Origin of the sequence: Micromonospora sp. NPDC047812, assembly GCF_040704175.1 — a bacterium.
Lineage (GTDB): Bacteria > Actinomycetota > Actinomycetes > Mycobacteriales > Micromonosporaceae > Micromonospora.
The window spans coordinates 500,363-558,033 of sequence record NZ_JBEYRY010000004.1 but is presented as its reverse complement, the minus strand read 5'-3'; the positions used below and the strand labels follow the sequence as shown (position 1 = coordinate 558,033).

Annotated in this window: 4 protein-coding genes (2 of these 4 running past the window's edge); all 4 read left to right on the top strand. The window is 76.2% G+C overall.

Going from position 1 to position 57,671, the window contains the following annotated elements:
* A protein-coding gene (locus tag AB0883_RS19890; RefSeq protein WP_366642642.1) for a type I polyketide synthase crosses the window boundary here: on the top strand, positions 1–6,913 show its 3' end. It extends 15,674 nt beyond the left edge of the window; the window shows 6,913 of its 22,587 coding nt (coding positions 15,675–22,587); the start codon falls outside the window, past its left edge; its stop codon occupies positions 6,911–6,913.
* 26 nt (positions 6,914–6,939) lie between these two features.
* Complete coding sequence (locus AB0883_RS19885) at positions 6,940–36,729, top strand: type I polyketide synthase (protein ID WP_366642641.1); 29,790 nt, start codon at positions 6,940–6,942, stop codon at positions 36,727–36,729.
* A gap of 348 nt (positions 36,730–37,077) precedes the next feature.
* Positions 37,078–47,166, top strand: a complete 10,089-nt coding sequence (locus AB0883_RS19880) for a type I polyketide synthase (RefSeq protein WP_366642640.1) — start codon at positions 37,078–37,080, stop codon at positions 47,164–47,166.
* 43 nt (positions 47,167–47,209) lie between these two features.
* Positions 47,210–57,671 carry the 5' portion of a type I polyketide synthase gene (locus AB0883_RS19875; protein ID WP_366642639.1) on the top strand. Its footprint extends 4,103 nt past the window's final position, so 10,462 of the gene's 14,565 nt are visible here — the first part of the coding sequence; the start codon lies at positions 47,210–47,212; its stop codon lies off the right edge, out of view.

The window sequence follows — 57,671 nt, the reverse complement described above, 5'->3', positions numbered from 1 at the left end:
GCACGGCCTGGCGTACGGGCCGGCGTTCCAGGGGCTGCGTCGGGTGTGGACCGGCGGTGACGACGTGTACGCCGAGGTGGTGCTGCCGGAGGAGGCGGCGGCGGAGGCGGCGCGCTTCGGCGTGCACCCGGCGTTGCTGGACGCGGCGCTGCACCCGATCGGGCTGCTGCCGGGTGCGGAGGAGTCGGGTGGGCCGCGTGTGCCGTTCGCGTTCGAGGGTGTGCAGGTGCACGCCTCGGGCGCGGGGCTGCTGCGGGTGCGACTGACCCGCGACGGTTCGGCGGTGCGGCTGAGCGCGTACGACGAGTCGGGCGCGCCGGTGGTGTCGGTGGACTCCCTCGTCCTGCGCGAGCTGACCGGCGTGGCCGCCGCGAGCGCGGCGTCCCGCTCCCTGTTCGAGGTGGTCTGGCAGGCCGAGGAGGCCGAACCGGCCGACGACGCGTCGGGCTGGGCGGTGCTGGGCGGGCCGGCCCTGCCGGGCGTGCCCGGCGGCCCCTCCGCCGAGACGATCAGGCAGCTGCGCGCCGCGATCGACGCCGGCATCGCGCCGCCGCGCCTGCTGCTGTTCACGCCGGCCGCGTCGAGCGCCGACGACGCCGACCCGGCGCAGGCCGTACGCGCGGTGACCGCCGACGTGCTGGGCCTGGTGCGGGCGTGGCTGGCCGTCGACGCGCTGGCGGACTCGAAGCTCGTGGTGGTGACCCGGGGCGCGGTGGCCGTCCGCGACGAGGACCGGGTGACCGACCTGGCGGCGGCGGCCGTGTGGGGCCTGCTGCGCTCCGCGCAGTCCGAGCACCCGGGCCGCATCGTCCTGGCCGACGTCGACGACGCGATCAACCCCGGCGTGCTCGGCATCCTGGCCCGGTTCGCCGCCGACCCGGCCGGCGGCCAGCTGGTCGTCCGCTCCGGCGCGGTGTTCGTGCCGCGCCTGGTGCGTGCGGTCGCCCCGGCGCCGGCGGACGGCGCCGTGGTGGGTGACGGCACGGTGCTGGTGACCGGCGGTACGGGCGCGCTGGGTGCGCTGGTGGCGGAGCATCTGGTGTCGATGCACGGCGTGCGGTCGCTGGTGCTGGTGTCGCGGCGTGGCCCGGAGGCCGCGGGCGCTGCTGAGCTGTCCGAGCTGCTGTCGGCGTCGGGTGCGTCGGTGCGGGTGGTGGCCTGTGACGTGACGGACCGGGACCAGGTGTCCAGGCTGGTCGGCGAGGTCGTCGCCGGGGGCCGGCTGGCGGGTGTGGTGCACACCGCCGGTGTCCTGGACGACGGGGTGATCGAGCGGGTCACCGACGAGCGCCTTGCCGGAGTGTTGGCGCCGAAGGTGTCGGCCGGGTGGCTGCTGCACGAGGCGACGGCGTCGCTGGACCTGGATCTGTTCGTGATGTTCTCGTCGGTGGCGGGGGTGTTGGGTTCGCCGGGTCAGTCGGCGTACGCGGCGGGTAACGCGTTCCTGGACGGGTTGGCGGTGTACCGGCGGCAGTTGGGGTTGCCGGCGGTCAGCCTGGCGTGGGGCATTTGGGACACCGCCGGCATGGCCGCCTCGATCGGCGGCAACGACCGGGCCCGGACCGCGCGCGCCGGACTCCGGCCGATGAACGCCCGCACCGGGCTGGAGCTGTTCGACGCCGCCGTGGGGGCCGAGCGGGCGGTGCTGGTGCCGGCCGTGATCGACGTACCCGCGCTGCGGGCGGCGGCCTCCGGTGCGGTCGTACCGCCGATGCTGCGCAACCTGGTCGACGTGGCGACGACCCGCCGCCGCGCCGGGCAGGGCGCCGGCGGCTGGGCCGACCGGCTAGCCGGCCTCGGCGCCGAGGACGGCCTCGCGCAGGTGGACCAGCTGGTGCGCGGCCTGGTCGCGCAGGTGCTCGGGCACGGCGGCGCGGAGGCGGTGCCGGCGGACCGGGCGTTCAAGGACCTGGGCTTCGACTCGCTGACCGCCGTCGAGCTGCGCAACCGGGTGAACGGCGCGACCGGCCTGCGCCTCACCTCGACCCTGGTGTTCGACTACCCGTCCCCGCAGGCCCTGGCGGCCCACGTGTACGCGGAACTCGCCGGCACCCGGCCCGGCGTCGTCGCCGCCGACGAGTCGACGGCCGGTGACGCCGACGAGGCGATCGCGATCGTCGGCATGGCCTGCCGCTACCCGGGCGGCGTGGAGTCTCCCGACGAGCTGTGGCGGCTGGTCAGCACCGGCGGCGAGGGCATCGGGGAGTTTCCGGCCGACCGGGGCTGGGACCTGGAGTCGCTGTACGACCCGGATCCCGACCACGCCGGCACCTCGTACACCCGACACGGTGGCTTCCTGTACGGGGCGGCGGACTTCGACCCCGGCTTCTTCGGCATCTCGCCGCGCGAGGCCCTGGCGATGGACCCGCAGCACCGCCTGCTGCTGGAGGCGTCGTGGGAGACGTTCGAGTCGGCGGGTCTGGACCCGTCGGGCCTGCGGGGCAGCCGGACCGGCGTGTTCGCGGGGGTCATCTACCACGACTACTCGACGCGACTCATGGAGACGCCCGAGGTCGAGGGCTACATCGGCACCGGCAACTCGGGCAGCGTGCTGTCGGGCCGGGTGGCGTACACCTTCGGCCTCGAGGGCCCGGCGGTGACCGTCGACACGGCGTGTTCGTCGTCGCTGGTGGCGCTGCACCTCGCCGTGCAGGCGCTGCGCAGCGGTGAGTGCGACCTCGCGCTGGCCGGTGGCGTGACGGTGATGGCGACGCCGGGCACCTTCGTGGAGTTCTCGCGGCAGCGGGGCCTGTCGGCCGACGGCCGGTGCCGGTCGTTCGCCGCGTCGGCCGACGGCACCGGCTGGTCCGAGGGCGTCGGCGTGCTGCTGGTGCAGCGGCTGTCCGACGCGCGACGCGAGGGCCGCCGCGTCCTGGCGGTGGTACGCGGCAGCGCCGTGAACCAGGACGGCGCGTCGAACGGCCTGACGGCGCCGAACGGCCCGTCGCAGCAGCGGGTCATCCGCCAGGCCCTCGCGTCGGCGCGGCTGTCGGCGTCCGACGTCGACGTGGTCGAGGCGCACGGCACGGGAACGACGCTCGGCGACCCGATCGAGGCGCAGGCCGTGCTGGCCACCTACGGGCAGGACCGGCAGGGCCGGGAGCCGCTGTGGCTCGGCTCCATCAAGTCGAACATCGGCCACGCCCAGGCGGCGGCCGGCGTGGCCGGCGTGATCAAGATGGTGCTGGCGATGCGGCACGGCCTGGTGCCGCCGACGCTGCACGTGGACGAGCCGTCGCCGCACATCGACTGGGCTTCCGGGGCGGTGGCCCTCGCCACCGAACCCACCCCGTGGCCGCAGGTGGACCGGCCGCGCCGGGCGGCGGTGTCGTCGTTCGGCATCTCCGGCACCAACGCCCACGTGATCATCGAACAGCCGCCCGCCGAGGCGATCGAGGGCGAGATTGTCGCCCGCGACGTGCCGCCGGTCGTGCCGGTGCTGCTGTCCGCCCGCGACGCCGCCGCGCTGTCGGCGCAGGCCGGCCGGTGGGCGCGCTGGTTGTCGGCGGACGGGCAGCTGCGCGCGGTGGACGTGGCGTGGTCGTCCGTGGTGTCGCGCTCGGCGTTGGAGTACCGGGCGGTCGTCTCCGGTGCGAGCCGGGACGAGCTGCTGGCGGGCCTCGCGGCGGTGGCGGCGGGCGAGCCCTCCGGTGCCGTCGTGACCGGTTCCGCCGCCGCGCGCGGTCAGCTCGCGCTGTTGTTCTCGGGTCAGGGCGCGCAGCGTGCCGGCATGGGTCGGGAGCTGTCGGCCGAGTTCCCGGTGTTCGCCTCCGCCCTTGAAGAGGTGTGCGCGCACCTCGATCCGCTGCTGCCGCGTCCGTTGCGGGAGGTGCTGTTCGCGTCGGCGGGCAGCCCCGAGGCGGAGTTGCTGGATCAGACCGTCTTCACCCAGGCGGGGTTGTTCGCGGTCGAGGTGGCGCTGTTCCGGTTGGTGGAGTCGTTCGGGATCGTGCCGGACCTGCTGGCCGGTCACTCGATCGGTGAGGTCACGGCCGCGTACGTGGCCGGGGTGTTGTCGCTGGCGGACGCGTGTCAGCTGGTGGCGGCGCGGGGCCGGTTGATGCAGGCCCTTCCGGCCGGCGGCGGGATGCTGGCGGTGGCGGCGGACGAGGCGGCGGTGGTCGAGTCGATCGCCGGGCTGGGCGACCGGGTCGGCATCGCTGCCGTCAACGGGCCGACGGCCGTGGTGGTCTCCGGTGCGGTCGATGCCTTGGACGAGGTGGAGCGGGTCTGGCGGGAGCGGGGTGTCCGCACCCGCCGGTTGACCGTGAGCCACGCGTTCCACAGTCCGTTGATGGAGCCGATGCTTGACGAGTTCCGTACGGTCCTGTCCGGACTCACCTTTGCGGCGCCGATGCTGCCGGTCGTGTCGAACGTGACCGGTGCACTCGCTGACGCCGACGAGATCCGCACGGCCGAGTACTGGGTGCGGCACGTGCGCGAGGCCGTCCGCTACGCCGACGGTGTCGCCGCGCTGCGGGCCGCCGGTGTGGACACGTTCCTGGAGGTCGGTCCGCAGAGTGTGTTGACGGCGATGGCGGCCGACGTGTTGCCCGGCGACGACGGCGTGCTGGCCGTCACCGTGCAGCGTCGCGACCGGCCGGAGACGCAGGCGCTGCTGCACGCCCTTGCCGAGCTGCACGTGCACGGGGTTCCCGTGTCCTGGCAGCCGTGGTTCGCCGAGAGCGGCGCGCGGCGGGTGGACCTGCCCACGTACGCCTTCCACCGGGAGCGGTACTGGCCCGAGCCGGCAGGCCGGCGGCGGCAGACGGCGACCCACGGCGGCGACGCCGACTTCTGGACCGCCGTCGAACGTGGCGACCTGAGCGCCCTCGCCGCGCAGTTCGGCGACGACGGCGCGGCCCTGGACGCCCTCACCCCGGCCCTGCCGGTCCTGTCGACCTGGCACCGGGCGCGCACGCAGCGGGCGGTCGTGGACGCGTGGTCGTACCGGGTCGGATGGAAGCGGACCGACATCACCGCCGAACCGGCGCGGCCCGGCACGTGGCTGCTCGTGACGGCGCAGGACGACCTGGCCGACGGCACCCGGGCGGAGGCGGTCACCAAGGCCCTCGCCGAGGTCGGCGCCGACGTGGTCCGGCTCACCGTCGACCCGGTCGGCACCGAGCGGGCGGACCTCGCCCGCCGGCTGACCGACGCGCTGGCCGACGGGCCCGTCACCGGCGTGCTGTCCCTGCTCGGCCTCCGCGACCAGCCGCACCCGGCCCACCCGGCCGTACCGGTCGGGACGGCCGCCACGCTGCTGCTGCTCCAGGCCCTGCACGACACCGGGGCGACGACCCGGCTGTGGTGCCTGACCCGGGGCGCGGTCAGCACCGGCGACGGGGACCCGGTGCACGGCGTCGCCCAGAGCGGGCTCTGGGGCCTGGGGCTCGTGGCGGGCCTGGAACACCCCCAGCTGTGGGGCGGACTGGTGGACCTGCCCGACCAGGTCGACGCGACGGCGTGGGACCGGCTGGCGCGGGTGGTGACCGGTTCCGGCGACGAGGACCAGCTGGCCGTACGTCCCTCCGGGGTGTTCGTCCGCCGCCTGGTCCGCTCGGCACCCGCCGCCCCCGACACGGCGGAGCGGTGGCGGCCCTCCGGCACGGTGCTCGTCACCGGCGGCACCGGCGCCCTGGGCGCCCACGTGGCCCGCTGGGCGGCGGCCAACGGCGCCGCGCACGTCGTGCTGACCAGCCGCCGCGGCGAGCACGCCCCGGGGGCAATGGAGCTGCGCGAGGAGCTGACCGCACAGGGCGTACGGGCGTCGGTCGTCGCCTGCGACGTGGCCGACCGCGACCAGGTGGCGGCACTGCTCGCCCGCCTCGACGAGGACCCCGCGCCGTTGACGGCCGTGGTCCACGCGGCGGGCGCCGGCGAGTCCGGCCTGATCGCCGACACCGACCTGGCCGCGTTCGCCGGCGTCCTCGACGGCAAGGTCGCCGGCGCGCTGCACCTGGACGCCCTGCTCGGCGACCGGCCGTTGGACGCGTTCGTGCTCTTCTCCTCCATCGCCGGCGTGTGGGGCAGCGGCGGGCAGTCCGCCTACGCCGCGGGCAACGCCTTCCTCGACGCGCTGGCGGGGCACCGGCGTGGACGGGGCCTCACGGCGACGTCCGTGGCCTGGGGACCCTGGGCCGACGGCGGCATGGCCACCGGCGAGGCCCAGCAGTTGCTGGCCCGGCGCGGCCTGACCGCGATGGCACCGGCCGACGCCGTGCACGCCATGCGGTACGCCGTGGGCCTGCCCCGGGCGGCGCTGACCGTGGTGGACGTCGACTGGGCGGTCTTCGCCCCGGCGTACGCCTCGGCCCGCCCCCGGCCGCTGCTCGACGACATCGCCGAGGCCCGGGAGGCGCTGCACGCCCACGCCGGGGAGCAGCAGCCGGGCGGGGTCGCCGACGCCCTCCGGGAGCACCTGCTCGCCCTGCCCCGCCCCGAGCGGGTCCGGCACCTCGTCGACCTGGTCCGTACCCACGCCTCCGCCGTGCTCGGCCACGCGGGCACGGACCGGGTCAAGCCCCAGCGGGCCTTCAAGGAACTCGGGTTCGACTCGTTGACGGCGGTTGAGCTGCGCAACCGGCTGACCGGAGCCACCGGCCTGTCGCTGCCGGCGACCCTCGTCTTCGACTACCCGAACCCGGCCGTGCTCGCCGAGAACCTGCTCGACGGCCTGCTGCCCGAGGCGGCACAGGCGGACGACGGCGACCCGGCGGAGGCGGCCGTCCGGCAGGCGCTCGCGGCGATCCCGCTGGCCCGCCTCCGCGAGGCCGGGCTGCTGGACCTGCTGCTCAACCTCACCGACGCTGACGGCGGTGCCGGTGACGAGTCCACCGACGAGGCCCTGGACCTCGACGAGCTCGACACCGACACCCTCGTCAGGCTGGCGCTTGACGGAACCGATTCCTGACCGTTGTCCCCAGTACGGAGCTCATGATGTCTACGTCCGCAGACAAGGTCGTCGAGGCGCTTCGCGCGTCGCTCAAGGAGACGGGCCGCCTCCGCCAGCTCAACCAGCAGCTGACCGCTGCCGCCCGGGAGCCCATCGCGATCGTCGCGATGTCCTGCCGCTACCCGGGCGGTGTCGCCAGCCCCGAGCAGCTCTGGGACCTGGTGGCCTCCGGCGGCGACGCGATCGGCGGCTTCCCGACGGACCGCGGCTGGGACCTGGACAACCTGTACGACCCGGACGCCGACCGGGCCGGGCGGTCCACCACCCGCGAGGGCGGCTTCCTCTACGACGCGGCCGACTTCGACGCCGAGTTCTTCGGCATCTCGCCCCGCGAGGCCGTGGCGATGGACCCCCAGCAGCGGCTGCTGCTGGAGACGTCGTGGGAGGCGTTCGAGCACGCCGGGATCGCACCCGCCTCAATGCGCGGGCAGAAGGTCGGCGTCTTCGTCGGCACCGCCGCCAACGGCTACGGGATGGGCCCGCAGAGCGAGGCCGAGGGCACCGACGAGGGCTACCTGCTGACCGGCACCGCCACCAGCGTCGTCTCCGGGCGGATCGCGTACGCCCTCGGCCTGGAGGGCCCGGCGGTCACGGTCGACACCGCCTGCTCGTCGTCGCTGGTCGCCCTGCACCTGGCCTGCCAGGCGCTGCGGCAGGGCGACTTCGACCTGGCCCTGGCCGGCGGCGTGTGCGTCATGGCCACCCCCGGCCCGTTCGTGGGCTTCTCGCGGCAGCGGGGGCTCGCCCCCGACGGCAGGTGCAAGTCGTTCGCCGCCGCCGCCGACGGCACGGGCTGGTCCGAGGGCGTCGGCATCCTGCTGGTGGAGCGGCTGTCGGACGCGCAGCGCAAGGGGCACCCCGTCCTCGCCGTGATCCGGGGCAGCGCGGTCAACCAGGACGGCGCGTCCAACGGCCTCACCGCGCCCAACGGCCCCGCCCAGCAGCGGGTGATCCGGCAGGCCCTCGCGAACGCCCGGCTGACCACGGCCGACGTGGACGCCGTCGAGGCGCACGGCACCGGCACCGTCCTCGGCGACCCGATCGAGGCGCAGGCGCTGCTGGCCACGTACGGGCGGGACCGGCCCGCCGACCGGCCGCTGCTGCTCGGCTCGATCAAGTCGAACATCGGTCACAGCCAGTCCGCCGCGGGCGTGGCCGGTGTGATCAAGATGGTGATGGCGATGCGGCACGGCCTCGTCCCGTCCACCCTGCACGTGGACGAGCCGACGCCGAAGGTGGACTGGTCGGCCGGCGAGGTGTCGCTGGTGACCGAGGCGCGGCCGTGGCCGGCGACCGACCGTCCCCGGCGGGCGGCGGTCTCGTCGTTCGGCATCTCCGGCACGAACGCGCACACCATCCTGGAGGAGCCGCCCGCCCCCGACGCCGACGCCGCGGCCCCCGCCGACGCCGGCCCGGCCCCCGCCCTGCCGGCGGTGCCCGTGCTGCTGTCGGCCCGGTCGGAGGCCGCGCTGACCGCGCAGGCGGGCCGCTGGGCCCGGTGGCTGGACGCCGACGAGACCCTCCGCACGGTGGACGTCGGCTGGTCGTCGGTGGTGTCGCGGTCCGCGCTGGAGCACCGCGCGGTCCTCACCGCCACCGACCGCGAGGACCTGCTGGCCGGCCTGCGCGCCCTCGCCGCCGGGCAGCCGTCCGGCGCGGTGGTCGCCGGGCAGGCCGCCGACCGGGGCCCGCTCGCGGTGCTCTTCTCGGGCCAGGGCGCGCAGCGCGCCGGCATGGGCCGGGAGCTGTACGGGACCTTCCCGGTGTTCGCCGCCGCGTTGGACGAGGTGTTCGGTCGGCTGGACCCGCTGCTGCCGCGTCCGCTGCGGGAGGTGCTGTTCGCTGCCGAGGGTACGGCCGAGGCGGGGCTGTTGGATCAGACGGTGTTCACCCAGGCGGGGCTGTTCGCCGTCGAGGTGGCGTTGTTCCGTCTGGTGGAGTCGTTCGGGATCACGCCGGACTTCGTGGGCGGGCACTCGATCGGCGAGATCACGGCCGCGCACGTGGCCGGGGTGCTGTCCCTGGTCGACGCGTGCGCGCTCGTCGCGGCGCGCGGCCGGCTCATGCAGGCCCTGCCCTCGGGCGGCGGGATGCTGGCCGTCGCCGCCGCCGAGGCCGACGTCCTCGCCACGCTGGACGCCCTGGCCGACGTGGGGATCGCGGCCGTCAACGGGCCGACCTCGGTCGTGGTCTCCGGTGCCGTCGACGCCCTCGACGAGGTGGAGCGGCTCTGGCGCGACCGGGGCGTCCGCACGCGCCGGCTCACGGTCAGCCACGCGTTCCACAGCCCGCTGATGGAGCCGATGCTCGCCGAGTTCCGGGCCGTCCTGGACGGGCTGACCTTCGCCGCGCCGTCGCTGCCGGTCGTGTCGAACGTGACCGGCGCGCTCGCCGACGCCGAGGAGATCCGCACCGCCGACTACTGGGTGCGCCACGTCCGGCAGGCCGTCCGGTACGCCGACGGAATCACCGCGCTGCGGGCAGCGGGTGTCGACGCGTTCCTGGAGATCGGCCCGCGCAGCGTGCTGACCGCGATGACCCGCGACACGCTGAGCCAGCAGGAACCGGCCGACGACGACACCCCGGTCATCGCGGTGCCCGTCCTGCGCGCCGACCGTCCCGAGGCCCGGGCCCTGCTCGCCGCCCTGTCCGAGCTGCACGTCAACGGAGTGCCCGTCGACTGGACGGCCCTCTACTCCGGCGCCGGCGCGACCCCGGTCGCCCTGCCCACGTACGCGTTCCAGCGGCAGCGCTACTGGCCCGAGCAGATGCCGGCGTCGGTCACCGGCCCGGTCAGCCCGGACGTGGTGGACGTCGAGTTCTGGTCGGCCGTGGAGCGCTCCGACGTGGCGGCGCTGGCGGCGCAGTTCGGCGACGACGGGGCGGACGTCCTGGCCCCGGCCCTGCCGGTCCTGTCCTCCTGGCGCAAGGCCCGGCTGCGGGACGCGGTCGTCGACGGCTGGTCGTACCGGGTGGTGTGGAAGCGGACCGCCGCCCCCGCGCCGGTCACCCCGTCCGGCCGCTGGCTGCTGGTGGAGCCGGCCGGCGACGCGCCCGCGACGGAGTGGGCCGAGTCGCTCGCGGGGGCGCTGACCGCCGCCGGCGGCGAGGTGTCCCGGCTGGCGGTGGACCCGACGGCGGAGCGCGGGCACGTGACGACGCGGGTGGCCGAGGCCGTGGGGGACGACCGGTTCTCCGGGATCGTGTCCCTGCTGGGTCTGCTGGACCGGCCGCACCCCGGCCAGCCGGCCGTGCCGCTCGGCACGGCGGCCACGATGGCGCTGGTGCAGGCCCTGCACGCGGCCGACGTCGCGGCGCCACTGTGGATGGTGACCCGGGGCGCGGTCGGCACCGGGGACACGGACCCGGTCCGCAGCGTCGCCCAGGGCGGCCTGTGGGGCCTGGCCCGGGTGGCCGGGCTGGAACACCCGCAGCTCTGGGGCGGCCTGGTCGACCTGCCGGACGGGCCCGACCGGAACGACTGGGACCACCTGGTGGGCGTCCTGACCGGCGGCGGTCACGAGGACCAGGTCGCCGTACGGCCATCGGGCGTGTTCGTGCGCCGCCTGGTGCGCGCCACGCCGGCGGCCGTGGGCACCGTCGAGCGCTGGCAGCCGTCGGGCACGGTGCTGATCACCGGTGGCACCGGGGCGCTCGGCGCCCACGTGGCCCGCTGGGTGGCGGCCAACGGCGCGGCGCACGTCGTGCTGACCAGCCGCCGGGGTGAGCGCGCCCCGGGGGCGGCGGAGCTGCGCGACGAGCTGACCGCGCTCGGCGCCCGGGTGACCCTGGTCGCCGCCGACATGGCCGACCGCGCCCGGGTCGAGGCGCTGCTGCGCGACGTCGACGCCGACGAGGCGCCGCTCACGGCGGTGGTGCACGCCGCCGGGGTGGGCCAGCTGAACATGCTGGCCGACACCGACCTGGCCGGGCTGGCCGGGGTGCTGGACGGCAAGATCGCCGGTGCGGTGCACCTGGACGAGCTGCTGGGCGACCGGCCGCTCGACGCGTTCGTGCTCTTCTCCTCCATCGCCGGCATCTGGGGCAGCGGCGGACAGGCCGCGTACGCCGCCGGCAACGCCTTCCTCGACGCCCTCGCCGAGCGGCGCCGGGCCCGCGGCCTGGCCGCCACCGCCGTGGCCTGGGGACCCTGGGCCGACGGCGGCATGGCCAGCGGCGAGGGTCAGGAACTGCTGGCCCGGCGCGGCCTCAGCCCGATGTCGCCGGCCCAGGCCGTGTACGCGCTGCGCAGCGCGGTCGGTCGTGCCGTGCCGTCGGTGACCGTGGCGGACGTCGACTGGTCCCTGTTCACCCCGGCGTTCGCCGCCGCCCGCGCCCGCCCCCTGCTCGACGACATCGCCGAGGCCCGCGACGCCCTGCGGGTGGTCGACGCCGAACCGGAGGACGCCGCCGGCGGCGGGCTGCGGCAGCACCTGCTGACGCTGCCCCGCGCCGAGCAGGACCGCTACCTGACCGACCTCGTACGCACGCACACCGCCGCCGTGCTCGGCCACTCCGGCACCGAGCTGGTCAAGGCGAACCGGGCGTTCAAGGAACTGGGCTTCGACTCACTGACCGCCGTCGAGCTGCGCAACCGGCTCGGCGCCGCCACCGGGCTCACCCTGCCCACCACCCTGGTCTTCGACTACCCGAACCCGGCCGCCCTCGCCGACCACCTGTCGGCGACGCTGCGCCTGCACGAGGTCGACACCGTCACCACCTGGGGCCCCGCCGGGCCGGTGGACGACGACCCGATCGTCATCGTCGGCATGAGCTGTCGGTACCCGGGCGGCGTGGCCAACCCGGACGACCTGTGGGACCTGGTCGCCACCGGACGCGACGGGATCAGCGGCTTCCCCGAGGACCGGCACTGGGACATGGGCCGGCTGCTGGCCGTCGACGCCGACGGGCAACCCGTCTCGCACACCCGCGAGGGCGGCTTCGTCGACGGCGCCACCACCTTCGACCCGGGCTTCTTCGGCATCTCGCCGCGCGAGGCGGTCGCCATGGACCCGCAGCAGCGCCTGCTGCTGGAGGCGTCCTGGGAGGCCATGGAACAGGCCGGGATCGACCCGGACGAGCTGCGCGGCAGCCGTACCGGCGTCTTCGTCGGCGCCTCCCCGTCGGGCTACGGCACCACCGACACCCCGGCCGAGCTGGCGGGCTACCAGCTCACCGGCGGCGCGCACAGCGTCATCTCCGGCCGGGTGTCGTACACCTTCGGCCTCGAAGGCCCGGCGGTGACGGTCGACACCGCCTGCTCGTCGTCCCTGGTCGCGGTGCACCTCGCCGCCCAGGCGCTGCGCAGCGGCGAGTGCGACATGGCGCTGGCCGGCGGCGTCACCGTCATGGTGACCCCGGGCGCCTTCGTCGAGTTCTCCCGCCAGGGCGGCCTCGCCCCGGACGGGCGCTGCAAGTCCTTCGCCGCCGACGCCGACGGCACCGGCTGGTCGGAGGGGGTCGGCGTGCTGCTGGTCCAGCGGCTCTCCGACGCCCGGCGGCAGGGCCGCCAGGTGCTCGCCGTGATCGCCGGCAGCGCCGTGAACCAGGACGGCGCGTCCAACGGCCTCACCGCGCCCAACGGCCCCGCCCAACAGCGAGTGATCCGGCAGGCCCTCGCCAACGCCCGCCTCACCACGGCCGACGTGGACGCCGTCGAGGCGCACGGCACGGGAACGACGCTCGGTGACCCCATCGAGGCGCAGGCCCTGCTGGCGACCTACGGCCAGGGCCGCCCCGCCGACCGGCCGCTGCTGCTCGGCTCGATCAAGTCGAACATCGGCCACAGCCAGGCCGCCGCCGGTGTCGCCGGCATGATCAAGATGGTGCAGGCGATGCGGCACGGCCTGCTCCCGCGGACCCTGCACCTCGACGAGCCGACCCCCCACGTGGACTGGACCGCCGGCGCGGTGTCCCTGCTCGCCGAGGCGCGTCCCTGGCCGGCGGTGGACCGGCCGCGCCGGGCCGCCGTGTCGTCGTTCGGCATCAGCGGTACGAACGTCCACCTGATCCTGGAGCAGCCGCCCGCCCCGACCGGCGGGGACGAGCCGGACGCCGGCGACGAGCCGTCCCGGACGCCGTCGGCGGTGCCGGTGCTGCTGTCGGCCCGTGACGCGGCCGGGCTGTCGGCGCAGGCCGACCGCTGGGCGGCCTGGCTGAGCGGGCACGAGACCCCGCGCCCGCTGGACGTGGCCTGGTCGTCGGTGGCGTCGCGCTCGGTGCTGGAGCACCGGGCGGTCGTGTCCGGGGCGAGCCGCGACGAGCTGCTGGCGGGCCTCGAAGCCGTGGCGACGGGCGAGCCCTCGATCGGCGTGGTCACCGGCCCGGGCGGCCAGCGCGGCCAGCTCGCCCTGCTCTTCTCGGGTCAGGGCGCGCAGCGTGCGGGCATGGGCCGGGAGCTGTCGGCTGAGTTTCCGGTGTTCGCGGCGGCGTTGGACGAGGTGTGTGGGCACCTGGATCCGTTGCTGCCGCGTCCGTTGCGGGAGGTGCTGTTCGCGTCGGCGAGCAGCCCCGAGGCGGAGTTGTTGGACCAGACCGTCTTCACCCAGGCCGGGTTGTTCGCCGTCGAGGTGGCGCTGTTCCGTCTGGTGGAGTCGTTCGGGGTCGTTCCCGACATGCTGGCCGGTCACTCGATCGGCGAGGTGACGGCGGCGCATGTCGCGGGTGTGTTGTCGCTGGCCGACGCGTGCCAGCTTGTCGCCACGCGAGGTCGCCTGATGCAGGCGCTGCCCACCGGCGGCGGGATGCTGGCGGTGGCCGCCGACGAGGCTGCGGTGGCGGAGTCGATCGCGGGGATGATCGACCGCGTCGGCATCGCGGCGGTCAACGGTCCAACGGCGGTGGTCGTGTCCGGTGCCGTCGAGGCGTTGGACGAGGTGGAGCGGGTCTGGCGGGACCGGGGTGTCCGCACCCGCCGGTTGACCGTGAGCCACGCGTTCCACAGCCCGTTGATGGAGCCGATGCTGGCCGAGTTCCGGGCGGTCCTGTCCGGGCTGACCTTCGCCGCGCCGTTGCTGCCGGTCGTGTCGAACGTGACCGGTGCACTCGCTGACGCCGACGAGATCCGCACGGCCGAGTACTGGGTGCGGCACGTCCGCGAGGCCGTGCGCTACGCCGACGGGGTCACCGCCCTGAAGGCCGCCGGCGTCGACACGTTCCTAGAGATCGGCCCGCAGAGCGTACTGACGGCGATGGCGGCCGACGTGCTGCCCGAGGACGACGCCGTGCTGGCCGTCGCCGTGCAGCGCCGCGACCGACCGGAGACGCAGGCGCTGCTGCACGCCCTGGCCGAGCTGCACGTGCACGGGGTTCCCGTGTCCTGGCAGCCGTGGTTCGCCGACACCGGCGCGCGCCGGGTCGACCTGCCCACCTACGCCTTCCACCGCGAGCGGTACTGGCTGCCGCCGGTCGGCCAGTCGGCCGACGTCTCGGGAGCGGGCCTCGGCGTGGCACGGCACCCGCTGCTCGGCGCGGCGGTGTCCGTCGCCGGCGAGGACATGGTGGTGCTGACCGGCCGGCTGTCGGTGTCGACCCATTCGTGGCTGGCCGACCACGTCGTGTCCGGCGCCGTGATCGTGCCCGGCACCGCACTGGTGGACCTCGTCGTCCGGGCGGGCGACGAGGTCGGTGCCTCCCGTGTCCGTGAGCTGACCGTGCTCGCCCCGCTCGTGCTGCCCGCCAGCGGTGGCGGGGTACGGGTGCAGGTGCGGGTCGGTCCCGTCGACGGGACCGGCGCCCGGTCGGTGACCGTGCACTCCCAGCCCGAGGACGACCCGGAGTCGGGCTGGACCCGGCACGCCGACGGCCTCGTCGGCACCCCCACCGCCGACGAGCCCACGCTGGGCGCGTGGCCACCGCCCGGCGCGTCCGAGGTGGACGTGACCGGGTGGTACGCGACGGTGGCCGAGCACGGGCTCTCCTACGGGCCGGTCTTCCAGGGCCTGCGGCGGGCGTGGACCGCCGGGGGCGAGGTGTTCGCCGAGGTCGCCCTCCCCGACGAGGTGATCGGGGACCCGGCGGGCTTCGGGGTGCACCCGGCACTGCTGGACGCCGCCCTGCACCCCGTCGGACTGCTGCCCGCCGACGAGACCGGCGGTGGGGCCCGGGTGCCGTTCGCGTTCGAAGGCATGCAGGTCCACGCGGTCGGGGCCCGGACGCTCCGCGTCCGCCTCACCGCCTCGGGCAGCTCCGTGCGGCTGGTCGCCGTCGACGAGACGGGTGCGCCGGTGGTGTCGGTGGACTCGTTGACGCTGCGCGAGCTGACCGGCATGGCGGCACCCTCCGACGAGGCGCACCGCTCCCTGTTCGAGGTGTCCTGGCAGCCCGAGCAGATCACCGCGCCCGACGGCGCGTACGGCTGGGTCGTGGTCGGTGACCGCCCGATCGACGGCGTCCCGCAGCTTCCGGCGTACGCCGAGGTGGCGGCGGTGGCCAGGGCGGTGACGGACGGAACGGCCCCCGCTCCCGCGGCGCTGCTGCTGCCCGTTGCTCCGGCGGCGGCCGGGGCGGACGTGCCCGACGCGGCGCGGTCCGTGACGGCGGACGTCCTCGGCGCGGTGCAGGCGTGGCTGGCCGCCGATTCCCTGGCGGACTCGCGGCTGGTCGTGGTGACCCGTGGCGCGGTGGCCACCGGCACGGCCGACCACGTCACCGACCTGGCGGGGGCGGCGGTCTGGGGCCTGCTGCGCTCGGCACAGTCGGAACACCCCGGCCGGATCGTGCTGGCCGACCTCGAACCGGGCGTCGACCTGGACCCCGACCTGCTGGCCCTGCTCGCCGCAGCCGCCGACGACCCGGGTGTCGACGGGCAGCTCGCGGTGCGGGCGGGCACGGTGTACCTGCCGCGGCTGGTCCGCGCCACCGGCGACGCGCGCACCCCGGCGACCCTCGGCCGGGGGACCGTCCTGGTCACCGGTGGCACCGGATCGCTCGGCGCCCTGGTGTCCGAACACCTCGTCACCGCGTACGGCGTGCGTTCGCTGGTGCTGGCGTCCCGCCAGGGTCCGGCGGCCCCCGGCGCCGACCAGTTGACGCAGCGGCTGAACGCGCTGGGCGCGGCCGTCCGGGTGGTCGCCACGGACGTGACCGACCGCGCCCGGGTCGGCGAGCTGGTCCGGTCGATCACCGACGGGGACCGTCTGGCCGGGGTGGTCCACACGGCCGGCGTCCTGGACGACGGCGTGGTCAGCGGGATCACCCCCGAGCGGCTGGCGGACGTGCTGGCCCCGAAGGTCACGGCGGGCTGGTGGCTGCACGAGGCGACCGCCGAGCTGGACCTCGACCTGTTCGTGCTCTTCTCCTCCGTCGCCGGGGTGCTCGGCTCTCCCGGTCAGGCCGCCTACGCGGCCGGCAACGCCTTCCTGGACGCCCTCGCCGTGCTGCGGGCGCAGCGGGGGCTGCCCGCCGTCAGCCTCGCGTGGGGCATGTGGGACACGGACGGCATGGCCGCGTCGATCAACGACGCCGACCGGGCGCGGGTGACCCGGGCAGGTCTGGTCCCGATGACCGCCCCGGTCGGGCTCGGGCTGTGGGACGCCGCCCTGGCCCACGGCGGCGCGGCGCTGGTGCCGGCCGTGGTCGACCTGCCCGCCATGCGGGCGCAGACCGCCGCGGGCCGGGTGCCCATGATGCTGCGGGCCCTGGTGGGGTCGGCCACGAAGCGTCGCCGCTCCGGCTCCGGAGCCTGGGTCGACCGGCTGGCCGGGCTCGACCCGCAGGAGGCGCGCACCCAGGTGGCCCTGCTCGTGCGCGGGATGGTCGCGCAGGTCCTCGGTCACGGCGGCGCCGACCAGGTGCCGGCGGACCGGGCGTTCCGGGAGCTGGGCTTCGACTCGCTGACCGCCGTCGAGCTGCGCAACCGGATCAACAGCGCGACCGGGCTGCGGCTCACGTCGACGCTCGTCTTCGACTACCCGACCCCCGGCGCCCTGTCGGAGCACCTGTACGAGCAGCTCTCCGGCCAGGTCGCCGACCAGCGGCACGCCGTGCGGGCGACCACCGTCGACGAGCCGATCGCCATCGTGGGCATGGCCTGCCGCTACCCGGGCGGCGTGACGAACCCGCAGCAACTGTGGGACCTGGTCGCCGCCGGGGCCGACGGCATCGGCGAGTTCCCCACCGACCGGGGCTGGGAACTCGACCGGATCTTCCACCCCGACCCGGACAACCCCGGGACGTCGTACACCCGGCACGGTGGCTTCCTGTACGGGGCCGCCGAGTTCGACCCGGACTTCTTCGGCATCTCGCCGCGCGAGGCCCTGGCCATGGACCCGCAGCAGCGGCTGCTGCTGGAGACCTCGTGGGAGACGTTCGAGTCCGCCGGCCTCGACCCGCAGCGGCTGCGCGGCAGCCGGACCGGCGTCTTCGCCGGCCTGATGTACCACGACTACGCCTCCGGCGTGCAGGACCTGCCCGAGGGCGTCGGCGGCTACCTCGGCACCGGCACGTCGGGCAGCGTGCTGTCCGGTCGGGTCGCGTACACGTTCGGGCTGGAGGGCCCGGCGGTCACCGTCGACACGGCGTGCTCGTCGTCGCTGGTGGCGCTGCACCTCGCGGTGCAGGCGTTGCGTAGTGGTGAGTGTGATCTGGCGTTGGCCGGTGGTGTGACCGTCATGGCCACGCCCGGAACGTTCATCGAGTTCTCGCGGCAGCGTGGTCTGTCGCAGGACGGCCGCTGCAAGTCGTTCGCGGCGTCGGCCGACGGCACCGGCTGGTCCGAGGGCGTGGGCGTGCTGCTGGTGCAGCGCCTCTCCGACGCGCAGCGCGAGGGCCGGAAGATCCTGGCGGTGGTACGCGGCACGGCGATCAACCAGGACGGCGCGTCGAACGGCCTGACCGCACCGAACGGCCCGTCGCAGCAGCGCGTGATCCGGCAGGCCCTCGCCAACGCGCGGCTCACCACGGCCGACGTGGACGCCGTCGAGGCGCACGGCACCGGCACGACGCTCGGCGACCCGATCGAGGCGCAGGCGTTGTTGGCGACGTACGGGCAGGACCGCCCGGAGGACCGGCCGCTGTGGCTGGGATCGATCAAGTCGAACATCGGGCACACCCAGGCCGCCGCCGGGGTGGCCGGCATCATCAAGATGATCATGGCGATGCGGCACGGGCTGCTGCCGTCGACGCTGCACGTCGACGAGCCGTCCCCGCACATCGAGTGGAGCGCCGGGGCGGTCTCCCTGCTCACCGAGGCGCGCGACTGGCCCGCGGCGGGCCGGCCCCGCCGCGCGGCGGTCTCGTCGTTCGGAGTCAGCGGCACCAACGCGCACGTGATCATCGAGCAGCCGCCCGCCGAGGCGGAGCCGACCCGGGGCGAGGGCGTCCCGACGCCCGGCGGGCTGCCGGCCCCGGTGCTGCTGTCGGCCCGGTCCGAGGCCGCCGTCGCGGCGCAGGCGGACCGCTGGGCCCGCTGGCTCGCCGTCGACGAGGACCTGCGCCCCGTCGACGTCGCCTGGTCGTCGACGGTCAGCCGGGCCGTGCTGGAGCACCGCGCGGTGGTCACCGCGACGGACCGGGACGAACTGCTGGCCGGGCTGCGTGCCCTCGCCGCCGGCGAGTCGGCCGCCACCGTGGTCACCGGCACCGGCGCGACGCGTACGCAGCTGGCCGTGCTCTTCTCCGGTCAGGGTGCGCAGCGCGCCGGCATGGGCCGGGAGCTGTCCGCCCTGTTCCCGGTCTTCGCGACCGCCCTGGACGAGGTGTGCGCGCAGCTCGACCCGCTGCTGCCGCGTCCGCTGCGGGAGGTGCTGTTCGCGTCGGCGGGCTCCGCCGAGGCCGAACTGCTGGACCAGACCGTCTTCACCCAGGCCGGCCTGTTCGCGGTCGAGGTGGCGCTGTTCCGGCTGGTGGAGTCGTTCGGCATCGTGCCCGACGTGGTCGCCGGGCACTCGATCGGCGAGGTGACCGCCGCGTACGTCGCCGGGGTGCTGTCCCTGGCGGACGCGTGCGCGCTCGTGGCCGCGCGGGGCCGGCTGATGCAGGCGCTGCCCACCGGCGGCGGCATGCTGGCCGTGGCCGCCGACGAGGCCGCGGTGGCGGAGTCCATCGCCGGCCTGACCGACCGGGTGGGCATCGCCGCCGTCAACGGGCCCGCCGCCGTGGTGGTCTCCGGCGCGGTCGACGCCCTCGACGAGGTGGAGCGGCTCTGGCAGGACCGGGGTGCGCGCACCCGCCGGCTCACCGTCAGCCACGCGTTCCACAGCCCGCTGATGGAGCCGATGCTCGACGAGTTCCGCGCGGTCCTGGCGGGGTTGACGTTCCGGGCGCCGCTGCTGCCGGTGGCGTCGAACCTGACCGGGGCGCTCGCCGATCCGCAGGAGATCACCCGCGCCGAGTACTGGGTCCGGCACGTGCGGGAGGCCGTCCGCTACGCCGACGGCATCGCCGCCCTGCGTGCCACCGGCGTCGACACCTTCCTGGAGATCGGCCCGCAGAGCGTCCTGACCGCGATGAACGCCGACCTGCTCGCCGAGGACGCGCTCGCGGTGGCCGTCCAGCGCCGGGACCGTCCCGCCCCGCAGGCGCTGCTGCACGCGCTCGCCGCACTGCACGTCCACGGCGTCCCGGTGACCTGGACGCAGTGGTTCACCGACGTCAGCGCCACCCGGGTCGACCTGCCCACGTACGCCTTCCAGCACCAGCGGTACTGGCTCGGCGCGGGTCAGGCGCGTACCGCCGACGTGTCCGGCGCGGGCCTCGGCGTGGCCGGGCACCCGCTGCTCGGCGCGGCGGTCACCGTCGCCGGCGCGGACATGGTGGTGCTGACCGGCCGGCTGTCGCTCGCCACCCACGCGTGGCTCGCCGACCACGTCGTCTCCGGCGTGGCGATCGTGCCCGGCACCGCCCTGGTGGAGCTGGCGGTGCGGGCGGGTGACGAGGTGGGCGCGTCGCGGGTGCGGGAGTTGACCGTGGCCGCGCCGCTGGTGCTGCCGGAGGGCGGCGCGGTGCGGGTGCAGGTGCGCGTCGGCGCGGCCGACGAGTCCGGCACCCGGGTCGTGGCGGTGCACTCGCAGTCCGAGGGCGACCCGGAGGCCGAGTGGGTCCACCACGCGGAGGGCGTGCTGGAGCCCGCGTCGGCCGACGAGCCGGGCGTGGGGGAGTGGCCCCCGGCCGGCGCGTCCGAGGTGGACCTGGCGGGCTGGTACCCGACGCTGGCGGAGCGCGGCCTGGCGTACGGGCCGACGTTCCAGGGGCTGCGCCGGGTGTGGACCGGGGGCGACGACGTGTACGCCGAGGTGGTGCTGCCGGAGGAGGCGGCGGCGGAGGCGGCGCGCTTCGGCGTGCACCCGGCGTTGCTGGACGCGGCCCTGCACCCGATCGGGTTGCTGCCGGGTGCGGAGGAGTCGGGCGGGCCGCGGGTGCCGTTCGCGTTCGAGGGTGTGCAGGTGCATGCCGCGGGCGCGCGGGCGCTGCGGGTGCGGCTGACGCGCGCGGGCTCGGCGGTGCGGTTGGTCGCAGGCGACGAGTCGGGCGCGCCGGTGGTGTCGGTGGACTCCCTCGTCCTGCGGGAGCTGACCGGCGTGGCCACGGTGGGCGCCGCGTCCCGCTCGATGTTCGAACTCACCTGGCAGGCCGAGGGGATCGCCGCTGCCGGGGACCTGTCCGGGTGGGCGCTGGTCGGCTCGCCCGCCGCCGTCGACCTGCCGGCGTTCGGCGACGTCGAGGCGCTCGTCGCGGCGGTCGACGCCGGCCGGGCGGTCGCGCCGAAGGGTCTGCTGCTGACGCTCGACGCGTCGCAGGTCGCCGTCCCCGACGCCGTTCGCGCGGCGACGTCGCACGTGCTGGCGACCGTCCGGTCCTGGCTGGCGGCGGACGCGTTGGCGGATTCGCGGTTGGTGGTGGTGACGCGGGGCGCGGTGTCGGTCGGTGCCGGCGACCGGGTTTCGGATCTGGCGGGTGCGGCGGTGTGGGGTCTGCTGCGTTCGGCGCAGTCGGAGCATCCGGGTCGCATCGTGCTGGCGGACGTCGATGGTGACGTGGATGCCGGGCTGCTGGGTGTGCTGAACACGGTGGCGGATGAGCCGGTGGCGTTCGGTGGTCAGGTGGCGGTGCGCTCGGGTGGGGTGTTCGTGCCGCGTCTGGTGCGTGCGGTCGCCCCGGCGTCGGCGGACGGTGCCGTGGTGGGTGACGGTGCGGTGCTGGTGACCGGTGGTACGGGTGCGTTGGGCGCGTTGGTGGCGCAGCATCTGGTGTCGGTGCACGGGGTGCGGTCGCTGGTGCTGGTGTCGCGGCGTGGTGCGGAGGCTGCGGGTGCGGCTGAGCTGTCCGAGCGGCTGTCGGCGGCGGGTGCGTCGGTGCGGGTGGTCGCCTGTGACGTGACGGACCGGGACCAGGTCGGTGCGTTGGTTGCCGAGATCGCAGCCGGGGGCCGGTTGGCGGGTGTGGTGCACACCGCCGGCGTTCTGGACGACGGGGTGGTCGAGGGGCTGACCGCCGAGCGGCTCGGTGCGGTGCTGGCGCCGAAGGTGTCGGCCGGGTGGTTCCTGCACGAGGCGACGGCGTCGTTGGACCTGGATCTGTTCGTGGTGTTCTCGTCGGTGGCGGGGGTGTTGGGTTCGCCGGGTCAGTCGGCGTACGCGGCGGGTAACGCGTTCCTGGACGGGTTGGCGGTGTACCGGCGGCAGCTCGGGTTGCCGGCCGTCAGCCTGGCCTGGGGCATGTGGGACACGGCCGGCATGGCCGCCTCGATCGACGAGGCGGATCGGGCGCGCTCGGCGCGCGCGGGTCTGACGCCGATGAGCGCCGAGGTGGGGTTGGAGTTGTTCGACGCCGCCCTGGTGGCGGAGTGCCCGGCCCTGGTGCCGGCCGTGATCGACGTACCGGCGATGCGGGCAGCACTCAACGCCGGCCCGGTGCCGGCCGTGCTGCGTACCCTGATCGGGTCGACGGTGGCCCGGCGACGGGCCGCGCGCGGCGGCGACTGGGCCAACCATCTGGCGGGCCTGGCGCCCGACGAGGCGCGCGCCCAGATCGACGTGCTGGTGCGCGGCCTGGTCGCGCAGGTGTTGGGGCACGGTGGTGCGGAGGCGGTGCCGGCGGACCGGGCGTTCCGGGAGCTGGGCTTCGACTCGCTGACGGCGGTGGACCTGCGCAACCGGTTGAACGCGGCCACCGGGCTGCGGCTGGCCTCGACGCTGGTCTTCGACTACCCGACCCCGGCCGTGCTCGTCGACCACCTCCACGAGCAGGTCTCCGGGCAGATCACCGCCCGCCAGACGGCGGTGCACGCCGTCAGCACCGACGAGCCGATCGCGATCGTGGGCATGGCCTGCCGCTACCCGGGCGGCGTCGAGTCTCCCGACGAGCTGTGGGCGCTGCTGGCTGGCGGTGGCGACGGGATCTCGGAGTTCCCCACCGATCGCGGTTGGGACCTGGAGAGCCTGTTCGATCCGGACCCGGAGCACAGCGGCACGTCGTACACGCGGCACGGTGGGTTCCTGTACGGGGCGGCGGACTTCGACCCCGGGTTCTTCGGGATCTCGCCGCGTGAGGCCCTGGCGATGGATCCGCAGCAGCGGCTGCTGCTGGAGGCGTCGTGGGAGTCGTTCGAGTCGGCGGGCCTGGACCCGCAGCGGTTGCGGGGCAGCCGGACGGGCGTCTTCGCCGGCGTCATGTACCACGACTACGCCTCGCGCCTGATGGACCTGCCGCCGGACGCCGAGGGCTTCGTCGGCACCGGCACGTCGGGCAGCGTGCTGTCCGGCCGGGTGGCGTACACGTTCGGGCTGGAGGGCCCGGCGGTCACGGTCGACACGGCGTGCTCGTCGTCGCTGGTGGCGCTGCACCTTGCGGCGCAGGCGTTGCGCAGCGGTGAGTGCGACCTCGCGCTGGCCGGTGGCGTGACGGTGATGGCGACGCCCGGCACGTTCATCGAGTTCTCGCGGCAGCGTGGTCTGTCGCAGGACGGCCGCTGCAAGTCGTTCGCCGCCTCGGCCGACGGAACGGGCTGGTCCGAGGGCGTCGGCGTGCTCCTGGTGGAGCGGCTGTCGGACGCGCGGCGCAACGGGCACCGCGTGCTGGCGGTGGTACGCGGCACGGCCGTGAACCAGGACGGCGCGTCGAACGGCCTGACCGCGCCGAACGGCCCCTCGCAGCAGCGCGTGATCCGGCAGGCCCTGGCGAACGCCCGCCTGACCGCCGCCGACGTGGACGCGGTCGAGGCCCACGGCACCGGCACCACGCTCGGCGACCCGATCGAGGCGCAGGCGTTGTTGGCGACGTACGGGCAGGAGCGTCCGCAGGATCGTCCGCTGCTGTTGGGGTCGGTGAAGTCGAACATCGGGCACACGCAGGCCGCCGCCGGTGTGGCCGGTGTGATCAAGATGGTGCTGGCGATGCGGCACGGCCTCGTCCCGCCGACGCTGCACGTGGACGAGCCGTCGCCGCACATCGACTGGTCGGCCGGGGCGGTGACCCTGGCGAGCGAGGCGACGCCGTGGCCGGCGGTGGGCCGGCCGCGCCGGGCGGCGGTGTCGTCGTTCGGGATCTCCGGTACCAACGCGCACGTGATCATCGAGCAGCCGCCGGCCGAGGCGGTCGAGGGCGAGATCGTCGCCCGCGAGGTGCCGCCGGTGGTGCCGGTGCTGCTGTCGGCCCGCTCCGACGCGGCCCTGGCCGGCCAGGCGGGCCGGTGGGCGCGCTGGCTCGCCGCCGACGAGGCGCCGCGTCCGTTGGACGTCGCCTGGTCCTCCGTCACCACCCGGCCCGCGCTGGAGCACCGGGCGGTGGTGACCGCCGCCGACCGGGACGGCCTGATCGCGGCGTTGACCGCCCTCGTCGACGGCGACCCCACCGGTACGGTCGTCTCCGGCGCCGCCGGCCAGCGCGGCCAGCTCGCCCTGCTGTTCTCGGGTCAGGGCGCGCAGCGTGCCGGCATGGGCCGGGAGTTGTCGGCCGGGTTCCCGGTGTTCGCCGCCGCGTTGGACGAGGTGTGCGCGCAGCTCGACCCGCTGCTGCCGCGTCCGTTGCGGGAGGTGCTGTTCGCGTCGGCGGGTTCGGCTGAGGCGGAGTTGCTGGATCAGACCGTCTTCACCCAGGCCGGTCTGTTCGCGGTCGAGGTGGCGCTGTTCCGGCTGGTGGAGTCCTTCGGCGTCGTGCCGGACCTGCTGGCCGGCCACTCGATCGGCGAGGTCACGGCCGCGCACGTGGCGGGGGTGTTGTCCCTGGCGGACGCGTGCGCCCTCGTCGCCGCGCGGGGCCGGTTGATGCAGGCGCTGCCCACGGGTGGCGGGATGTTGGCGGTGGCTGCCGACGAGGCGGCGGTGGCGGAGTCGATCGCGGGCCTGGGCGACCTGGTCGGCATCGCTGCCGTCAACGGTCCGACGGCCGTGGTCGTCTCCGGTGCAGTCGAGGCCCTGAACGATGTGGAGCGGGTCTGGCGGGACCGGGGTGTCCGCACCCGCCGGTTGACCGTGAGTCACGCGTTCCACAGTCCGTTGATGGAGCCGATGCTGGCCGAGTTCCGGGCGGTCCTGTCCGGACTCACCTTTGCGGCGCCGCTACTGCCGGTCGTGTCGAACGTGACCGGTGCGCTGGCCGGCGACGAGATCCGCACGGCCGAGTACTGGGTGCGGCACGTCCGCGAGGCCGTCCGCTACGCCGACGGTGTCACCGCGCTGCGGGCCGCCGGCGTCGACACGTTCCTGGAGGTCGGCCCGCAGAGTGTGTTGACGGCGATGGCGGCCGACGTGTTGCCCGGCGACGACGCCGTGCTGGCCGTCGCCGTGCAGCGCAGGGACCGGCCGGAGACGCAGGCGCTGCTGCACGCCCTTGCCGAGCTGCACGTGCACGGGGTTCCCGTGTCCTGGACGCAGTGGTTCGCCGAGACGGGCGCGCGGCGCGTGGACCTGCCCACGTATGCCTTCCAGCACCAGCGCTACTGGCCCGCCGCCAACCGGGCGCGTACGGGCGACGTGTCCGGGGCCGGGCTCGGCCGCACCGCGCACCCGCTGCTCGGCGCGGCCGTGGACCTGGCCGGCGACGACGAGATGGTGCTGACGGGCCGACTCTCCCTCGCCACGCACCCCTGGCTGGCCGACCACACGGTCTCCGGGCTGACGCTGGTACCGGGTACCGCCCTGGTCGAGCTGGCCGTGCGGGCCGGCGACGAGGTGGGCCTCTCCCGGCTGCGGGAGCTGACCGTGGCCGCCCCGCTGGTCGTTCCCGGAACGGGAGGCGTGCGGATCCAGGTGCGGGTGTCCGCGTCGGAGTCGCCGCAGCGTCCCGTCGCCGTCTACTCCCGTCCCGACGACGATCCCGAGGCGGGCTGGACCCGACACGCGGAGGGCGTGCTGGAGCCGTCCAACGCCGACGAGCCCGACCCGGTCGCCTGGCCCCCGGCCGGCGCGGCGGAGGTGGACCTGGCGGACTGGTATCCGACGCTGGCGGAGCACGGCCTGACGTACGGGCCGGTCTTCCAGGGGCTCCGGCGCGCCTGGACCAGCGGCGGCGAGGTGTACGCCGAGGTGGTCCTGCCGGACGGTGCCGCGACGGAGGCCGTCGGGTTCGGGGTGCATCCGGCGCTGCTGGACGCGGCCCTGCACCCGATCGGGCTGCTGTCCGGTGCGGAGCAGTCGGGCGGGCCGCGGGTGCCGTTCGCGTTCGAGGGTGTGCAGGTGCACGCCTCGGGCGCGGGGGCGCTCCGGGTACGCCTGACCCGCGACGGCTCGGGCCTGCGGCTGGCCGCGTACGACGAGGCGGGCGCGCCGGTGGTGTCGGTGGACTCTCTCGTCCTGCGGGAGCTGACCGGCGTGCCCGCGCCGGGCACGGCATCGCGGTCGCTGTTCGAGCTGCGATGGCCGGCCGTGGAGGAGACCCCCGCCGGGGATGTCTCCGGATGGGCACTGGTGACCGGCGGCCGGGACCTGGCGGCACCGGTCGGAATGCTCGCGTACCCCGACGTGGCGACGATCCCGGGGGAGGAGTCCGTCCCCCGCGCGGTGCTGCTTCCGCTGTTCCCCGGATCGGGTTCGGCGGCGGAGACGCCGGAGTCCGTCCGCGCGGTGACCTCGGAGATGCTGGCGACGGTGCAGTCCTGGCTGGCGGCGGACGCCCTGTCGGAGTCGCGGCTCGTGGTGGTGACCCGGGGTGCCGTGTCGGTCGGTGACGAGGACCGGGTGACCGACCTGGCCGCTGCGGCCGTCTGGGGCCTGCTGCGTTCGGCGCAGTCGGAGCACCCGGGACGCATCGTCCTCGCGGACGTCGACGGCGAGCTGGATGCCGCGCTGGTGGCGCTCCTGGACGGCGCGCTGCGCGAACCGGCCGCGACCGGCGGCCAGTTGGCAGTCCGTGACGGCGCGGTGTACTCGCCGCGCCTGGTCCGGGCCGGCGTCACGGTGGCGGCGCCGCCGACCGTGGGTGACGGTGCGGTGCTGGTGACCGGCGGTACGGGTGCGCTGGGTGCGCTGGTGGCGGAGCATCTGGTGTCCTCGTGGGGCGTGCGGTCGCTGGTGCTCGTGTCGCGGCGTGGCCCGGAGGCTGCGGGCGCTGCTGACCTGTCCGAGCGGCTGTCGGCGTTGGGTGCGTCGGTGCGGGTGGTGGCCTGTGACGTGACGGACCGGGACCAGGTGTCCGGGCTGGTCGGCGAGGTCGTCGCCGGCGGCCGGCTGGCGGGCGTGGTCCACACCGCTGGCGTTCTGGACGACGGTGTCGTGGAGGGGCTGACCGTCGAGCGGCTCGGTGCGGTGCTGGCTCCGAAGGTGTCGGCGGGTTGGCTGTTGCACGAGGCGACGGCGTCGTTGGACCTGGATCTGTTCGTGGTGTTCTCGTCGGTGGCGGGGGTGTTGGGTTCGCCGGGTCAGTCGGCGTACGCGGCGGGCAACGCGTTCCTCGACGGGTTGGCGGCGTACCGGCGGCAGCTCGGACTACCGGCCGTCAGCCTGGCCTGGGGCATGTGGAACACCGCCGGCATGGCCGCCTCGATCGACGAGGCGGATCGGGCGCGCTCGGCGCGGGCGGGCCTGACGCCGATGAGCGCCGAGGTCGGGTTGGAGCTGTTCGACGCCGCCGTGGCCGCCGACCGGGCGGCCCTGGTGCCGGCCGTGATCGACGTGCCCGCGTTGCGGGCGGCGACCTCCGCCGGCCCCGTGCCGGCCGTGCTGCGCACCCTGATCGGCGTGACCAGCACCCGCCGCCAGGCGGGGCAGGGCGGTGGCGGCTGGGCCGACCGGCTCGCCGGCCTGACCGAGGACGAGGGACGGGCCCAGGTCGACGTGCTGGTGCGCGGCCTGGTCGCGCAGGTGTTGGGGCACGGTGGTGCGGAGGCGGTGCCGGCGGACCGGGCGTTCCGGGAGTTGGGCTTCGACTCGCTGACGGCGGTGGACCTGCGCAACCGGTTGAACGCGGTCACCGGGCTGCGGCTGGCCTCGACGCTGGTCTTCGACTACCCGACCCCGGCCGTGCTCGCCGACCACCTGTGGTCGGAGTTGGCCGGGGTGCGTCAGTCCACCGGAGACCTGGTCGCCGGTACGGTCGTCGGCACCGACGAGCCGATCGCGATCGTGGGCATGGCCTGCCGCTACCCGGGCGGCGTCGAATCGCCCGACGAGCTGTGGGCGCTGCTGGCCGGCGGCGGCGACGGGATCTCGGAGTTCCCGGCGGACCGGGGCTGGGACCTGGATTCGCTGTTCGACCCGGACCCGGACCGCAGCGGCACGTCGTACACCCGCCACGGCGGATTCCTGTACGGGGCCGCCGAGTTCGACCCGGGCTTCTTCGGGATCTCGCCGCGTGAGGCCCTCGCCATGGACCCGCAGCAGCGGCTGCTGCTGGAGGCGTCGTGGGAGTCGTTCGAGTCGGCCGGTCTGGACCCGCAGCGGTTGCGGGGCAGCCGGACGGGCGTCTTCGCCGGCGTCATGTACCACGACTACGCCTCGCGACTGATGGACCTGCCGACCGAGGTGGAGGGCTACGTCGGGACCGGCACGTCGGGCAGCGTGCTGTCCGGCCGGGTCGCGTACACGTTCGGCCTGGAAGGGCCGGCGGTCACCGTGGACACGGCGTGTTCGTCCAGCCTCGTCGCGCTGCACCTTGCGGCGCAGGCGTTGCGCAGTGGTGAGTGCGACCTTGCGCTGGCCGGTGGTGTGACGGTGATGGCGACGCCGGGGACGTTCATCGAGTTCTCGCGGCAGCGGGGTCTGTCGCAGGACGGCCGCTGCAAGTCGTTCGCGGCGTCGGCCGACGGCACCGGCTGGTCCGAGGGCGTGGGTGTCCTGCTGGTGCAGCGGCTCTCCGACGCCCAGCGGGAGGGCCGGCGGATCTACGCCGTGGTACGCGGCACGGCCGTGAACCAGGACGGCGCGTCGAACGGGCTGACGGCGCCGAACGGTCCGTCGCAGCAGCGGGTGATCCGGCAGGCCCTGGCGAACGCGCGGCTCACCCCGGCTGACGTGGACGCGGTCGAGGCGCACGGTACGGGCACGACCTTGGGTGATCCGATCGAGGCGCAGGCGTTGTTGGCGACGTACGGGCAGGAGCGTCCGCAGGATCGTCCGCTGCTGTTGGGGTCGGTGAAGTCGAACATCGGGCACACGCAGGCCGCCGCCGGTGTGGCCGGTGTGATCAAGATGGTGCTGGCGATGCGGCACGGCCTGGTGCCGCCGACGCTGCACGTGGACGAGCCGTCGCCGCACATCGACTGGTCGGCCGGGGCGGTGGCCCTCGCCACCGAGCCCACCCCGTGGCCGCAGGTGGACCGGCCGCGCCGGGCGGCGGTGTCGTCGTTCGGGATCTCCGGCACCAACGCCCACGTGATCATCGAACAGCCCCCCGCCGAGGCGATCGAGGGCGAGATCGTCGCCCGGGACGTGCCGCCGGTGGTGCCGGTGCTGCTGTCCGCGCGCTCCGACGCGGCCCTGGCCGGCCAGGCGGGCCGGTGGGCACGCTGGCTCGCCGCCGACGAGGCGCCGCGTCCGCTGGACGTCGCCTGGTCCTCCGTCACCACCCGGCCCGCGCTGGAGCAGCGCGCCGTCGCCGTGGTGGCCGACCGGGACGACCTGCTCGCCGCGCTGCGGGCCCTCGACGCGGGCGAGCCCTCCGGTGCCGTCGTGACCGGCTCCGCCGCCGCGCGCGGCCAGCTCGCGCTGTTGTTCTCGGGTCAGGGTGCGCAGCGCGCGGGGATGGGTCGGGAGCTGTACGGCGAGTTCCCGGTGTTCGCCGCCGCGCTGGACGAGGTGTGCGCGCACCTCGACCCGCTGCTGCCGCGTCCGTTGCGGGAGGTGCTGTTCGCCGAGGCCGGCAGCCCCGAGGCCGAACTGCTGGACCAGACCGTCTTCACCCAGGCCGGCCTGTTCGCGGTCGAGGTGGCCCTGTTCCGGCTGGTGGAGTCCTTCGGCGTCGTGCCGGACCTACTGGCCGGGCACTCGATCGGTGAGGTCACGGCCGCGTACGTGGCCGGGGTGTTGTCGCTGGCGGACGCGTGTCAGCTGGTGGCGGCGCGGGGCCGGTTGATGCAGGCCCTTCCGGCCGGCGGCGGCATGCTGGCGGTGGCGGCGGACGAGGCGGCGGTGGTCGAGTCGATCGCCGGGCTGGGCGACCGGGTCAGCATCGCTGCCGTCAACGGTCCCGCCGCCGTGGTGGTCTCCGGTGCGGTCGAGGCGTTGGACGAGGTGGAGCGGGTCTGGCGGGGCCGGGGTGTCCGTACCCGCCGGTTGACCGTGAGTCACGCGTTCCACAGTCCGTTGATGGAGCCGATGCTTGACGAGTTCCGTACGGTCCTGTCCGGACTCACCTTTGCGGCGCCGATGCTGCCGGTCGTGTCGAACGTGACCGGTGCGTTGGCCGGCGACGAGATTCGCACCCCGGAGTACTGGGTGCGGCACGTCCGCGAGGCCGTGCGTTACGCCGACGGTGTCACCGCCCTGAAGGCCGCCGGTGTGGACACGTTCCTGGAGGTCGGTCCGCAGAGTGTGTTGACGGCGATGGCGGCCGACGTGTTGCCCGGCAACGACGCCGTGCTGGCCGTCGCCGTGCAGCGCAGGGACCGACCGGAGGCGCAGGCGCTGCTGCACGCCCTCGCCGAGCTGCACGTGCACGGGGTTCCCGTGTCCTGGCAGCCGTGGTTCGCCGACAGCGGCGCGCGGCGGGTCGACCTGCCCACGTACGCCTTCCAACACCAGCGCTACTGGCCGGAGGGCACGCCCGCGAAGCAGGCCGCCCCGGACGGCGGCGACGCCGAGTTCTGGGCCGCCGTCGAGCGCGGCGACCTGGCCGCCCTCGCCGCCGAACTCGGCGACGACACCGAGGACCTGGACGCGCTCGGCCCGGCCCTGCCGCTCCTGGCGCGCTGGCGTCAGCACCGGTCCCGGGACACCGCCCTGGACGGGTGGTCGTACCGGGTCGGGTGGGAGCCGGTGCGGCCGGCCCCGGCAACCCGGTTGTCCGGGCGGTGGCTGGTCGTCACCGTCGACAGCGGCGCCGACGCGGGCGTGGCGAAGACCCTCACCCAGGCGGGCGCCCGGGTGGACACGCTCACCGTGTCGTCCACCCTCGCCCGCACCGACCTGGGCGAACGGCTGCGCCGGATCAGCGGGGAGGGCTGGGCCGGGGTGCTCTGCGTGCTGCCCCGCCAGGACCGGCCGCTGACGCACACCCCGGCGGTGCCCGCCGGCACGGCGGTGCTGCTCACCCTCACCCGGGCGCTGACCGACACCGGCCTGCCGGGACGGGTGTGGGCGCTCAGCCGGACCGCGATGCCGGTCACGGCCGGGGAACGGGTCGGCGACCTCTGGTCGGCCCTGGCCTGGGGTCTGGGCCGGGTCGTCGCCCTCGAACAGCCGGACCGCTGGGGCGGCCTGGTCGACCTGCCCGACCGCGCCGACCGGAGCACCCGCGCCGCGCTCGTCACGGTCCTGGCCGACGGCACCCTGGACCAGGTGGCCGTCCGCCGCAACGGCCTCTTCGGCCGGCGGCTGGTGCCGGCCGCGCCGCCCGCCGGGTCGGGTTGGCGGCCCGCCGGGACGGTGCTGGTGACCGGCGGTACGGGCGCCCTGGGTCGGCACGTGGCCCGCTGGTTGCTGGCCAACGGGGCGGCCGAGGTGGTGCTCGCCTCGCGGCGGGGCCCGGCGGCGCCGGGCGCGGCCGAACTGGTCGACGAGTTGGGTGCGGTGTGGGTGGTGGCGTGCGACGTCACCGACCGGGCGGCGGTCGACGCCCTGGTGGCCGGGCTGCCGGAGCTGACCGCCGTCGTGCACACCGCCGGCGCGTCCGGCGGCACCACCCCCGCGTACGAGGTGACCGACGGCGAGCTGTCGGAGACCCTGGCCGGCAAGGTGCTCGGCGCCGTCCACCTCGACGCCGCCTGCCGGGGCCGGGACCTCGACGCGTTCGTGGTCTTCTCCTCGGTCGCCGGTGTCTGGGGCGGCGGCGGCCAGGCCGGCTACGCGGCCGGCAACGCCCTGCTCGACGCGCTCGTCGCCACCCGCCGGGCGGCCGGCCTGCCCGCCACCGCCCTGGCCTACGGCCCGTGGGCGGAGGACGGCATGGCCGCCGGCGAGACGGCGGACGGCCTGCGCCGTCGCGGGTTCACCCCGCTCGCGCCCGACGCCGCCGTCGCGGCGCTGGGTCGCTGGGTGAACGCCACGGAGGCGGCGCCGGTGATCGTCGACGTCGACTGGTCCCGGTTCGTCACGGCGTTCACCGTCGCGCGGCCGAGCCACCTCTTCGACCGGGTCGCCCCCGCCGTCGCCGAGGAGCCGGAGCGGCCGGCGAGCGCCGCCGCCACCGACGGGCTGCGGGCCAGGCTCACGGCGCTGCCGGCGACCGGCCAGGAGGCGCTGCTGGTCGACCTCGTCCGCGCGGAGGCGGCGGCTGTCCTCGGCCACCCCACCACCGACCAGGTGCCGGCCGGCCGGGCGTTCCGCGAGCTGGGCTTCGACTCCCTCGCCGCCGTGCAGCTGCGCGACCGGCTGGGCCGGGTCACCGGCCTGACCCTGCCGTCGACCGTGGTCTTCGACCATCCGTCGGCGGCGGAACTGGCCCGCTTCCTGCGTACCGAAATCGTGGTCGGCGCGGACGGCGGCCCCGCCACCGGCGGCGTGGTCTCGGCCCGGCCGCCGGCGGACGAGCCGATCGCGATCGTCTCCATGGCCTGCCGCTTCCCCGGCGGGGTGTCCTCGCCGCAGGAACTGTGGCGGCTGCTGGCCGACGGCGTGGACGCCGTCACGCCGATGCCCGCCGACCGGGGCTGGGACCTCGACGCCCTGTTCGACAGCGACCCGGAGCGGGTGGGCACCAGCTACACCCGCAGCGGCGGGTTCCTGCACGACGTGGCCGGCTTCGACGCGGCGTTCTTCGGCATCAACCCGCGTGAGGCCCTCGCGATGGACCCGCAGCAGCGGCTGCTGCTGCACACCACCTGGGAGGTCTTCGAACGCGCCGGCATCGACCCGCACCGGGTGCGCGGCTCCGCCACCGGCGTCTTCATGGGCACCAACGGGCAGGACTACGCCACGCTGCTGCTGGGCGCGCGGTCCCAGGTGGAGGGCTACCAGGCGACCGGCAACGGCGCGTCGGTGGTCTCCGGTCGCCTGGCGTACTCGTTCGGGCTGCACGGCCCGGCGGTCACCGTCGACACGGCCTGCTCGTCGTCGCTGGTGGCGCTGCACCTGGCCGCGCAGGCCCTGCGCAGCGGCGAGTGCGACCTCGCCCTGGCCGGCGGCGTGACGGTGATGTCGACCCCGGGCGCGTTCCTGGAGTTCTCCCGGCAGCGCGGGCTCGCCGCCGACGGGCGGGTCAAGGCGTTCGCCGAGGCCGCCGACGGCACCGGCTGGGGCGAGGGCGTCGGCGTCCTGCTGCTCCAGCGGCTCTCCGACGCCCAGCGCGACGGCAACCGGATCCTCGCCGTCGTACGGGGCAGCGCCGTCAACCAGGACGGCGCGAGCAACGGCCTCACCGCGCCGAACGGGCCCGCGCAGCAGCGGGTAATCCGGCAGGCGCTGGACAACGCCGGCCTGACCCCGGGCGACGTGGACGTGGTCGAGGCGCACGGCACCGGCACCACCCTCGGCGACCCGATCGAGGCGCAGGCGCTGCTGGCGACGTACGGCAGGGACCGCTCCGCCGACCGGCCGCTGTGGCTCGGGTCGGTGAAGTCGAACATCGGCCACACCCAGGCCGCGGCGGGCGCCGCCAGCCTGATGAAGATGGTGCTGGCCCTGCAGCACGAGGTGCTGCCGGCGACCCTGCACGTCGACGCGCCGACCCCGCACGTCGACTGGACGTCCGGCGCGCTGGCGCTGCTCACCGAGGCGCGGCCGTGGACCGCCGAGGACCGGCCCCGCCGGGCCGGCGTCTCCTCGTTCGGGATCAGCGGCACCAACGCCCACGTGATCCTGGAGCAGGCCCCGCAGCGGCCGGAACCGGTCGCCCCCGACGGGGAACGGTCCGGGACGGCCCTGCCGTGGCCGGTCTCCGCCGCCGACCTGCCCGCGCTGCGCGAGCAGGCCGGCCGGCTGGCCGACCGGGTCGCGACGGGCGACGACCCCGCCGACCTGGTCGCCTGGGCGCTCGCCGACGGCCGGGCCCACCTCGGCCAGCGGGCCGCCGTGGTCGCCGCCGACCGGGAGACCCGGCTGGCCGCGCTGCGGGCGCTGGCCGGCGGCGAGGACCACCCCGCGCTGGTCACCGCCCGTCGGCGCGGAGGCGGCCTCGCGATCCAGTTCTCCGGCCAGGGCGCCCAGCGCCCCGGCGCCGGCCGGCAGCTGTACGACACGTTCCCGGTCTTCGCGGCGGCCCTCGACGAGGTCTGCGCGGCGCTGGACCACCAGCTGCCGCAGCCGCTGAAGCCGGTGCTGTTCGCGGCCGACGGCAGCGCCGAGGCCGCGCTGCTCGACGAGACGGTGTTCACCCAGGCCGGGCTCTTCGCGCTGGAGGTGGCCCTGTTCCGGCTGGTCGAGTCGTTCGGGGTGGTGCCCGGGCACGTCGCCGGGCACTCGATCGGCGAGATCACCGCCGCACACGTCGCCGGCGTGCTGTCCCTCGCGGACGCCGCCACGCTGGTGGCCGCCCGGGGACGGCTCATGCAGGCCCTGCCCGCCGGGGGCGGAATGCTCGCCGTCGCCGCCGACGAGGCGGCCGTGCTCGACTCCCTGGCCGGGCTGGGCGACCGGGTCGGCGTCGCCGCCGTCAACGGTCCCACCGCCGTGGTCCTCGCCGGGGCCCTCGACGCCCTCGACGGGCTGGAGCGGCTCTGGCGGGAGCGCGGGGTACGCACCCGGCGGCTGCGGGTCAGCCACGCGTTCCACAGCCCGCTGATGGAGCCGATGCTGGCCGGGTTCCGGGCCGTGCTCGACGGGCTGACCTTCGCCGCGCCGCTGCTGCCGATCGTGTCGAACCTGACCGGGCGGCTCGCCGGGCCCGACGAGATCCGTACGCCCGACTACTGGGTGCGGCACGTCCGGGAGGCCGTCCGGTACGCCGACGGCATCGCCGCGCTGCGCGAAGCGGGCGTGGACACCTTCCTGGAACTCGGCCCGCAGGCGGTGCTGACCGCGATGACCGCCGGCCTGCTGCCCAGCGACGAGGACGGGACGGCCGTGGCGGCGCTGCGCGCCGGCACCGACGAGCCGACCGCCCTGCTCTCCGCGCTGGCCGTCCTGGACGCCACCGGGCGCGACGTCGACTGGGCGGCGGTGCTCGCCGTGCTGGCCGGTCCCCGTCCGGGTCCCCGCCGGCTGCCCGAGCTGCCGACGTACGCGTTCCGGCCGCAGCGCTACTGGCCGACCCTCGACGCGGCCCCGACCCCGGCCGCCGACCCGGTCGACGACGCGTTCTGGCGGGCCGTCAGCGACGGTGACCTGGGCCGCCTCGGCCTCGACCCGGACCAGCCGATGCGTGAGCTGCTGCCGGAACTGGAGTCGTGGCGGCGCCGCCAGCAGCTCGACGGCACCCTCGCCGGCTGGCGGTACCGGGTCACCTGGGAACGCCGGACGCTGACCGGCGCCGACCCCGGCACGTGGCTGGTGGTGGCCCCGCCGCACCAGGTCACCGACCGGGTGCTCGCCGCCCTCACGGCCGGCGCCGCCACGGTGCACCTGCTGACCGTCGACCCGGCCACGGTCACCCGCGACGGCCTGGCCGCCGACCTCGACCGGCTCGCCGCCGCGCACCAGCCGACGGCACTGCTCTCCCTGCTGGCGCTGGACGAGGCGCCGCACCCGGAGCAGACCGCGCTGCCGACCGGCCTGGCGGCGAACCTGCTGCTCGTGCAGGCGCACACCGGCCGCTCCGGCCCGGCCGTGCCGCTGTGGCTGGCCACCACCGGCGCCGTCGCCGTGCACGACGAACCGGTCGTGCACCCGACCCAGGCCACCACGTGGGGCCTCGGCCTCGTCGCCGCCCTGGAACACCCCCGGCACGTCGGCGGAGTCGTCGACCTGCCGGCGGGCCCGGACGAGGCGGCGTACGCGGCCCTGGCCGGGGCCCTGGTCAACGTCGACGGGGAGGACCAGCTCGCCGTACGGGAGGCCGGCGTGCACGCCCGGCGCCTGGTCCGCGACACCGCACGGCCGGCGGCCGGCGGCGGGTACCGGCCGAACGGCACCGTCCTGCTCACCGGCGGGACCGGGGCGCTCGCCCGGCACGCGACCGACTGGCTGGGCCGCAACGGCGCAGAGGTGCTCCCGCTGGCCGAGCCGGCGACGGGCAAGCTCGGTGACCTGATGGAGCAGCTCGACGCCGAGAGCCGGCCGGTGACCGCGCTCGTGCACGTCCCGGCGGAGACCGGCTCGGTGCCGCTGGGCGAGCTGACCCTCGCCGGCCTGGCCGCCGACCTGGCCGCCACCGTCGGCGACGTGCCGAGGTACGCCGACGAGCTGGCGCACCGGCCGCTCGACGCGTTCGTGCTGTGCACCTCCACCACGGGGGTGTGGGGCGCGGGCGGCCGGGCCGGCCAGTCCGCCGGCGACGCGCTGCTGCACGCGCTCGCGGCGAACCGGCGGCACGGCGGACTGGTGGCCACCGCCGTGGCGTGGGGCCCGTGGGACGACGACCCCGAGTCGGTCGAGCTGGCGCAGCTGCGCCGGCGGGGCCTGCCGGGCCTGCCCCCGGAGCTGGCCGTCGAGGCCTTCGGCCAGGCGCTGCGGGAGGAGGCGGCCCTGGTGCTCGCCGACGTGCGCTGGGACCGGTTCGTGCCGACGTTCGCGTCGATGCGGCCGTGCCCGCTGCTGACCGGGGTCCCCGAGGCGGGCGCGGCGATGCCCGCCGACGACGACCGCCAGCCGGCGGACGACGAGGCGGCGACCGCGCTGCGGGAACGGCTGCGCCCGCTGGGCCCCGGCGAACGGGAGGGCGTCCTCGTCGAACTCGTGGGCAACCTGGCGGCGGCCGTGCTCGGCCACACCGGGGGCGCAGGGCTGGAGCCCGACCGCGCGTTCCGCGAGGTCGGCTTCGACTCGATGACGGCCGTGGAGCTGCGCAACCGGCTCCGCGCCGCCACCGGCGTCCAGCTGCCCGCCGCCGTGGTCTTCGACTACCCCACGCCCGCGGCGCTCGCCCGGCACCTGCGCGACCAGCTCGTCGAGGACGGCGCCGCCGCGGCCGCGCCGCTGCTCGCCGAGCTGGAGCGGCTCGACGGGGTCTTCGCGGCCGACGCGCCGGACCGGCTGACCCGGCAGAAGCTGCTGGTGCAGTTGCAGGCGTTCGTCGCCCGGTGGGGCGACGAACGCGGCCCCGTCGAGGAGAAACCGGCCACGCACACCCTCGACGACGCCACCGACGCCGAGATCTTCGATTTCATCCACCGCGAGCTGGGCGGCCCCGGCGGCAATTTGCCGGGCATCTAGAAATGGTGCCGCGCGACCGTTGTCGACGGTCGTGACGCGCGCGGCCGGGCGGGCCTGGACACCCGCCCGGCCGCACCCCGCGAGGGCGGTGCGCCGGGCCGCTCGGAGGGCGGGTCGGCCCAGCCTGCGCCCCCGCCGCCTAGGGGCACCCGTAGGGGCACGCTAGGGGTTGTGACCGCCGTCCGACGACAATTACCTTTCGTCCGGCGCGTAAGACCTGGTGGGGGCTGAAACGCTTTTTGTCTGGCAATTCGTGGTCGGCTGAATGGGCTTAGATCTTCGCGGCTTGTGGCGTCTGTGGACGGTATTGGGTCGCCTGTTTCTTTCCGGCCCGAAGAGGTGGCGTCAATGGCGACTGAAGATACGCTCCGGGAGTACCTGAAATGGGTGACGGCGGACCTTCACCAGACCCGGAGGAAGCTCGGCGAGCTTGAGGCGGCCAACCGGGAGCCGATCGCCATCGTCGGCATGGCCTGCCGGTTCCCGGGCGGGGTGGGCTCGCCCGAGGAGCTGTGGGAACTCGTCGACTCCGGCCGGGACGCCGTCTCCCCGTTCCCCGCCGACCGCGGCTGGGACCTGGCGCGGCTGTTCCACCCGGACCCCGACCACCCCGGCACGTCGTACGTCGCCGAGGGCGGCTTCGTCGACTCGGCCACCGACTTCGACGCCGCGTTCTTCGGCATCTCGCCGCGCGAGGCGCTCGCCATGGACCCGCAGCAGCGGCTGCTGCTGGAGGCCGCCTGGGAGGCGTTCGAGCACGCCGGGCTCGACCCCTCGGCGCTGCGTGGCCACCAGGTGGGGGTGTTCGCCAGCACCACCGGCCAGGACTACGTGGGGCTGCTCCAGCAGCCGCCGCCCGGCACCGAGGGCTACATCCTCACCGGCACCGCGGCGAGCGTCGTGTCGGGCCGGATCTCGTACGCGCTCGGCATCGAGGGCCCCGCCGTCACCGTCGACACCGCCTGCTCGTCGTCGCTGGTCGCCCTGCACCTGGCCTGCCAGGCACTCCGGCAGGGCGAGTGCACCCTGGCGCTCGCCGGCGGGGCCACCGTCATGTCCACCCCGTCGGCCTTCATCGGCTTCAGCCGCCAGCGCGGCCTGGCCAGGGACGGCCGGGTCAAGTCGTTCGCCGCCGCCGCCGACGGCACCGCCTGGGGCGAGGGGGTCGGCCTGCTGCTCGTCGAGCGGCTCTCCGACGCCCGCCGCAACGGCCACCCCGTCCTCGCGGTCGTACGCGGCAGCGCGGTCAACCAGGACGGCGCGAGCAACGGGCTGACCGCCCCCAACGGCCCGTCCCAGCAGCGGGTCGTGCTCCAGGCACTGGCCAGCGCCCGGCTCGCCCCGGAGCAGGTCGACGTCGTGGAGGCACACGGCACCGGCACCACCCTCGGCGACCCGATCGAGGCCCAGGCGCTGCTGTCGACGTACGGGCAGGGCCGGCCGGCGGACCGGCCGCTGTGGCTCGGCTCGGTCAAGTCGAACATCGGGCACACCCAGGCCGCCGCCGGCGTGGCCGGCGTGATCAAGATGGTGATGGCGCTGCGGCACGAGACCGTGCCCGCCACCCTGCACGTCGACGAGCCCACCCCCAACGTGGACTGGACGGCCGGCGCGGTGGCGCTGGCCACCGAGCCGCGGCCGTGGCCCGCCGGGGAGCAGCCCCGCCGCGCGGGCATCTCCTCCTTCGGCATGAGCGGCACCAACGCCCACGTGATCATCGAGGAGGCGCCCGCCGTCGACCCGGCCCCGGCCGAGGCCCCGGACGGCCCCGCCGCCGCGAGCGACGCGGGCACCGCGACGGACGGGGGTACCGTCACCGACACCGCCGCCGACCCCGCCCCCGTCACCGGTGCCGGCCTCGTGCCGGTGCTGGTCTCCGCCCGCGACGCCGACTCCCTGGCCGCGCAGGCGACCCGCTGGGCCGACTGGCTCGACGACCGCCCCGAACTGCGGCTGACCGACGTCGGCTGGTCGTCGGCTCGCACCCGGGCCAGCCTGGAGCACCGGGCCGTGCTGCTCGCCGCCGACCGCGCCGACCTGACCGCCGGCCTGCGCGCGCTCGCCGCCGGCGGCGACGCCCCCGGCCTGGTCGCCGGCGCCGGCCCGCGCGGCGGCAAGCTCGCGTTCCTCTTCTCCGGTCAGGGCGCGCAGCGCAGCGGCATGGGCCGCGAGCTGGCCGCCGCGTTCCCGGTCTTCGACCGGGCGCTGGCCGAGGTCTGCGCCGAGCTGGACCGGCACCTGCCCCGCCCGCTCACCCCGGTGCTCTTCGCGCCCGAGGGCGACGAGGCCGCCGCGCTGCTCAACCAGACCCTCTGCACCCAGGCCGGCCTGTTCGCCGTCGAGGTCGCGCTGTTCCGGCTCCTGGAGAGCTGGGGGATCGTCCCGGACGTCCTGCTCGGCCACTCGATCGGCGAGCTCTCCGCCGCGCACGCGGCCGGCGTGCTGTCGCTGCCCGACGCCGCCGCGCTCGTCGCGGCCCGGGGCCGGCTGATGCAGGCACTGCCGGCCGGCGGCGCGATGCTGGCCGTCCAGCTGCCCGCCGACGCCGTCCGGGCCGCCCTGGCCGGCGTCGAGGATCGGGTCGCCGTGGCCGCCGTCAACGGGCCCACCGCCGTGGTCGTCTCCGGCGCGGCCGACGCCGTCGAGGAACTCGAACGCCGCTGGGCCGACCAGGGCGTACGCACCAGGCCGCTGCGGGTCAGCCACGCCTTCCACAGCCCGCTGATGGAACCCATGCTCGCCGAGTTCGCCGCCGTGGTGCGCGGGCTGGAGCTGCACCCGCCGGCGCTGCCGATCGTGTCGAACCTGACCGGCGCGGTCGCCGACGCCGACGAGATCCGCACCGCCGAGTACTGGGTCCGGCACGTGCGGGAGGCCGTCCGGTTCGCCGACGGCGTCGACCAGCTGCGCGCCCTGGGCGTGCGTACGTTCCTGGAGGTCGGCCCCAGCGGGGTGCTCACCGCGCTGGCCCGCGACGTCCTGACCGCGGCCGGCGCGGACGACGACACCGCCGCCGTGGCGCTGCTGCGCCGCGACCGCCCCGAGCCCGCGTCCGCGCTCACCGCCCTCGCCGAGCTGCACGTCGGCGGCGTCGAGGTGGGCTGGGCGGAGCTGTTCGCCGGCGCCGGCGCCGCGCGGGTGCCCCTGCCCGCGTACGCCTTCCGGCGGCAGCGGTTCTGGCCCGAGCCGCCGCCCACCGCCCCGGACGGCACCGCGCGCGACGGCGACGACGAGTTCTGGACCGCACTGGAGCAGGCGGACGTCGAGACCCTGCGCGGCGAGCTGGGCGACGACGACGAGCAGGTGCGGGCGCTGCTGCCGGCCCTGCCCGTGCTCACCTCCTGGCGCCGGTCCCGGCGGGAACGCTCCCTCGTGGACGGCTGGTCGTACCACGTCACCTGGCAGCCCGTGCCGGTCGAGGACGCCGACGGTCCGGCGGGCCGCTGGCTGGTCGTGCTGCCGGCCGACGACGTGCCGGCGTGGGCCGACGGCCTGGCCGGGCTCTTCGGCGACGCCGAGCCGCTGGTGCTGCGCATCGGCGCGGCGGACCTCGACCGCGCGGCGCTCGCCGCCCGGCTGCGGGCGGAGATCGACGGCCGTCCGGTCGACGGCGTGCTCGCCGTGGTCGCCGGCCAGGACCGGCTGCTGCCCGAGCACCCCGGCGTGACCCTCGCCGCGGCCAACACCCTCGCCCTGGTCCAGGCGATGACCGACCTGGACCTGGTGGCGCCGCTGTGGTGCGTCACCAGCGGCGCGGTGGCGGCGGCCCCCGGCGACCGGGTCGCGCACCCCCTCCAGACCGAGGTCTGGGGCCTCGGCCGGGCGGCGGCGGTCGAACAACCGCACCGCTGGGGCGGCCTGGTCGACCTGCCGACCACCGTCGACGACGCCACCACCCGGCGGCTCGCCGCCGTGCTGGCCGGGCACCTCGGCGAGGACCAGGTGGCCGTGCGGCCCGGCGGGACCTGGGCCCGCCGGCTGACCCCGGCCCCGCCGGCGGCGGACGAGCCCCCCGCCGGCGACTGGTGGTCCGGCACCGTCCTGGTCACCGGCGGCACCGGCGCCCTCGGCGGCCACGTCACCCGCTGGCTGCTCGGCCGCGGCGCCGGGCGGGTGGTCCTGGCCAGCCGCCGGGGCACCGCCGCCCCCGCCGTGGCGGACCTGCTCGACGCGTACGGCGCCGACGGGCGGGTCACCGTCGCCACCTGCGACGTCACCGACCGGCGGTCCGTGGCGGACCTGGTGGACGCGCTGCCCGACCTGACCGCGGTCGTGCACGCCGCCGGCACCGACCAGCTCACCCCGCTGACCGACACCACCCTCGGCGAGTTCTCCCACGTCGTCGCGGGCAAGGTGCTCGGCGCCCTGCACCTCGACGCCTGCCTCGCCGAGCGCGAACTCGGCGCGTTCGTCCTCTTCTCCTCCATCTCCGGCGTGTGGGGCAGCGCCGGCCAGTGCGCCTACGGTGCCGGCAACTCCCTGCTGGACGCCCTGGCCGTCAACCGGCGTGACCGGGGCCTGCCGGCCACCGCCGTCTCCTGGACGGCCTGGGGCGGCGAACACGGCATGGCCGCCGAGAACGTGGCCACCGAGCAGCTCAACCGGATGGGCCTGCCGCCGATCGACCCGGAGAAGGCCCTCGTCGCACTCGACCGGGCGCTGCGCCGCCCGACGCCCTGCGTGACCGTCGCCGACGTCGACTGGACCCGGTTCCACCCCGCGTTCACCGTGGCCCGGCCCAGCCCGCTGCTCGGCGACCTGCCGCAGGTGCGGGCGCTCGTCGCGCAGGAGGAGGCCGCCGCGCCGGCCGCGGGCGCGGTCGCCGCGCCGCTGCGTCACCTCGCGGCGCTGCCGCCGACGGAGCAGGAGCGGGAACTGCTGAAGCTGGTCAACGAGCAGACCGCGGCGGTGCTGGGCCACGCCACGCCCGACGAGCTGCGCGGACGCCCGTTCAAGGACCTCGGCTTCGACTCGCTGACCGCCGTGGACTTCCGGGGACGGCTGAACACCGCCACCGGCCTGCGGCTGCCCACCACGCTGGTCTTCGACTACCCCACCCCCGCCGAGCTGGCCGCGCACCTGCGCGAGCTGGTCTCCGGCGCCGCCCCGGCCGACGCCCCGCAGACCGTCGTCGTCGACGCCGACGAGCCCGTCGCGATCGTCGGGATGGCCTGCCGCTACCCCGGCGGCGTCGACGGGCCGGAGGCGTTCTGGCGGCTGGTCGCCGACGGCGTGGACGCCATCTCGCCGTTCCCCACCGACCGGGGCTGGGAGATCCCCGAACCGGCGGAGGGGACCCACCCCCCGGCGGGCGGCTTCCTCTACGACGTGGCGGACTTCGACCCCGCCTTCTTCGAGATCTCGCCCCGCGAGGCCCTCGCCATGGACCCGCAGCAGCGGCTCACCCTGGAGACGTCCTGGGAGGCGCTGGAACGGGCCGGGGTCGACCCCGCGACGCTGCGCGGCACCCGTACCGGCGTCTTCGTCGGCGCCTCCACCTCCGGCTACGGCACCGGCCTGACCGAGGTCCCCGAGGGGGTCGAGGGCTACCTGATGACCGGCGCCGCGCACAGCGTGATCTCCGGCCGGGTCGCGTACGCGCTGGGGCTGGAGGGACCCGCCGTCACGGTCGACACCGCCTGCTCGTCGTCGCTGGTGGCGCTGCACCTCGCCGGGGCGGCGCTGCGGCGCGGCGAGTGCGACCTGGCGCTGGCCGGCGGCGTGGCCGTGATGGCCACCCCCACGGCGTTCCAGGAGTTCTCCCGCCAGGGCGGCCTGGCCTCCGATGGGCGGTGCAAGTCCTTCGCCGCCACGGCGGACGGCACCGGCTGGTCCGAGGGCGTCGGCATGCTGCTCGTGCAGCGGCTCTCCGACGCCCGGCGGCAGGGCCGCCGCGTCCTCGCCGTGGTACGCGGCTCCGCCGTGAACTCCGACGGCGCGTCCAACGGCCTGACCGCCCCCAACGGCCCCTCCCAGCAGCGGGTGATCCGGCAGGCGCTCGCCAGCGCCCGGCTGACGACCACGGACGTGGACGTCGTCGAGGCGCACGGCACCGGCACCGTCCTCGGCGACCCGATCGAGGCCCAGGCCCTGCTGGCGACGTACGGGCAGGACCGGGGCGACGCGGGCCCGCTGCTGCTGGGCTCGGTCAAGTCGAACATGGGCCACGCGCAGGCCGCTGCCGGCGTGGCCGGTGTGATCAAGATGGTGCTGGCGATGCGGGAGGGCACCGTCCCTGCGTCGCTGCACGCGGACACCCCGTCGCCGCACATCGACTGGTCCGCCGGCGACGTGGAGCTGGTGACCCGGTCCCGGCCGTGGCCGGCGGTCGACCGGCCCCGCCGGGCGGCGGTCTCCTCGTTCGGGATCTCCGGCACCAACGCCCACGTGGTCGTCGAGCAGCCCGTCGACACCGACGTGACCGGCGAGGCCGAGCCGGCCCCCGAGCCGGCCGCCGGGCTGCTCGCCGCCGACACGGTGGTGTGGCCGGTCTCGGCCCGCTCGACCTCGGCCCTGGCCGCGCAGGCGTCCCGGCTGGCCCGGCACCTGCGGGCCCACCCCGGCCTCGCCCCGGCGGCGGTCGGCTGGTCCCTCGCCGCGACCCGCTCGGCGTTCGACAGGCGCGCCGCGGTGCTCGGCGCGACCCCCGGCGAGCTGCTGGCCGGCCTGGACGCGCTCGCCGCCGGCACCCCGGCGGGCAACGTGGTGACCGGCACCGTCGCCAACCACGGCGCGGGCCCGGTGTTCGTCTTCCCGGCCGCCGCCCCGGCGGGCGCGGCGGCCGGACTGGTGGGCCGCTGCCCAGTCTTCGACGACACCCTCGCCGAGTGCCGGCAGGCCCTCGCGCCCTGGGTCGACGTCGACCCGGCCGGCCTGCTCACCGGCGCGGACGCCTCCTGGGCCGCGCGGCCGGAGCTGGCCCGGCCCGTGCTGTTCGCCGTCGGGGTGGCGCTCGCCGCCGTCTGGCGGCACGCCGGGCTCACCCCGGCCGCGGTCGTCGGCGACGGTGACGGCGAGGTCGTGGCCGCCCACGTGGCGGGCCTGCTGTCCCTGCCCGACGCCGCCCGGACGGTGGCGCTGCGGGCCCGGGCCGCCGCCGGCGAGCTGGACCCCGCCGGCCTCCGCGCCGCCCTGGCGGGGCTCGCCCCGCAGCCCGGGACCGCCCGGCTGGCCTCCACCGTCACCGGCGACTGGGCCGATCCGGCCGCCCTCGGCGCCGACCACTGGGCCGACCCGGCCACCCTCGGCGCCGGCCACCAGGTTGGTGAAGCCGGGGGAGCGGAGCAGCTCGATGCCGCCCTCCGCACCGCCGTCGACGCGGGACACGTGACCTTCGTGGAGGTCTCGCCGGAGCCGGCGCTGACCGCCCGGGTCGCCGCCGTCCTCGACGCGACCGGCGCCACCGGCCACGTCCTGGCCACCCTCGGTGGTTCGGGCGACGCCGCCACCCGGCTGCTGACCGGCCTCGCCACCGCGCACACCCTCGGCCTGGCGGTGGACCACCGCCGGCTGCTGCCCGAGGCCGAGCCGGTCGACCTGCCCACGTACGCCTTCGACCGGCACCGCTACTGGCTGGAGCGCACCGGCGCCCACCGCTCGGTCCTGCCCGCCGTGGGCCTCGACGTGGTCGACCACCCGCTGCTCAGCGCGGTGGCCGACCTGCCCGGCGACGAGGGCCTGCTGTTCACCGGCCGGATCACCCTCGCCACCCACCCGTGGCTGGCCGACCACGCCGTGCTGGGCACGGTGCTGCTGCCCGGGACGGCCCTGGTGGAGCTGGCGTCCTGGACCGGCCGGCAGGCCGGCGCGGCGACGGTCGCCGAGCTGAACCTGGAGGCGCCGCTGGCGATCCCCACCGAGGGCGGCATCGACCTGCGGGTCCGCGTCGGCCCGCCGGACGAGACCGGGCACCGGCCCGTCGCCATCCACACCCGGCGCGACGACGACACCGGACCCGACGGCACCCGGTCCTGGCAGCGGCACGCCTCCGGCCAGCTCGCCGACACCGTCGACCCGGAGCCCGCTCCCGCGGCCGTGTGGCCGCCCGCCGACGCCGAGCCGATCGCCCTCGACGGGCTCTACGCCCGGCTCGCCGCCCAGGGCTACCACTACGGCCCGGTCTTCCGCGCGCTACGCGCCGCCTGGCGGTCGGGTCCGGACATCCTCGCCGAGGTCGCCCTGGACGCCGACGCGTCCACCGACACCACGGCCTTCTCGGTGCACCCGGCCCTGATGGACGCGGCGCTGCACGCCATCGGCGCCAGCGCCACGGCCGGCGCCACCGACGCCCCGGCCGGCGGCGCGACGCCGACCCCCGACGGCGGCCCCGACATCCGCCCGGGCCTGCCGTTCACCTGGTCGGGCGTGACCATCCGGCCCACCCGCGCCCGCGAGCTGCGGATCCGGCTGCGCGCCACCGACGCCGGATCCGTGGCCCTGACCATCACCGACACCGGCGCGACGCCGGTGGCCTCCGTCGACGGTCTGGTGCTGCGGCCCATCTCCGGCGAGCAGCTCAGCGCCGCCCGCCGCTCGGCCAGCCGGTCCCTGCACCGCCTCGACTGGGTCGCCCCCGCCACCGGTCGCGCCGACGGCACGTCCCGGCTCGTCGCCCTCGGCGACGACTGGCCCGGCGCCGACCGGCACCCGGACCTCTCCGCGCTGGTCGCCGGGGTGCGCGCGGGCGCTCCGGTGCCCGACGCGGTGGTGGTTACCTGCGCCGGACCGACCGCCGACGAGCCGCACCCGGCCCGCCAGGCGCACCGGGTCGCCCACCGCACGCTCGCGCTGGCCCAGCAGTGGCTCGCCGAGGAGTCCCTCGCCGCCGCCCGGCTGGTGGTGGTCACCCGCGGCGCGGTCCGGGTCGAGCCGGACGAGCGGATCGCCGACGTGCCGGCCGCCACCGCCTGGGGCCTGCTGCGCTCCGCGCAGTCGGAGAACCCCGACCGGATCGTGTTGCTCGACGTCGACGACGACGCTCCGGCCGCCGCGCTGCTGCCGGCGGCCCTGGCCACGGGCGAACCCCAGCTCGCGGTACGCGCCGGCCAGCTCCGGGTGCCCCGGCTGACCCGGCTCGGCCCGCCCCCGGCCGAGGCGCCCGGCCCCGACCTGGCCGCCGGCACCGTCCTCGTGACCGGGGCGACCGGCCTGCTCGGGCGGCTCGTGGCGCGACGCCTGGTGACCCGGCACGACGTACGGCACCTGCTGCTGGTCAGCCGCAGCGGGGCGGACGCCCCGGGCGTCGCCGCGCTGGTCGACGAGCTGGCCGGACTGGGCGCCACGGCCCGGGTGGTCGCCTGCGACGTCACCGACCGCGACGCGCTCGCCCTGCTGGTCGACCAGATCCCCGCCGACCTGCCGCTGACCGGCGTGGTGCACGCGGCCGGGGTGCTCGACGACGGCGTCCTGCCCGCGCTCACCCCGGACCGCTTCGACACCGTGCTGCGCCCCAAGGTCGACGCGGCCTGGCACCTGCACGAGCTGACCGAGAAGCTGGACCTGGCCGCGTTTGTGCTCTTCTCCTCGGCGGCCGGCCTCTTCGGCGGCCCCGGGCAGGCCAACCACGCGGCGGCGAACTGCTTCCTCGACGCACTCGCCCAGCACCGGCGCGACCGGGGGCTCCCGGCGCTCTCGCTGGCCTGGGGCCCGTGGGTCAACGACACCGGCGACGGCCAGACCGGGCACGTCGACGAGGCGCGGATGAACCGGGGCGGCTTCGTCCCGCTCGGCGCCGACGAGGGCATGGACCTGTTCAGCGAGGCGCTGCGCTTCGCCGAGCCGGTGGTCGTACCGGTCAACCTGGACCTCGCGCTGATCGGCCGGCACGGGCCGGCGGCGGTGCCGCCGGTGCTGCGGTCGCTGGTCCGGCCGGCGACGACCGGCGCGGTGCGGGCCGCCGAGCGCGACCCGGCCGAGGCGCTGCGGGAGACCCTCGCCGCCACGGCGGAGGCCGACCGCGACCAGGTGCTCTCCGATCTGGTCCGCACCCACGCCGCCGCGGTCCTCGGCTACGCGTCGATCCGCTCGATCGACGTCGAGCGCGGCTTCGTCGAGCTGGGCTTCGACTCGCTGACCGCCGTCGAGTTCCGCAACCGGCTCAACGCGGCCACCGGGCTGCGGCTGCCGTCCACGCTGATCTACGACCGGCCGACCACGGCCGCGCTGGTCGAGTACCTGCGCGGCGCGCTGCTGGCGGAGCGGAGCACGTCCGCGCTGACGGTGCTCGGCGAGCTGAACAAGCTGGAGCACGCCATGCGGGCGGTGGCCACCGGTGACACCGACCGGGCCGCCGTCGGCGCCCGGCTGCGCGAACTGCTCTCCCTGTGGACCTACACCGAGTCCGGTGCGGACTCCGCGGCCGACGACGGCGCCAGCCTCGAGTCGGCCTCCGCCGAAGAGATCTTCAGCCTGCTGGACGAAGAGTTCGGCTCGGCCTGATCCGGCATGTCGCACACCTCGAACCCCGATACGGAGTGGCCCGATGCCCACTGAGGCAGAGTTCCTCGACTACCTCCGGCGTGCGACTGCCGACCTGCGCGACGCGCGCCGGCGGGTGCGCGAGGTGGAGGCCAAGGACCGCGAGCCGATGGCCGTCATCGGGATGGCCTGCCGGTTCCCGGGCGGCGTGTCCAGCCCGGCGGAGCTGTGGGACCTCGTCGACCGGGGCGGCGACGGGGTGGGCGACTTCCCGACCGACCGGGGCTGGGACCTGGAGCGGCTCTTCCACGTCGACCCCGACAACCCGGGCACGTCGACCAGCAACCAGGGTGGCTTCCTCTACGACGCGCCGCAGTTCGACCCGGGCTTCTTCGGCATCAGCCCCCGCGAGGCCCTGGCGATGGACCCGCACCAGCGGCTGCTGCTGGAGACCTCCTGGGAGGCGTTCGAGCACGCCGGCATCGACCCGCAGCGGCTGCGCGGCAGCCGGACCGGCGTCTTCGCCGGGGTGATGTACCACGACTACGCGTCGCGGGTGCTGGATCTGCCCGAGGGCGTCGAGGGCTACATCGGCACCGGCAACTCCGGCAGCGTCGTGTCGGGGCGGGTGGCGTACACCTTCGGGCTGGAGGGGCCGGCCGTCACGGTGGACACGGCGTGCTCGTCGTCGCTGGTCGCCGTGCACCTCGCGACGCAGGCGCTGCGCCAGCGCGACTGCGACTTCGCGCTCGCCGGCGGCGTCACGGTCATGTCGACCCCCGGCACCTTCGCCGACTTCTCCCGCCAGCGGGGCCTCGCCTCGGACGGCCGGTGCAAGTCGTTCGCCGCCGCCGCCGACGGCACCGGCTGGTCCGAGGGCGTCGGCGTGCTGCTGTTGCAGCGGCTCTCCGACGCCCGCCGCGACGGCCGGCGCATCCTCGCCGTGGTCCGGGGCAGCGCCGTCAACCAGGACGGCGCCAGCAGCGGGCTCACCGCGCCCAACGGCCCGTCGCAGGAGCGGGTGATCCGGCAGGCCCTCGCGAACGCCCGGCTCTCGCCGGCCGACGTCGACGTGGTCGAGGCCCACGGCACCGGCACCACGCTGGGCGACCCGATCGAGGCGCAGGCGCTGCTGGCCACGTACGGGCAGGACCGGGGCGACGGCGGGCCGCTCTGGCTGGGCTCGGTCAAGTCGAACCTGGGGCACACCCAGGCCGCCGCGGGCGCCGCCGGTCTGATCAAGATGATCGAGGCGATCCGGCACCGCACCATGCCCGCCACCCTGCACGTCGACGAGCCGTCCCCGCACATCGACTGGTCGGCCGGGCAGGTCTCGCTGCTGACCGAGGCCCGCCCGTGGTCGGCCACCGACCGGCCGCGCCGGGCCGCCGTGTCGTCGTTCGGCATCAGCGGTACGAACGCGCACGTCATCCTGGAGGAGGCGCCCGTCGACGACGCCCCCTCCACGGACGGGGCCGCGCCCGTCGCCGACGCGCCGGTGACGCTCCCGCTCGCCCCGGTGTTCCTCTCCGCCCGTACGCCCGAGGCGCTCGCCGGGCAGGCCGGCCGCTGGGCCGACCACCTCGCCCGCGTCGACGCCCTCCGCCCGGTGGACGTCGCGCTCTCCTCGGTCAACCGCGCGGGGCTCGAGCACCGCGCGGTGGTCCTGGCCGGCGAGGCGGGCGACCTGCTCGCCGCGCTGCGGGCCCTCGCCGCCGGCGAGCCGAACGGCACGGTGACCACCGGGGCGTCCGCCCCGCGCGGCCGGTTGGCCTTCCTCTTCTCCGGTCAGGGCGCGCAGCGCGCCGGCATGGGCCGGGAGCTGTACGCGGTCTTCCCGGTCTTCGCCGCCACCCTGGACGAGGTGTGCGCGCACCTCGACCCGCTGCTGCCGCGGCCGCTGCGGGAGGTGCTGTTCGCCGCGGCGGGCACTGCCGAGGCGGAGCTGCTGGACCAGACGGTCTTCACCCAGGCGGGGCTCTTCGCCGTCGAGGTGGCGCTGTTCCGGCTCGTCGAGTCGCTCGGGGTCGTGCCGGACCTGGTGGCCGGGCACTCCATCGGCGAGATCGCGGCGGCGCACGTGGCGGGGGTGCTGTCCCTGGCCGACGCGTGCGCGCTGGTCGCGGCGCGCGGCCGGCTCATGCAGGCCCTGCCGGCGGGCGGCGGCATGCTCGCCGTGGCGGCCGACGAGGCCGCGGTGGCCGCCTCCCTGGCGGGGCTGACCGGCCGGCTCGACGTGGCCGCCGTGAACGGTCCCGCCGCCGTGGTGGTGGCGGGCGACGTCGAGGCCCTCGACGAGGTGCAGCGGGTGTGGTCCGAGCGGGGCGTGCAGACCCGCCGGCTGCGGGTCAGCCACGCCTTCCACAGCGCGCGGATGGACCCGATGCTCACCGAGTTCGCGGCCGTCGCCGAAGGGCTGACGTACCGGCCGCCGACGATCCCGGTGGTGTCGAACCTGACCGGCCGCATCGCCGACGCCGACCAGCTCTGCGACCCGGGCTACTGGGTGCGGCACGTACGCGGCACGGTGCGCTTCGCCGACGCCGTCGACTGCCTGCGCGCCGAGGAGGTCGACACCTACCTGGAGGTGGGACCGAACGGCGTCCTGACCGCCATGGCGCAGAACTGCCTCGCCGAGCGCGCGGAGGACGAGACCGAGCCCCTGCTGGTGCCGGCATCGCGCCACGACCGGCCCGAGCCGCAGGCCCTCCTGGAGGCCCTCGCGTCGCTGCACGTGCACGGCCTGACCGTCGGCTGGGCGGACCTGCTCGACCGGGCGGGCGGCCGGCACCTGGACCTGCCGACGTACGCGTTCCAGCACCAGCGCTTCTGGCTGGAGCCGGCGGGCCGGTGGACGGACGTCTCCGGGGCGGGCCTCGGGGCGGCCGGGCACCCGCTGCTCGGCGCGGCCGTCTCCGTGGCCGGCGAGGACATGGTGGTGCTGACCGGCCGCCTGTCCACGTCGACGCACGCGTGGCTCGCCGACCACTCGGTCTCCGGCGTGGCGATCGTGCCCGGCACCGCCCTGGTGGAGCTGGCGGTGCGGGCGGGCGACGAGGTGGGCGCGTCGCGGGTGCGGGAGTTGACCGTGGCCGCGCCGCTGGTGCTGCCGGAGGGCGGCGCGGTGCGGGTGCAGGTGCGCGTCGGCGCGGCCGACGAGTCCGGCACCCGGTCGGTGACCGTGCACTCCCAGCCGGAGGAGGCCGTCGACCCGGAGTGGGTCCGGCACGCGGAGGGCGTGCTGGAGCCCGCGTCGGCCGACGAGCCGGGCGTGGGGGAGTGGCCGCCGGTCGGCGCGTCCGAGGTGGACCTGGCCGGCTGGTACCCGGCGCTGGCGGAGCGCGGCCTGGCGTACGGGCCGGTGTTCCGGGGGCTGCGTCGGGTGTGGACCGGCGGCGGCGACGAGGTGTTCGCCGAGGTGGCGCTGCCGGACGAGGTGGCGGGCGACGCGGCGGGGTTCGGGGTGCACCCGGCGTTGCTGGACGCGGCCCTGCACCCGATCGGGTTGTTGTCGGGTGCGGAGGAGTCGGGCGGGCCGCGGGTGCCGTTCGCGTTCGAGGGTGTGCAGGTGCATGCCGCGGGCGCGCGGGTGCTGCGGGTGCGACTGACCCGCAACGGTTCGGCGGTGCGGTTGGTCGCGTGCGACGAGTCGGGCGCGGCCGTGGTGTCGGTGGACTCCCTCGCCCTGCGGGAGCTGACCGGGGTGTCGTCGTCCCCGGACGCGTCGGCCCGCTCGCTGTTCGAGGTCGCCTGGCAGTCCCAGGAGGTCACCCCGGCCGGCGAGGCCTCCGGGTGGGCGCTGGTCGGCTCGCCGGCCACCGCCGACCTGCCGGCGTACGCCGACGTCGAGGCGGTGACCGCGGCGTCGGACGTGACGCCGCGCCTGCTGCTGGTGCCGGCGGGCGGCGCGCAGCGGCCCGACCACGCGGGCGCGGCGGACGCCGGCCACGACAACGACCCCGAGGCGGTACGCGCGGCGACGTCGCACGTGCTGGCGACCGTCCGGTCCTGGCTGGCGGCGGACGCGTTGGCGGATTCGCGGCTGGTGGTGGTGACGCGGGGCGCGGTGTCGGTCGGTGCCGGCGACCGGGTTTCGGATCTGGCGGGTGCGGCGGTGTGGGGTCTGCTGCGTTCGGCGCAGTCGGAGCACCCGGGTCGCATCGTGCTGGCGGACGTCGATGGTGACGTGGATGCCGGGCTGCTGGGTGTGCTGGCTGCGGTGGCGGATGAGCCGGTGGCGTTCGGTGGTCAGGTGGCGGTGCGCTCGGGTGGGGTGTTCGTGCCGCGTCTGGTGCGTGCGGTTGCCCCGGCGTCGGCGGACGGTGCCGTGGTGGGTGACGGTGCGGTGCTGGTGACCGGTGGTACGGGTGCGTTGGGCGCGTTGGTGGCGCAGCATCTGGTGTCGGTGCACGGGGTGCGGTCGCTGGTGCTGGTGTCGCGGCGTGGTGCGGAGGCCGCGGGTGCGGCTGAGCTGTCCGAGCGGCTGTCGGCGGCGGGTGCGTCGGTGCGGGTGGTCGCCTGTGACGTGACGGACCGGGACCAGGTCGGTGCGTTGGTTGCCGAGATCGCAGCCGGGGGCCGGTTGGCGGGTGTGGTGCACACCGCCGGCGTTCTGGACGACGGGGTGGTCGAGGGGCTGACCGCCGAGCGGCTCGGTGCGGTGCTGGCGCCGAAGGTGTCGGCCGGGTGGTTCCTGCACGAGGCGACGGCGTCGCTGGACCTGGATCTGTTCGTGGTGTTCTCGTCGGTGGCGGGGGTGTTGGGTTCGCCGGGTCAGTCGGCGTACGCGGCGGGTAACGCGTTCCTGGACGGGTTGGCGGTGTGGCGGCGGCAGCTCGGGTTGCCGGCGGTCAGCCTGGCGTGGGGCATGTGGGACACCCCCGGCATGGCCGCGTCCCTCGACGAGGCGGACCGGGCGCGATCGACCCGGGGCGGCGTCACCGCGATGAGCGCCGAGACCGGACTGCGGCTGTTCGACGCGGCGCTGACCGCCGACCGCCCCGCCCTGGTGCCGGCCGTGATCGACGTGGCCGCCCTCCGGGCCGCCGCAGGCGCCGGCCTGGTGCCGCCGATGCTCCGCAACCTGGTCGGCGCGACCACGACCCGCCGCCAGGCGGGACAGGGCACCACCTGGGCGTCCCGCATCAGCGGCCTGACCGCCGACGAGGCGCGCGCCCAGATCGACGTGCTGGTACGCGGCCTCGTCGCGCAGGTGCTCGGGCACGGCGGCGCCGAGGCCGTGCCGGCCGACCGGGCGTTCCGCGAGCTGGGCTTCGACTCGCTGACCGCCGTGGACCTGCGCAACCGCGTCAACGCGGCCACCGGCCTGCGGCTGCCCTCGACGCTGGTCTTCGACTACCCGACGCCCCAGGCGCTCGCCGCACACGTGCACGCCGAACTGGCCGGCGCCGCCAGCGGCCCCGCCGCGCCGGGCGCGCGGACCACGACCCGGGCCGACGAGCCGCTCGCCATCGTCGGGATGGCCTGCCGCTACCCGGGAGGCGTCGAGACGCCCGATCAGCTGTGGGCGCTGCTGGCCGCCGGCGGCGAGGGCATCGGGGAGTTCCCCACCGACCGCGGCTGGGACCTGGAGAGCCTGTTCGACCCCGACCCCGACCACCCCGGCACCTCGTACACCCGGCACGGCGGATTCCTGTACGGGGCCGCCGAGTTCGACCCGGGCTTCTTCGGCATCTCGCCCCGTGAGGCCCTCGCCATGGACCCGCAGCAGCGGCTGCTGCTGGAGGCGTCGTGGGAGAGCTTCGAGTCGGCCGGTCTCGACCCGCAGCGGCTGCGGGGCAGCCGGACGGGCGTCTTCGCCGGCGTCATGTACCACGACTACGCCTCGCAGTTGATGGAGCTGGCCGACGAGGTCGAGGGCTACGTCGGCACCGGCAACTCGGGCAGCGTGCTGTCCGGCCGGGTGGCGTACACGTTCGGGCTGGAGGGCCCGGCGGTCACGGTCGACACGGCGTGCTCGTCGTCGCTGGTGGCGCTGCATCTTGCGGCGCAGGCGTTGCGTAGTGGTGAGTGTGATCTGGCGTTGGCCGGTGGTGTGACGGTGATGGCGACGCCGGGGACGTTCATCGAGTTCTCGCGGCAGCGTGGTCTGTCGCAGGACGGCCGCTGCAAGTCGTTTGCCGCGTCGGCCGACGGGACGGGCTGGTCCGAGGGCGTCGGTGTGCTGCTCGTGCAGCGGCTGTCGGACGCCCAGCGCGAGGGCCGGCGCATCCACGCTGTCCTGCGCGGCACGGCCGTGAACCAGGACGGCGCGTCGAACGGGCTGACCGCCCCGAACGGCCCGTCGCAGCAGCGGGTGATCCGGCAGGCCCTGGCGAACGCCCGCCTGACCCCGGCCGACGTGGACGCGGTCGAGGCCCACGGCACGGGCACCACCCTTGGCGACCCGATCGAGGCGCAGGCGTTGCTGGCGACGTACGGGCAGGAGCGTCCGCAGGACCGTCCGCTGCTGCTCGGGTCGGTGAAGTCGAACATCGGGCACACCCAGGCCGCCGCCGGTGTCGCCGGTGTGATCAAGATGGTCCTGGCGATGCGGCACGGCCTGGTGCCGCCGACGCTGCACGTGGACGAGGCGTCCCCGCACGTGGACTGGTCGGCCGGGGCGGTGGCTCTCGCGACCCAGGCGACGCCGTGGCCGCAGGTGGACCGCCCGCGCCGGGCGGCGGTGTCGTCGTTCGGCATCTCCGGCACCAACGCCCACGTGATCATCGAGCAGCCGCCCGCCGAGGCGGTCGACGGACGCGCCGCCGACCGTCCGCGCGCCGGCGTCGTACCCCTGGTGCTCTCCGCCGTGGACGCCCCGGCGCTGCGCGACCAGGCGGCCCGGCTGGGCGCGCACCTGGCGGCGCACCCGGAGCTGGAACCGGCCGACGTCGCGCACGCCCTGGTCACCACCCGGGCCGCGTTCGGACACCGCGCCGTGGTCCTCGGCCGCGACACCGTCGGCCTGACGCGGGCACTGGAGTCGTTCCACCTCGGCGAGGCCACCCCCGACACGGTCACCGGCACCGCGCTGCGCGCCGGCGACCCCGTCCTCGTCTTCCCCGGCCACGGCAACCCGTGGCCCGCCACGGCCGTCGAGCTGCTGGACCGGTCGCCGGAGTTCGCCGCCGCGATCGCCGAGTGCGAGGCGGCCCTCACACCCCACGTGGACTGGTCGCTCACCGCCGTGCTGCGCGGCGCGCACGGCGCCCCGCCCTCGACGGACCCCCGGGTGACGCACCCCGTCCGGTGGGCCCTGGCGGTCTCGCTGGCCCGCTGGTGGCGTTCGCTCGGCGTCCGGCCCGCCGCCGTGGTCGGACACGCCCACGGCGAGGTCGCGGCCGCCTGCGTGGCCGGCGCGCTGTCGCTGGCGGACGCGGCGAGGACGATCGCCCTCGGCAGCCGCGTCGAGGCCGACCCGGACGCGCTGGCCGGGATCACGCTCCGGGCGGCCGAGCTGCCGCTGTACTCGGCGGCGACCGGCGGACGGGTCGACACCGACGGCCTCGACGTCGCCCTCTGGTACCGGGGACTGGCCGACGGCGTCGACGTCGACCCGGTCGTACGCGCCCTGCTCGACGAGGGCCACCAGGTCTTCGTCGAGGCCACCCCCGGGCCCGTGCTCGCCGCCGGGATGCGGGAGATCGCGCGCGCCGACGCCGTCGTGGTGGCCGCCGACGACACCGACGCCGGCGGTTGGCTCCGGATGCTGACCGTCCTCGCCGGACTGCACGTGCACGGTGTGCCCGTGGACTGGACGGCGATCCTGGGCGCCCGCCCCGGCCCGCCGGTGCAGCTGCCGACGTACGCCTTCCAGCGCCAGCGCTACTGGCCGCAGGCGCCGGTGGCGACCGGCCCCGCCCTCGCCGGTTCCGACGAGACGGACCGGCACTTCTGGGAGGCCGTGGAGCGCGCCGACCCGCAGGCGTTGGCCGCCGCGATGCGGATCGACGAGACGGCGGCCCGGTCCCTCGACCCCGCGCTGCCGCTGCTCTCCTCGTGGCGCCGCCGCCGCCGGGACGAGTCCACCGTGGACTCTTGGCGGTACCGGGTGACCTGGAAGCCGGTGACCGTCGCGCCGGAGGCCACCCTCTCCGGCGCCTGGCTGCTGGTGGTGCCGGCGGCCGGCGCCGAGCACCCCCTGGTCGACGGCGCCGCCCGGGCGCTGGGCGAGGGCGGGGCCGAGGTCGTCCGGATCGACGTGACGGAGACGGACCGGCAGGCGCTGGCCGACCGGCTGGCCCGTACCGGCGTCGCCCCCGGAGCCGTCGCCGGCGTGCTCTCCCTGCTCGGCCTGGACGACGCCGCGCACCCGGTCCACCCGGTGGTGCCGGCGGGCCTCGCCGGCACGTACGCCCTGGTCCAGGCCCTCGGCGACGCCGGTGTCACCGCCCCGCTGTGGTGCGCCACCGCCGGCGCGGTCTCCACCGGCCGGGCCGACCCGCTCGACCGGCCCCGCCAGGCGATGCTCTGGGGGCTCGGCCGGGTGGTCGCCCTGGAGCACCCGGACCGCTGGGGTGGCCTCGTGGACCTGCCCACCGAGCCGGACCCACGGGACCGGGCCCGGCTCGTGGCGGTGCTGGCCGGCGTCGGCGCCGAGGACCAGCTGGCGCTGCGCCCCTCCGGGGTGTTCGCCCGGCGACTGGTCCGGGCCCACACCGACCGGACGGCGACCGGCGACTGGCGTCCCGCGAGCGGCGCCGTCCTGGTCACCGGCGGCCTCGGGTCGATCGGGGCCCAGGTGGCGCGCTGGCTGGCCCGCGAAGGCGTCGGCGAGCTGGTGCTGACCGGCCGCCAGGGCCCCGCCACGCCCGGCGCGGACGAGCTGGCGGACGAACTGCGCGCCGCCGGCGCCACGGTCACCGTGGCCGCCTGCGACGTCGCCGACCCCGACGCCCTGCGGGCCCTCGTCGAGCGGCTCGCCGGGCAGGGCACCCGCATCGGGGCCGTGTTCCACACCGCCGGGGTCGCCCACGCCGCGCCGGTCGCGGCCACCGGCGTGGCCGACCTCGCCGACGCCCTGCGGGCCAAGGTGGCCGGCGCGGTCAACCTCGACGAGGTGTGCGGCGACGACCTGTCGGCGTTCGTGCTCTTCTCCTCCGGGGCCGGCGTCTGGGGCGGCGGGCACCAGGGCGGCTACGCCGCCGCCAACGCCTTCCTCGACGCGCTCGCGGAGGACCGGCGACGACGTGGCCGGGCCGCCACCGCCATCGCCTGGGGCGCCTGGGACGGCGGCGGCATGGTCGACGCCGAGGGCGCTGCCGACCAGATGTTCCGCTCGGGCGTGCGGGCCATGCGTCCCGACCTCGCGGTCTCCGTCGTGGCCGAGGCGCTCGACCACGGCGACACCACGCTCACCGTGGCGGACATCGCCTGGGACCGGTTCCTCCAGACCTACACGCTGGCCCGCCCCCGGCCGCTGATCGCCGACGTCCCGGAGGTGGCCCGGCTGCTCGCCGCCGGGCAGCCCGACGACGACGCGCCCGACGCGGCCTCGCCCCTGCGCGGCCGGCTGGCCGGACTCGCCGCACCGGAACGGCGCCGCGTCCTGCTCGACCTCGTACGGGTCCACGCGGCGGCGGTGCTGCGCCTGTCCTCGCCGCAGGCGTTGGCGGCGGACCGGTCGTTCCGGGAGATCGGCTTCGACTCGCTCAGCGCCGTCGAGATGCGCAACCGGCTCGCCGAGGCGGTGGGGCTGAACCTGCCGGCGACCCTGGTCTTCGACCGCCCGACGCCCGAGGCCCTCGCCGAGCACCTGGCGACCCGGCTCACCGGCGACGACGCCCCGGCGAGCGCGCCCGTGCGGGCCGCCACCGCGCTGGACGAGCCGATCGCGATCGTCTCGATGAGCTGCCGCTACCCCGGTGGCGTCGCCGGTCCCGAGGACCTCTGGCGGCTGGTCGCCGAGGGGCGGGACGGGATCGCGGAGTTCCCGGCCGACCGGGGCTGGGACCTGGAGGCGATCTACCACCCCGATCCCGACCGGCCCGGCACCTCGTACGTGCGGGAGGGCGGCTTCCTCACCGACGCCGCCGGCTTCGACGCCGCCCTGTTCGGCATCTCCCCGCGCGAGGCGATGGTGATGGACCCGCAGCAGCGGGTGCTGCTGGAGAGCGCCTGGGAGCTGTTCGAGCGCTCCGGCACCGCGCCGGCCGACATGCGGGACACCAACACCGGCGTCTTCGTCGGCACCAACGGCCAGGACTACGCGACGCTGCTGATGGCCGCCCGGGTCGAGACCGAGGGCTACCAGGCCACCGGCAACGTCGCCGCCGTCATCAGCGGTCGGCTGGCGTACCACTTCGGGTTGCAGGGCCCCGCCGTCAGCGTCGACACCGCCTGCTCGTCGTCGCTGGTGGCGCTGCACCTGGCCTGCCAGTCCCTGCGGCAGGGCGAGTGCGACGTCGCGGTCGCCGGCGGGGTGACGGTGATGGCCACCCCCGGCCCGTTCCTGGAGTTCGCCCGGCAGCGCGGGCTGGCCCTCGACGGCCGGTGCAAGTCGTTCGCCGGGGCCGCCGACGGCA

Bases quoted from the DNA above. Each gene is read 5' to 3' on its own strand.
- AB0883_RS19885 (WP_366642641.1), top strand. From the start codon at position 6,940: ATGTCTACGTCCGCAGACAAGGTCGTCGAGGCGCTTCGCGCGTCGCTC.
- AB0883_RS19880 (WP_366642640.1), top strand. From the start codon at position 37,078: ATGGCGACTGAAGATACGCTCCGGGAGTACCTGAAATGGGTGACGGCG.